At 71.3% G+C, this 53,846-nt stretch carries 63 protein-coding genes and 1 tRNA gene (1 of these 64 running past the window's edge); 27 read left to right on the forward strand and 37 right to left on the reverse strand.

Translation table 11 applies throughout. The annotated features are described in order from the left end of the window. Window positions 1–35: 35 nt before the first annotated feature. Complete coding sequence (locus LV457_RS08590) at window positions 36–971, reverse strand: cell wall metabolism sensor histidine kinase WalK (RefSeq protein ID WP_232170342.1); 936 nt, start codon at window positions 969–971, stop codon at window positions 36–38. Further along, window positions 958–1,677 (reverse strand): response regulator transcription factor, encoded by a 720-nt coding sequence (locus tag LV457_RS08595; RefSeq protein ID WP_232170343.1) that lies wholly within the window; start codon window positions 1,675–1,677, stop codon window positions 958–960. The genes LV457_RS08590 and LV457_RS08595 overlap by 14 nt, the downstream gene beginning before the upstream one ends. Window positions 1,678–1,770: 93 nt before the next feature. Between LV457_RS08595 and LV457_RS08600 the strand changes: the two genes are divergently transcribed. The 5 genes from LV457_RS08600 to LV457_RS08620 are packed head-to-tail and all read left to right on the forward strand — an operon-like array spanning window position 1,771 to window position 5,297. Further along, window positions 1,771–2,427: a glycosyltransferase family 2 protein gene (locus LV457_RS08600; protein ID WP_232170344.1), complete on the forward strand. Its 657-nt coding sequence runs from the start codon at window positions 1,771–1,773 to the stop codon at window positions 2,425–2,427. 2 nt (window positions 2,428–2,429) lie between these two features. Further along, window positions 2,430–3,092 carry a DUF2064 domain-containing protein gene (locus LV457_RS08605; RefSeq protein ID WP_232170462.1) on the forward strand — a complete coding sequence of 221 codons (663 nt, stop codon included), beginning with the start codon at window positions 2,430–2,432 and terminating at the stop codon, window positions 3,090–3,092. Beyond that, window positions 3,092–3,721, forward strand: coding sequence for a class I SAM-dependent methyltransferase (locus LV457_RS08610; RefSeq protein ID WP_232170345.1), 630 nt, complete (start codon window positions 3,092–3,094; stop codon window positions 3,719–3,721). The genes LV457_RS08605 and LV457_RS08610 overlap by 1 nt, the downstream gene beginning before the upstream one ends. After that, the gene (locus tag LV457_RS08615; protein ID WP_232170346.1) at window positions 3,718–4,833 is read left to right on the forward strand and encodes a molybdopterin-dependent oxidoreductase; all 1,116 of its coding nucleotides are present in this window, start codon (window positions 3,718–3,720) and stop codon (window positions 4,831–4,833) included. The genes LV457_RS08610 and LV457_RS08615 overlap by 4 nt, the downstream gene beginning before the upstream one ends. Beyond that, window positions 4,830–5,297 (forward strand): hypothetical protein, encoded by a 468-nt coding sequence (locus LV457_RS08620; protein ID WP_232170347.1) that lies wholly within the window; start codon window positions 4,830–4,832, stop codon window positions 5,295–5,297. The genes LV457_RS08615 and LV457_RS08620 overlap by 4 nt, the downstream gene beginning before the upstream one ends. On the opposite strand, the gene LV457_RS08625 is transcribed toward LV457_RS08620, so the two are convergent. The 7 genes from LV457_RS08625 to LV457_RS08655 all read right to left on the reverse strand — a co-directional run bounded on the left by LV457_RS08625 (window position 5,223) and on the right by LV457_RS08655 (window position 12,269). Beyond that, on the reverse strand, window positions 5,223–6,578 hold the full coding sequence (locus LV457_RS08625; protein ID WP_232170348.1) for a hypothetical protein: 1,356 nt from the start codon (window positions 6,576–6,578) through the stop codon (window positions 5,223–5,225). The genes LV457_RS08620 and LV457_RS08625 overlap by 75 nt on opposite strands. Before the next feature lie 99 nt (window positions 6,579–6,677). Further along, a complete protein-coding gene (locus tag LV457_RS08630) occupies window positions 6,678–7,457 on the reverse strand; it encodes an MHYT domain-containing protein (protein ID WP_232170349.1) in 780 nt (259 codons plus the stop codon). A gap of 100 nt (window positions 7,458–7,557) precedes the next feature. Next, window positions 7,558–7,923, reverse strand: coding sequence for a DUF742 domain-containing protein (locus LV457_RS08635; protein ID WP_232170350.1), 366 nt, complete (start codon window positions 7,921–7,923; stop codon window positions 7,558–7,560). An 8-nt stretch (window positions 7,924–7,931) separates the two neighbouring features. Continuing rightward, the gene (locus LV457_RS08640; protein ID WP_232170351.1) at window positions 7,932–8,375 is read right to left on the reverse strand and encodes a roadblock/LC7 domain-containing protein; all 444 of its coding nucleotides are present in this window, start codon (window positions 8,373–8,375) and stop codon (window positions 7,932–7,934) included. Beyond that, window positions 8,372–10,744 carry a HAMP domain-containing sensor histidine kinase gene (locus LV457_RS08645; protein ID WP_232170352.1) on the reverse strand — a complete coding sequence of 791 codons (2,373 nt, stop codon included), beginning with the start codon at window positions 10,742–10,744 and terminating at the stop codon, window positions 8,372–8,374. Before LV457_RS08645 ends, LV457_RS08640 begins: the two co-directional genes overlap by 4 nt. A 62-nt stretch (window positions 10,745–10,806) precedes the next feature. Beyond that, window positions 10,807–11,964: an o-succinylbenzoate--CoA ligase gene (menE, locus tag LV457_RS08650; RefSeq protein ID WP_308192180.1), complete on the reverse strand. Its 1,158-nt coding sequence runs from the start codon at window positions 11,962–11,964 to the stop codon at window positions 10,807–10,809. 2 nt (window positions 11,965–11,966) lie between these two features. Further along, window positions 11,967–12,269, reverse strand: coding sequence for a DUF3349 domain-containing protein (locus LV457_RS08655; RefSeq protein ID WP_232170353.1), 303 nt, complete (start codon window positions 12,267–12,269; stop codon window positions 11,967–11,969). Between the two features lie 189 nt (window positions 12,270–12,458). Between LV457_RS08655 and LV457_RS08660 the strand changes: the two genes are divergently transcribed. From LV457_RS08660 to LV457_RS08670, 3 genes are read left to right on the forward strand one after another with little or no spacing between them, the layout of a single operon-like run. Then, window positions 12,459–13,691 carry an inorganic phosphate transporter gene (locus LV457_RS08660; RefSeq protein ID WP_232170354.1) on the forward strand — a complete coding sequence of 411 codons (1,233 nt, stop codon included), beginning with the start codon at window positions 12,459–12,461 and terminating at the stop codon, window positions 13,689–13,691. 31 nt (window positions 13,692–13,722) lie between these two features. Then, window positions 13,723–14,007, forward strand: coding sequence for a hypothetical protein (locus tag LV457_RS08665; RefSeq protein ID WP_232170355.1), 285 nt, complete (start codon window positions 13,723–13,725; stop codon window positions 14,005–14,007). A 7-nt stretch (window positions 14,008–14,014) separates the two neighbouring features. Then, the gene (locus LV457_RS08670; protein ID WP_232170356.1) at window positions 14,015–14,332 is read left to right on the forward strand and encodes a DUF3349 domain-containing protein; all 318 of its coding nucleotides are present in this window, start codon (window positions 14,015–14,017) and stop codon (window positions 14,330–14,332) included. Here the strand turns inward: LV457_RS08670 and LV457_RS08675 are convergent, their stop codons facing one another. From LV457_RS08675 to LV457_RS08715, 9 genes are all read right to left on the reverse strand, one after another. Further along, the gene (locus LV457_RS08675) at window positions 14,333–14,716 is read right to left on the reverse strand and encodes a VOC family protein (RefSeq protein WP_232170357.1); all 384 of its coding nucleotides are present in this window, start codon (window positions 14,714–14,716) and stop codon (window positions 14,333–14,335) included. A 25-nt stretch (window positions 14,717–14,741) separates the two neighbouring features. Next, on the reverse strand, window positions 14,742–15,509 hold the full coding sequence (locus LV457_RS08680; RefSeq protein ID WP_232170358.1) for an ABC transporter permease: 768 nt from the start codon (window positions 15,507–15,509) through the stop codon (window positions 14,742–14,744). After that, entirely contained in the window at window positions 15,506–16,249 is a 744-nt protein-coding gene (locus tag LV457_RS08685) for an ABC transporter permease (protein WP_232170359.1), read from the reverse strand. The genes LV457_RS08680 and LV457_RS08685 overlap by 4 nt, the downstream gene beginning before the upstream one ends. Then, window positions 16,246–17,175: an ATP-binding cassette domain-containing protein gene (locus tag LV457_RS08690; RefSeq protein WP_232170360.1), complete on the reverse strand. Its 930-nt coding sequence runs from the start codon at window positions 17,173–17,175 to the stop codon at window positions 16,246–16,248. The genes LV457_RS08685 and LV457_RS08690 overlap by 4 nt, the downstream gene beginning before the upstream one ends. 37 nt (window positions 17,176–17,212) lie before the next feature. Next, window positions 17,213–18,178, reverse strand: a complete 966-nt coding sequence (locus tag LV457_RS08695; RefSeq protein ID WP_232170361.1) for a hypothetical protein — start codon at window positions 18,176–18,178, stop codon at window positions 17,213–17,215. 316 nt (window positions 18,179–18,494) lie between these two features. Continuing rightward, window positions 18,495–19,460: a hypothetical protein gene (locus LV457_RS08700; protein WP_232170362.1), complete on the reverse strand. Its 966-nt coding sequence runs from the start codon at window positions 19,458–19,460 to the stop codon at window positions 18,495–18,497. A gap of 88 nt (window positions 19,461–19,548) precedes the next feature. Then, window positions 19,549–19,956 carry a hypothetical protein gene (locus tag LV457_RS08705; RefSeq protein WP_232170363.1) on the reverse strand — a complete coding sequence of 136 codons (408 nt, stop codon included), beginning with the start codon at window positions 19,954–19,956 and terminating at the stop codon, window positions 19,549–19,551. Then, window positions 19,953–20,357, reverse strand: coding sequence for a hypothetical protein (locus tag LV457_RS08710; protein WP_232170364.1), 405 nt, complete (start codon window positions 20,355–20,357; stop codon window positions 19,953–19,955). Before LV457_RS08710 ends, LV457_RS08705 begins: the two co-directional genes overlap by 4 nt. 70 nt (window positions 20,358–20,427) lie before the next feature. After that, window positions 20,428–21,312 (reverse strand): SDR family oxidoreductase, encoded by an 885-nt coding sequence (locus tag LV457_RS08715; protein WP_232170365.1) that lies wholly within the window; start codon window positions 21,310–21,312, stop codon window positions 20,428–20,430. Between the two features lie 96 nt (window positions 21,313–21,408). Between LV457_RS08715 and LV457_RS08720 the strand changes: the two genes are divergently transcribed. Further along, on the forward strand, window positions 21,409–21,912 hold the full coding sequence (locus LV457_RS08720) for a pyridoxamine 5'-phosphate oxidase family protein (RefSeq protein WP_232170366.1): 504 nt from the start codon (window positions 21,409–21,411) through the stop codon (window positions 21,910–21,912). An 11-nt stretch (window positions 21,913–21,923) separates the two neighbouring features. On the opposite strand, the gene LV457_RS08725 is transcribed toward LV457_RS08720, so the two are convergent. From LV457_RS08725 to LV457_RS08740, 4 genes are all read right to left on the reverse strand, one after another. Further along, on the reverse strand, window positions 21,924–22,823 hold the full coding sequence (locus tag LV457_RS08725) for a 1,4-dihydroxy-2-naphthoyl-CoA synthase (RefSeq protein WP_232170367.1): 900 nt from the start codon (window positions 22,821–22,823) through the stop codon (window positions 21,924–21,926). Window positions 22,824–22,827: 4 nt separating this feature from the next. Beyond that, a complete protein-coding gene (locus LV457_RS08730; RefSeq protein WP_232170464.1) occupies window positions 22,828–23,229 on the reverse strand; it encodes a nitroreductase family deazaflavin-dependent oxidoreductase in 402 nt (133 codons plus the stop codon). A gap of 134 nt (window positions 23,230–23,363) precedes the next feature. Further along, entirely contained in the window at window positions 23,364–24,974 is a 1,611-nt protein-coding gene (gene fadD8 / locus LV457_RS08735; protein ID WP_232170368.1) for a fatty-acid--CoA ligase FadD8, read from the reverse strand. A gap of 38 nt (window positions 24,975–25,012) precedes the next feature. Next, complete coding sequence (locus LV457_RS08740) at window positions 25,013–25,771, reverse strand: sensor domain-containing protein (protein WP_232170369.1); 759 nt, start codon at window positions 25,769–25,771, stop codon at window positions 25,013–25,015. Window positions 25,772–25,863: 92 nt separating this feature from the next. On the opposite strand from LV457_RS08740, the gene LV457_RS08745 reads away from it, so the two are divergent. The 6 genes from LV457_RS08745 to LV457_RS08770 all read left to right on the forward strand — a co-directional run bounded on the left by LV457_RS08745 (window position 25,864) and on the right by LV457_RS08770 (window position 31,823). Continuing rightward, window positions 25,864–26,847, forward strand: coding sequence for an o-succinylbenzoate synthase (locus LV457_RS08745; RefSeq protein WP_232170370.1), 984 nt, complete (start codon window positions 25,864–25,866; stop codon window positions 26,845–26,847). A gap of 109 nt (window positions 26,848–26,956) precedes the next feature. After that, complete coding sequence (locus LV457_RS08750; protein ID WP_232170371.1) at window positions 26,957–27,733, forward strand: alpha/beta fold hydrolase; 777 nt, start codon at window positions 26,957–26,959, stop codon at window positions 27,731–27,733. 34 nt (window positions 27,734–27,767) lie between these two features. Further along, window positions 27,768–29,396, forward strand: coding sequence for a 2-succinyl-5-enolpyruvyl-6-hydroxy-3-cyclohexene-1-carboxylic-acid synthase (gene menD, locus LV457_RS08755; RefSeq protein ID WP_232170372.1), 1,629 nt, complete (start codon window positions 27,768–27,770; stop codon window positions 29,394–29,396). Window positions 29,397–29,404: 8 nt separating this feature from the next. After that, on the forward strand, window positions 29,405–29,869 hold the full coding sequence (locus tag LV457_RS08760; RefSeq protein ID WP_374198775.1) for a DUF3592 domain-containing protein: 465 nt from the start codon (window positions 29,405–29,407) through the stop codon (window positions 29,867–29,869). A gap of 63 nt (window positions 29,870–29,932) precedes the next feature. Continuing rightward, window positions 29,933–31,105, forward strand: coding sequence for a glycosyltransferase family 1 protein (locus LV457_RS08765; protein ID WP_232170373.1), 1,173 nt, complete (start codon window positions 29,933–29,935; stop codon window positions 31,103–31,105). A gap of 31 nt (window positions 31,106–31,136) precedes the next feature. Continuing rightward, the gene (locus LV457_RS08770) at window positions 31,137–31,823 is read left to right on the forward strand and encodes a demethylmenaquinone methyltransferase (protein ID WP_232170374.1); all 687 of its coding nucleotides are present in this window, start codon (window positions 31,137–31,139) and stop codon (window positions 31,821–31,823) included. Between the two features lie 3 nt (window positions 31,824–31,826). On the opposite strand, the gene LV457_RS08775 is transcribed toward LV457_RS08770, so the two are convergent. Then, the gene (locus tag LV457_RS08775; RefSeq protein WP_232170375.1) at window positions 31,827–32,054 is read right to left on the reverse strand and encodes a J domain-containing protein; all 228 of its coding nucleotides are present in this window, start codon (window positions 32,052–32,054) and stop codon (window positions 31,827–31,829) included. 355 nt (window positions 32,055–32,409) lie between these two features. Then, window positions 32,410–32,820 (reverse strand): Hsp20/alpha crystallin family protein, encoded by a 411-nt coding sequence (locus tag LV457_RS08780; protein ID WP_232170376.1) that lies wholly within the window; start codon window positions 32,818–32,820, stop codon window positions 32,410–32,412. Between the two features lie 88 nt (window positions 32,821–32,908). On the opposite strand from LV457_RS08780, the gene LV457_RS08785 reads away from it, so the two are divergent. Together LV457_RS08785 and LV457_RS08790 are read left to right on the forward strand one after the other, a co-directional pair. Further along, window positions 32,909–33,250 (forward strand): helix-turn-helix transcriptional regulator, encoded by a 342-nt coding sequence (locus tag LV457_RS08785; RefSeq protein ID WP_232170377.1) that lies wholly within the window; start codon window positions 32,909–32,911, stop codon window positions 33,248–33,250. Further along, on the forward strand, window positions 33,247–33,420 hold the full coding sequence (locus LV457_RS08790) for a hypothetical protein (protein ID WP_232170378.1): 174 nt from the start codon (window positions 33,247–33,249) through the stop codon (window positions 33,418–33,420). The genes LV457_RS08785 and LV457_RS08790 overlap by 4 nt, the downstream gene beginning before the upstream one ends. A 55-nt stretch (window positions 33,421–33,475) precedes the next feature. Here LV457_RS08790 and LV457_RS08795 read toward each other — a convergent pair whose 3' ends face one another. Both LV457_RS08795 and menJ read right to left on the reverse strand, forming a co-directional pair. Continuing rightward, window positions 33,476–34,435, reverse strand: a complete 960-nt coding sequence (locus LV457_RS08795) for an alpha/beta hydrolase family protein (protein ID WP_232170379.1) — start codon at window positions 34,433–34,435, stop codon at window positions 33,476–33,478. A gap of 168 nt (window positions 34,436–34,603) precedes the next feature. Beyond that, a complete protein-coding gene (gene menJ, locus LV457_RS08800) occupies window positions 34,604–35,824 on the reverse strand; it encodes a menaquinone reductase (RefSeq protein WP_232170380.1) in 1,221 nt (406 codons plus the stop codon). A gap of 21 nt (window positions 35,825–35,845) precedes the next feature. Here menJ and grcC1 point away from each other — a divergent pair, with 21 nt between their 5' ends. The 3 genes from grcC1 to LV457_RS08815 all read left to right on the forward strand — a co-directional run bounded on the left by grcC1 (window position 35,846) and on the right by LV457_RS08815 (window position 38,417). Continuing rightward, window positions 35,846–36,853, forward strand: coding sequence for a nonaprenyl/(2E,6E)-farnesyl/geranylgeranyl diphosphat synthase (grcC1, locus tag LV457_RS08805; protein WP_232170381.1), 1,008 nt, complete (start codon window positions 35,846–35,848; stop codon window positions 36,851–36,853). A gap of 71 nt (window positions 36,854–36,924) precedes the next feature. Beyond that, window positions 36,925–37,800 carry a zinc metalloprotease HtpX gene (gene htpX, locus LV457_RS08810; protein WP_232170382.1) on the forward strand — a complete coding sequence of 292 codons (876 nt, stop codon included), beginning with the start codon at window positions 36,925–36,927 and terminating at the stop codon, window positions 37,798–37,800. Between the two features lie 86 nt (window positions 37,801–37,886). Beyond that, window positions 37,887–38,417 carry a hypothetical protein gene (locus tag LV457_RS08815; protein ID WP_232170383.1) on the forward strand — a complete coding sequence of 177 codons (531 nt, stop codon included), beginning with the start codon at window positions 37,887–37,889 and terminating at the stop codon, window positions 38,415–38,417. Here the strand turns inward: LV457_RS08815 and LV457_RS08820 are convergent. Together LV457_RS08820 and LV457_RS08825 are read right to left on the reverse strand one after the other, a co-directional pair. Then, a complete protein-coding gene (locus LV457_RS08820) occupies window positions 38,414–39,439 on the reverse strand; it encodes an NAD(P)H-dependent glycerol-3-phosphate dehydrogenase (protein ID WP_232170384.1) in 1,026 nt (341 codons plus the stop codon). The two genes, LV457_RS08815 and LV457_RS08820, sit on opposite strands and share 4 nt — an antisense overlap. 75 nt (window positions 39,440–39,514) lie before the next feature. After that, entirely contained in the window at window positions 39,515–40,984 is a 1,470-nt protein-coding gene (locus LV457_RS08825; protein WP_232170385.1) for an NAD(P)/FAD-dependent oxidoreductase, read from the reverse strand. A gap of 58 nt (window positions 40,985–41,042) precedes the next feature. Between LV457_RS08825 and LV457_RS08830 the strand changes: the two genes are divergently transcribed. Further along, a complete protein-coding gene (locus LV457_RS08830; protein ID WP_232170386.1) occupies window positions 41,043–41,432 on the forward strand; it encodes a hypothetical protein in 390 nt (129 codons plus the stop codon). Here LV457_RS08830 and LV457_RS08835 read toward each other — a convergent pair. After that, entirely contained in the window at window positions 41,429–41,920 is a 492-nt protein-coding gene (locus tag LV457_RS08835) for a YajQ family cyclic di-GMP-binding protein (protein ID WP_232170387.1), read from the reverse strand. The two genes, LV457_RS08830 and LV457_RS08835, sit on opposite strands and share 4 nt — an antisense overlap. 105 nt (window positions 41,921–42,025) lie before the next feature. On the opposite strand from LV457_RS08835, the gene LV457_RS08840 reads away from it, so the two are divergent. Continuing rightward, a tRNA-Tyr gene (locus LV457_RS08840) sits at window positions 42,026–42,108 on the forward strand. A gap of 69 nt (window positions 42,109–42,177) precedes the next feature. On the opposite strand, the gene LV457_RS08845 is transcribed toward LV457_RS08840, so the two are convergent. Further along, complete coding sequence (locus LV457_RS08845) at window positions 42,178–42,327, reverse strand: hypothetical protein (RefSeq protein ID WP_232170388.1); 150 nt, start codon at window positions 42,325–42,327, stop codon at window positions 42,178–42,180. A gap of 55 nt (window positions 42,328–42,382) precedes the next feature. Further along, entirely contained in the window at window positions 42,383–42,640 is a 258-nt protein-coding gene (locus tag LV457_RS08850) for a hypothetical protein (RefSeq protein ID WP_232170389.1), read from the reverse strand. A 181-nt stretch (window positions 42,641–42,821) separates the two neighbouring features. Between LV457_RS08850 and LV457_RS08855 the strand changes: the two genes are divergently transcribed. From LV457_RS08855 to LV457_RS08865, 3 genes are read left to right on the forward strand one after another with little or no spacing between them, the layout of a single operon-like run. Beyond that, window positions 42,822–44,207, forward strand: coding sequence for a hypothetical protein (locus tag LV457_RS08855; protein WP_232170390.1), 1,386 nt, complete (start codon window positions 42,822–42,824; stop codon window positions 44,205–44,207). Window positions 44,208–44,259: 52 nt separating this feature from the next. Then, complete coding sequence (locus LV457_RS08860) at window positions 44,260–45,216, forward strand: DUF2993 domain-containing protein (protein WP_232170391.1); 957 nt, start codon at window positions 44,260–44,262, stop codon at window positions 45,214–45,216. 27 nt (window positions 45,217–45,243) lie between these two features. Beyond that, window positions 45,244–46,155: an SDR family NAD(P)-dependent oxidoreductase gene (locus LV457_RS08865; protein ID WP_232170392.1), complete on the forward strand. Its 912-nt coding sequence runs from the start codon at window positions 45,244–45,246 to the stop codon at window positions 46,153–46,155. On the opposite strand, the gene LV457_RS08870 is transcribed toward LV457_RS08865, so the two are convergent. Continuing rightward, window positions 46,143–47,375, reverse strand: a complete 1,233-nt coding sequence (locus LV457_RS08870; protein WP_232170393.1) for an acyl-CoA desaturase — start codon at window positions 47,373–47,375, stop codon at window positions 46,143–46,145. The two genes, LV457_RS08865 and LV457_RS08870, sit on opposite strands and share 13 nt — an antisense overlap. A gap of 246 nt (window positions 47,376–47,621) precedes the next feature. Beyond that, window positions 47,622–47,825 (reverse strand): cold-shock protein, encoded by a 204-nt coding sequence (locus LV457_RS08875; RefSeq protein ID WP_232170394.1) that lies wholly within the window; start codon window positions 47,823–47,825, stop codon window positions 47,622–47,624. Between the two features lie 166 nt (window positions 47,826–47,991). On the opposite strand from LV457_RS08875, the gene LV457_RS08880 reads away from it, so the two are divergent. Beyond that, complete coding sequence (locus tag LV457_RS08880; RefSeq protein ID WP_374198776.1) at window positions 47,992–49,110, forward strand: epoxide hydrolase family protein; 1,119 nt, start codon at window positions 47,992–47,994, stop codon at window positions 49,108–49,110. 3 nt (window positions 49,111–49,113) lie between these two features. On the opposite strand, the gene LV457_RS08885 is transcribed toward LV457_RS08880, so the two are convergent. The 3 genes from LV457_RS08885 to LV457_RS08895 form a co-directional block, all read right to left on the reverse strand. Next, window positions 49,114–50,760: a GMC oxidoreductase gene (locus LV457_RS08885; RefSeq protein WP_232170396.1), complete on the reverse strand. Its 1,647-nt coding sequence runs from the start codon at window positions 50,758–50,760 to the stop codon at window positions 49,114–49,116. A 130-nt stretch (window positions 50,761–50,890) separates the two neighbouring features. Further along, window positions 50,891–51,430: a YceI family protein gene (locus tag LV457_RS08890; RefSeq protein ID WP_232170397.1), complete on the reverse strand. Its 540-nt coding sequence runs from the start codon at window positions 51,428–51,430 to the stop codon at window positions 50,891–50,893. Next, complete coding sequence (locus tag LV457_RS08895) at window positions 51,427–52,410, reverse strand: patatin-like phospholipase family protein (protein WP_232170398.1); 984 nt, start codon at window positions 52,408–52,410, stop codon at window positions 51,427–51,429. The genes LV457_RS08890 and LV457_RS08895 overlap by 4 nt, the downstream gene beginning before the upstream one ends. Window positions 52,411–52,598: 188 nt before the next feature. On the opposite strand from LV457_RS08895, the gene LV457_RS20085 reads away from it, so the two are divergent. Beyond that, a complete protein-coding gene (locus tag LV457_RS20085) occupies window positions 52,599–52,727 on the forward strand; it encodes a hypothetical protein (RefSeq protein WP_255701619.1) in 129 nt (42 codons plus the stop codon). Between the two features lie 20 nt (window positions 52,728–52,747). On the opposite strand, the gene LV457_RS08900 is transcribed toward LV457_RS20085, so the two are convergent. Beyond that, window positions 52,748–53,846, reverse strand: partial view of a carotenoid oxygenase family protein gene (locus tag LV457_RS08900; RefSeq protein WP_232170399.1) — the 3' portion only. The gene runs 359 nt beyond the window's last position; 1,099 of the gene's 1,458 nt are visible here — the last part of the coding sequence; its start codon lies beyond the right edge, outside the window — the gene reads right to left on this strand; its stop codon occupies window positions 52,748–52,750.

Below are 53,846 nucleotides of genomic sequence, written 5' to 3' on the forward strand. Positions count from 1 at the left end.
ATGGGCGTCACCGATGGTAGCGCCCGTCAGGCCCGTCATTCTCCCGCCAGCGGCAGCCGAACCTCGAACCGCGCACCGGTGCCCAGGTTGTGCGCCGACAGTGTTCCCCGATGCGCCTGCACCAATCCCGCCGCGATCGCCAGCCCCAGACCCGAGCCGCTGGGCAGCGACGCGTCGGTACGCGGCACCCGGCCGTTGCTGCCGCGGTAGGCCACGTCGAACAGCCGCGGCAGGTCGGCCTCGTCGATCCCGACGCCGGTGTCGTCCACCCGCGCCCAGGCGCCGCGCTCGTCGGCGCCGATCGCCAGCTGCACCCGCCCGCCCGCCGGGGTGTGGGCGATCGCGTTGTTGACCAGGTTCGACAGCACCCGCACCAGCGCGCGGGCGTTGCCCAGCACCCGCACCGGCGCTTCCGGCAGCGTCGTGCGCAGGTCGACGCCCGACCGTTCGGCGGCGATGCGGTGGGCGGCCACCACGTCGTCGGCCACCTCGTCGAGCGCCACCGGGTCGAAGGTCGGCGCGACGGCGCCGGCGTTGATCTTGCTCATCTCGAACAGGTCGTCGACCATGCCCGCCAGCCGGATCGACTCCTGCTCGATGTGACGGGCGTGACCCACCACCTCGCCGTCGGCGACCAGCCCGTCGGCGATCGCCTCCGACACCGCCCGGATGCCGGCCAGCGGGCTGCGCAGGTCGTGGCTGACGAACGCCACGAGCTGGCGCCGCGATTGCTCGGCCGCCCGCTCGGCGTCGCGGACCTGCTGCTCACGCTGCGTGCGGCGGTCCTGGGACCGGCCGAGCACCACCGCGGCCGGGAGCGTCAGCGCCGACACGACCAGCGAGACGACGACCGTCTCACCGAAGGTCTGCAGGTGCAACACCGCGCCCGCGGCCAGCGTCGCGACCGCCGGGACGAGGACCAGCGCCACCACGGCCGCGGTGAGCGACCGGCGCCGGTCAGCCGGCGGCATCGTGGATCAGTTGCTCCTCGCGCACGCCGGTCCACAGGTAGCCGCGGCCCCACACGGTCTGCAGCCGATGGTGGTCGCCGAGCTTGGCTCGCAGCCGCTTGACGTGCACCGTCACCGTCGACAGGTCGCCGAAGTCCCAGCGCCACACCTTCGACAGCAGCTCCTCGCGGGTGAAGACCGTGTCGGGGTGGGTGAGGAAGAACAGCAGCAGGTCGAATTCCCGATTCGTCAGGGACACCGGATGGCCGTCGACGCTGACCGACCGCGAGCCCGTCGACACCACCAGGTTGCCGGTGCGGATCTCCAGCGGCAGCGTGCGCGACGACGGCGCCCGCCGCAACACCGACCGCACCCGCAGCGCGAGCTCGCGCGGGCTGAACGGCTTCGTGACGTAGTCGTCGGCGCCCGCCTCCAGGCCCGCGATCCGGTCGTCCTCCTCGCCGAGCGCGGTCAGCAGGATCACCGGGATCGAGTAGTCGCTGCCGTGGCGCAGGCTGCGGCACAGCGTCAGCCCGTCGGGGCCGGGCATCATCACGTCGAGCACCGCGACGTCGATCGGCTCGCTGGAGAGCACCTGCAGGGCCTGGTGGCCATCGTCGGCGACTGTGACGCTCAGCCCCTCGCGTTCGAGGTAGCGGCGCACCACGTCGCTGACGACGGTGTCGTCGTCGGCGATCAGGACGCGCCCGGTGACGGGCTTCGACACGGCAGGCGCAGGGCGTCGTAAGAGGCTCACGTCACCTATTCGTCACTGCGGCCCGTTCGGTTCGGTGTGATCGGGATAACTAATCTGGCGGCCATGCCGCAGGATGCCGTGACGGTCGTACTGCCGTGCCTGAACGAAGCGGCATCGCTGCCCGGAGTGCTCGCCGCCCTCCCCGCCGGCTACACCGCGCTGGTGGTCGACAACAACAGCACCGACGGCACCGCCGAGGTGGCCCGCGCGCACGGCGCCCGCGTCGTCACCGAGACACAGCCGGGCTACGGCGCGGCGGTGCACGCCGGGATCGTCGCCGCGGCGACGCCGATCGTCGCGGTGCTCGACGGCGACGGGTCGCTCGATCCCCGCGAGCTGCCCGCGCTGGTCGCCGAGCTCGACCGCGGCGCCGACCTGGTGACCGGCCGGCGACGGAAGCGACCGGAGCTGCGCTGGCCGTGGCACGCCCGGCTGGGCACCGCGGCCGTCGCGTGGCGGTTGCGGACGCGCCACGGGTTGCCGGTGCACGACATCGCACCGATGCGGGTGTGCCGCCGCGACGCGTTGCTGGCGCTCGGTGTGCAGGACCGCCGCTCCGGGTATCCGGTAGAACTGCTGGTGCGGGCGGCCGCGGCGAACTGGCGGGTCGTGGAACGCGACGTCGGTTACGGGCCGCGGACGGGGGGACGATCCAAGGTGAGCGGTTCGCTGCGCGGAAGTGCCACCGCGGCGCTCGACTTCTGGCGGCGGATCTCGTGAAGTTGCCGGTGACGGCGCTGGTGGTGGCGAAGGCCCCCGTGCCGGGGCTCGCGAAGACGCGGCTGGCGGCCGCCGTCGGCGATGTGCGGGCCGCCGACCTGGCCGCCGCCGCGCTGCTGGACTCCCTGGCGGCGGTGGCCGCGGCGCCGTTCGCCCACCGCGTCGTCGCCATGACCGGCGAGCTGGCCGCCGCCTGCCGGGCCGCCGACATCCGCCGCGAGCTGGCGGCGTTCACGGTGCTGCCGCAGCGCGGCGACGGCTTCGCCGACCGGTTGGCCAACGCCCACCTCGACACGGCCGCGGCGGTCGGCGACGCGCCGATCCTGCAGATCGGCATGGACACCCCGCAGGTCACCGCCGAATTGCTCGACGGCTGCGCGCGGGTGCTGCTCGACGCGCCCGCGGTGCTCGGCATGGCCGACGACGGCGGCTGGTGGGTGCTCGGCGTGCAGCACGGCGCCGACGCCGAGGTGGTGCGCGACGTGCCGATGTCGCGCGCCGACACCGGGCGGCTGACGCGGGAGGCGCTCGCCGGGCGCGGGATCGAGCCGGTGCTGGTGGAGCAGCTGCGCGACCTGGACACCATCGACGACCTCCCGGCGGTGCGGCGGGCGTGCCGGCCCGGCAGCTGGTTCGCCCGCGCGACCGACGCCGTGGAGGTGTGATGCTCGGAAACCTGTACGACCGCGCGCTCGACGGCGAGCGATGTTGGGTCCGCCGCGACGACGGTCATCGCCGCCTGCTGCCGGTGCGCGACTGGCTCGGTGGCCGCAACTCAGATGAGGCGTTCGACGCCGCGCTCGTCGACATGTGCGAGGGCCCGACGCTTGATCTGGCGTGCGGACCCGGTCGGCTGGTGGCGCGGCTCATCGCGCGGGGGGTGCCGGCGCTGGGCGTCGACCAGTCGGCGACCGCGGTGCGGCTGGCGCACCGCAGCGGCGCCCCGGCGCTGCACCGTGACCTGTTCTCACCGTTGCCCGGCACCGGCCGCTGGCAGACGGTGCTGCTGGCCGACGGGAACGTCGGCATCGGCGGCGAGCCGCGCCGCATCCTCGCCCGTGCGGCCGAGCTGCTGGGAAGCGGCGGGCGATGCCTCGCCGAGTTCGAGTCCGGGGTGGTCGGCATCCAGGCCGGATGGGTGCGGCTGGAGTCGCGCCGCACGGTGGGGCCGTGGTTTCGGTGGGCGTCCGTGGGGGTGGACTGCGCCGCCGCGCTGGCCGAAGAGGTCGGGATGACGCTGGTGGGGCTGCACCCCGTCGGCCGACGGGTGGTGGCGAGCCTGGCGGTCGGGTGACGCGCCCGTCGCGGGCCGGCTCCCGCACGCCGCTCACGGCTCGCGTCGGCGTGGCCTTCGGCGCGGCGGTGACGGTGTGCTTCGTCACCGGCGTGCTGAGCCACCTCATCCAGCATCCGCAGCCGTGGTTCGGCTGGCCGACGCGGCCGGTGTGGCTGTACCGGTTCACTCAGGGGCTGCACGTGGCGTCGGGGATCGCGGCGGTGCCGCTGCTGCTGGTGAAGCTGTGGTCGGTGTGGCCGAAGCTGTTCGAGCGGCCGGTGATCGGGTCGCCGGTGCGGGCACTGGAACGCGCGTCGATCGCCGTGCTGGTGGCGTCGGTGCTCTTTCAGCTCTCGACGGGCCTGCTGAACATCGCGCAGTGGTACGTCTTCGGCTTCTACTTCCCGCCGGTCCACTACGCGGTGGCGTGGCTGGCGGTCGGCGCGGTCGTCGTGCACGTCGCGGTCAAGTTGCCGGTGATCCGCCAGGCGCTGGGCGAACCGGTCGACGGCGCCCCGGGAAACGTTCCGGCGCCGCAGGTCTCGCGGCGGGCGATCCTGCGCGGCACCTGGGTCGCGGTCGGGGCGGCCACCGTGGCGACGGCCGGCCAGGCGGTGCCGTGGCTGCGGCCGGTGTCGGTGCTCGCGCCGCGCTCCGGCGACGGACCGCAGGGCGTGCCGGTGAACCGCAGCGCCGCCGAGGCGCGCGTGCTGGGCAGCGCACGAGCGGCCGACTACCGGCTGACCGTGACGAACGGTGTTGTGACGCAGACCTTCTCGTTGGCGCAGCTGCAGGCGATGCCGCAGGCCACCCGGACGCTGCCCATCGCCTGCGTCGAGGGCTGGAGTGTGAGCGCCGAGTGGACCGGCGTGGTGCTGGCCGACCTGCTGGCGACGGTCGGCGGCAGCGGCGATGCCGACGTGCGGATGGTCTCGCTGGAGCCGCCGGGCCCGTATTCGCGCACCGTGCTGCCGGCTCGGCACGCCCGCGACGCCGACACGCTGATCGCGCTGCGGCTGGGCGGCAGGGAGCTCGACCTCGACCACGGGTATCCCTGCCGGCTGATCGCACCGTCGAGACCCGGTGTGCTGCAGACGAAGTGGCTCAGCCGCATCGAGGTCGTGCCGTGACCGCGGTGCGGGCGGTGCTGCTGGTGGCCGGGCTGGCGCTCGGCGGGTACGGCGCCGCGTTGCTCGTCGACCATCCGCCGGCGGTCTTGGGGACCGTCGCGGTGTGGGCGCTCGCCGGGCTGTTGGTCCATGACGCGCTGCTCGCGCCGCTGTGGTCGGCGCTCGGATGGGCGGGGCGGCGGATCCTGCCGCGCGGGTGGTGGGCGCCCGTCGGCGTCGGGGCGCTGTGCACCGTCGTCCTGGTGCTGCTCGCGGTGCCGGTGTTCGACCGGCCCGGCGCCCGGCCCACCAATCCCACGGTGCTGGACCGGGATTACCCCGCCGGCCTCGGGTGGGCGCTGGCTGCGGTGTGGGGTGGCGTCGTCGCCGCGGTGGCGGTGTCGCGCCGGCTACCAGTTGGTGAAGATCAGGCTGTTGAGCAGCAGCGCGCCGACGACGTTGAGCGCCAGCCACCACCGGTGTGAGCGGGCCGGCAGCAGCGCGGGCGCCGCGGTCAACCACACCGTGAACGGCAGCCAGATGCGCTCGGTCTCGGCCTTGCTCAGCATGCTGAGGTCGGCGAACAGGATCGCCAACACGAAGCCGGCGAGCACGAGGTGCAGCCCGCTGCGCGCCCGCAGCGCCGCCACGTCGAGCACCCGGCTCAGCCCGGCGACGCTGCCCAGGCCGATCGCGCACACCACCGACGCGAGGTTGGCCCAACTCCAGTACTGGAACGGGCGTGCTTTCGCGATGCCCTGCCAGTAGCGCTCCTGCACCAGGTGGTAGCCGTCGAACCACCAGAAGCCGGTGGCTCGGAAGACCGCCACCACCAGCCCGGCGGCGGGCACCGCGGCAGCCACCGCGCGGACGGCGGCGCGGCGGTCGGGCGCGGTGGCCAACACCGCGAGCGCGGGCACCGCCAGCAGGCCCAAGCCGTAGTTGCAGAAGATGCCCCAGCCCAGGAGCAGGCCGGCGGCGACGGCCGCCGCGACGGGCCACCGCACCGCCCGGCGCGTGGCCAGCGCCAGCAGCGTGATGCCCCAGGCGCCCACGCCGGCGAAGTAGCCGTCGGCGGACACCGCGACCCATATCGCGGTCGGAGCGATCGCGACGAAGGGCGCCGCCGCGCGCGCCAGCTCGTCACCGGACAGCACGCGCACCGCGACGACGATCGCCACGGCCGCGCTCGAGCCGACGAGCAGGCACAGCGCGCCGGCCCACGCGCCGCCCGACAGCCCGAGCCGGTCCAGCCAGACGAACGTGAGCAGCGCTGCGGGCGGATGCCCCGACACGTGGGTGATCCACGAGTCGGGCTGATAGTCGAGGATGCGATCGGCGAAGGTGCGGAGCATGTGCGGGATGTCGGTGACGCCCGGCACCTCGAGCAGGTATTCGTGGGTGGCGATGAGCCGGCCGGCGAACCCGCGCTGCCAGCCGTCGATCATCGCCAGCGCGAACGCCCACGCCGCCGCGGCCGCCCACGTCGCGAACAGCAGTGTCCGCCAGCGCATCCGGCGGGCCAGCGACGGGCCCCACAGCACCGCCGCAACCCCGATGATCACCGCGACCGGCGTGCCGGGGCCGACGTGGGCCTCCCACCAGCCGAAGACCGGGGCGGTGTCGGCGACGGCCGCGATCTGCGCGTCGGTGGCGTCGCGCAGCGGCTCGACGATGCCGAGGTCGAGGTGGGGCACCACGAATGCGGCGACCACCAGCGCGACAGCGGCCGCGACGCCCACTGTCTCCCGGCGGCCGATGCTCACGACCGCCAGCCTAGAGGCCCGGCCGACTCCCGCCGAGAACACCGTTCTTGCCGAAATCTGTCCAGATCCGCGCAGAGAAGGGTGTTCTCGGCGTGAGCGCTACCGCGCGGGTCCGGCCGGTGAGACGTCGCGCGGAACGGTCGGGTTGGGGCCGCCCACGCGGTCGGAGCGCATCATGACGGCCGTGATGGGGATGGCGAGGGCGAGCAGGCCGATCACGAACACCGGGAAGAGGAAGGAGAACACCTCGGGTCCGCCGGGGATCGGCGCGCTCGGGTCGACGGTGACGCGGACCGCGGCCATCCCGGTGTAGTGCATGCCGACGACGGCCACGCCCATCACGAGGCCGGCGACGAAGCGCATCACCGGCGACTCGAGCACCAGGGTGAACCACAGCGCCGCGGTGGCGGCGACCACCGCGACGACGACAGACAGCGCGACGAGCGTGCGGTCGTAGGTCACTTCGCCCTGGATCCGCAGCGCCCACATGCCGGTGTAGTGCATGCCGGCGACGGCCAGCCCGGTGATGAGCCCGCCGGCGATCAGCCGCGGGATCCGCACTTTGCGGCCGATGACGACGAGCCCGACGAACACGGCCGAGATCGCCAGCACCGCGGACGCGACGGTCCAGGTCAGGTCGTACCGCACGGCGCTGTCGGGCACCGCGAAGCCCAGCATCGCGATGAAGTGCATGAGCCAGATGCCGACGCCGCCGATCGCGATGGCGGCCATCGCGAGCCACCGCAGCCGGTCGCGGCCGTGCGTCGCGGCGCCGCAGCGGGTGCACGCCAGCCCCACCACCGAGCCGCTCACCGAGACGATGTAGGCCAGGAACAGCAGCCACAGGCCCATGCCGAAGTGGTGGACGGAATGATTCATGCGGTACCTCTCAAGGTCATGCGTTCGACGGCGGCAGGTTCAGGGCGTAGGAGGTCACGGCGAGCGCCTCACGAAGTTCGTCGACGACACCCCGGCGCCATCAGAGTGCGCGGAGCCCACTGAGCGTCCTCTCGATCAGGTGCCGCCGTTCGGCGACGGTCGAGCGGTCGGTGAGCGTCGCGTGGACGCGCAGGTGGCCGCTCTCCACCAGGTCGGCGACCAGCACGCGGGTAACCCCGATGGGCAGCTGCGCATGGGACGAGATCTCGGCGATCGAGGGCCGCGCCCCGCACAGCCGCACGATCGCGGTGCGGACGTCGCCGGGCGACCACGTGCTGTCGCCGTCGGGTACCAGCGCTTCGACCGTGGCCTCAAGGGGCAGCTCGATGCGCGGTGCGGTACGGCCCGCCGTCAGCGTGTACGGGCGGGCGCGGCTCGGCGGCCGGAACGGTTCGTGGGGATTCATGAGCAGGGTCATCGAGCGGCGCGGGTGTGGCGCGGCGTGGCCTCGACGGTCTTGCCCACCCGGTCCACCAGCAGCGCCATCTCGTAGCCGACCTGGCCGATGTCGCACGTCGTCGACGCCAGCACCGCGAGGTAGGAGCCGTCGCCGACGCCCATCACCAGCAGGAACGCGCCGTCCATCTCCACGATCGACTGCCGCACGTTGCCCGCGTCGAACAGCCGGGCGGCGCCGCTGGACAGGCTCGCCAGGCCCGACGTCACGGCCGCCAGCTGCTCGGCGCGGTCGGCGGGCAGGTGTGCGTTGGACGCCATGAGCAGGCCGTCGGCCGACACCAGGACGGCGTGGGAGGCGCCGGGGACGTCCCGGACGAAGTTCGTGACGAACCAGTCGAGGGTCCGGTTGGCTGCCGGCGCGGCGCCGCCCCAGCCGTTGGGCGACGTGTCGGGGTTCATCGGTCCCCTTCCGTTTCTCGTTGCGCGGCATCGCTTTCGGCGCGGCCGCGGCGGACTCCGGCCAGCTGTCGGCTCAGCAGGTCTCGGATGGCAGCGGGGTCGTTGCGGCCGTCGGCGGCGGCGTCGGGCCCGGTCTGATCGGGGATCAGGTGTGCGCCGCGCTCGCGGATCGGCAGCCCGGACGGCGTCTGCCGCGCGCGCTGCGGTTCGGGCGCGGCGGTGACGGCGAACTCCGACGTCATGCGCTCGAAGATCGGCGCACCGTCGCTCGGGATGCTCGGCCAGGGCTCGACGGGCGGCGCCGGTGGCGGCTCGGGCGCCAGGCGTTCGCCGTTCCCGGCGGCGGTCGTGACGGCGGTGACGCCGCTGGCGCCCGGCGACCGCTTGGGCAGGCCGGACGTCGCGACCGCCGGCGCGGGCGAACCCGCTGCGGCGCTGCGGGTCGGCAGGGCCGGCCGGTCGGGGGTCCGCGGCGCAGCGGCGGCGACGGGACGCAGTCCGGTCCCGGTGTCGGCCGCAGCCGGTGCGAGCAGCGCGCCCGGCAGGTGGACGCTCGCGGTGACGCCGGGCCGGTCGGTCATCGGCGCCGTGGTGCGCAGCCGCACCGTCGCGTGGTGGCGCCGGGCGAGGCGGCCGACGACGAACAGGCCCATCCGCTTGGCGGTCTCCGACGTCACCTCGCCGCCGAGCGCCAGCCGGTCGTTCGCCGCGGCGATCTCGTCGTCGGGCATGCCGAGCCCGCGGTCGGCGACCTCGACGAGGATGCCGGCGTCGACGGCGCGCGCGACCGTCACCGACACCGGCGTGTCCGGCGGTGAGTAGCGCAGCGCGTTGTCGAGCAGCTCGGCGACGAGGTGGCCGATGTCGCCGGCCGCCGCCCCGATGACGGCGCCGTCGAGCACCGGTCCGATGGTGACGCGTCGGTATTCCTCGACCTCGCTCATCGCGGCCCGCAGCACCTCCGCCAGCGGCACCGGCGCCGAGCGGCGGTGGCGATCGACGGTGTCGGCGAGCACGAGCAGGTTGTCGCCGTTGCGCCGCATGCGGGTCGCGAGGTGGTCGAGCCGGAACAGGTGGTCGAGGCGGGCGGGATCGTCCTCGTCGCGTTCCAGGGTCTCGATCAGCGCCAGCTGCTCCTCGACCAGTGACCGGCTGCGGCGCGACAGCGTCTCGAACATCTCGCCGATCTGCAGCCGGACGCCGTACTCGCCGGCCAGCCGGACCGCCTGGTAGTGGATGTCGTCGATGGCCCGCGCCAGCTGCCCCACTTCTTCGGAGGTGTGCACCGGCAGCGCGGTGAGCTCCGGCAGGCCACCGCCCCTGCTCAGCCGTTCGATCTCGTTGGGCAGCTGCACCTGCGCCACCTGCGTCGCGCCGTGGCGCAGCCGGCCGATCGAGCGGATGAGGGACCGGCCGACCGCGAGCGCGAAGACCAGGGCCGCCAGCACCGCGCCCAGGATGATCGCGGTGTCGCGCAGCGCCGAGGAGCGCAGCGCGTTGGCCCGCGCGTGCACCCGGTCGTCGAGGCCGGTCGCGAGCTGCGCCGCCATGGCCGAATACTGGTCGGCGCTGGCGCCCATCGTGGCCGCGATGACCGGCACGGGTTGATCGGGACGGGCGTAGGCCGCGCGCCGGGCGTCCGACGGGCCGCGCAGCGCCTCGCCCTCCCCGGGGGCCATCAGCTGGGCGAGCCGGTCGATGGCGGCGGCCTCCGCGCCGGCGGCGTCGGCGGCGGTCGTCCGCAGCTCGACCGAGGTGCCGAACTCGGGCGCCGCGACGAGCACCTGCTGGGTGGTCAGCGCCCGCTGCGCCGCCAGGCTGTTCACGAGCCGGTCCGCGAGCGGGCCGACCTCGTCGTCGTCGACGGACGCGGTGATGGTGCTGATCGCCGACGCCACGTCGACCGCCGCGTTGTCCGTCTGGTCGGCGATGCGGGGCTGCGGCACCGGCCCGGCGGCGATCTCGTCGCGCAGCGCCTTCGCCGTGGAGGCGGCGGTGGCCAGTTCGGTGGTGACGGTCGCGTCGAACTCCGCGGCCCTGGTCGCCGCCGCCAAGTCCGCCGCGGCGGCATCGAACCGGTTGAGGGGCTCTTGCACCGGGGCTCCCGCGGCGGCGGCGACCGCGAGGTCGTCGAGGCGGTCGACGAACTCGACCGCCGGCGCCACGACCCCGATGTCACCGGCTGCGACGCTGAGCCGCGACGCCGCCGACAGGTCGTGCTGGATGCGCAGCGCGCCGAAGGTGGCCGCCAGCAGCACCGGCACGACGAGCGTCGCCGCGACCTTCCAGCGCAGCGGCCAGCCTTCGAGGGAAAAGCGCGACGTGGTCCGATCCGTCTGCCCGACGACGTTGGGCTCGTTGGCAGCCATACCGTCACCACCCTCCGCCGGGACAAATTGACGACTCTGTAGAACCGGGGTTTGCAGCGATGCTAGAGGAGTCCGCGGCGCGGGGACCAGGCCGGGGTGAAGCGGTCCCGCAGGGCCCGCCGGTCCACCTTTCCGATGCTCTTGCGGGGCAGCGCGTCGACCAGATACAGAGCCCGAGGCGCGGCGGTGCGGTCCAGGGTGACGCTGACGTGGTCGCGCAACGCGTCCAGCGTCGGCGGTTCGCCGCGGGGCACCACCGCCACCGCGACCCGCTCGCCAAGTCGCTCGTCGGGCAGCCCGAACACCGCGCACTCGGCCACCGCCGGATGGTCGGCCAGTGCGGCCTCGACGACCTGCGGCAGCACCGTCAGCCCGCCTGTGCAGACGGCCTCGTCGATCCGGCCGTGCACGGTCAGCACACCGGCCGCGTCGATGCTGCCGGCGTCGTCGGTGCGGAACCACCCCGGCTCGGCGAAGGGGTCGTCGGCCGGCGGGTTGCGGTAGCCGAGCGCGACGGTGGCGCCGCCGAGCACCACGCGACCGTCGTCGATTCGCATCCGCACCCCGTCGAGCGGGAGGCCGTCGTAGACGCATCCGCCCGCCGTCTCGCTCATCCCGTAGGTTCGGACCACCGGAATGCCTTGCGCGACAGCGGCTTCAGCCAGCGGCGTCGGCAGCGGGCCGCCGCCCAGCAGCACCGCGTCGAGCGCCGCGAGCGCCCGGGCCGCCGGCGGATGTCCGAGCGCCTTGGCGAGCTGGTTGGCCACCAGCGAGGCGTAGCGCCGGCCCGTGCCCAGCGCGGCGACCGCGTCGGGCAGCGCCGCGACGTCGAAGCCGCGGTCGACGGCCATCACCACCGGTTCGGTACCGGCGACGACGCTGCGCACCACCACCTGCCACCCGGCGATGTGGTGGCCGGGCAGCGCGAGCAGCCAGCGGCCCGGGCCGCCGAGCCGGTCATGCGTCGCGGTCGCACTGGCAATCAGCGCGTCGACCGTCAGCATCGCGCCCTTGGGCGTTCCGGTGGTGCCCGACGTGGGGATCACCACGGCCACCCGCGGATCGACCGGCTCGCCCGCCCGCAGCGCGGTGGCCAGGTCGGCGGCGCGGCGGTGGTCGTCGGCGGGCACCGGCAGCACCCGGATTCGTCCGTCCAGCACGTCGGCGACGGCGGCTACCAGGCCCGCCGCATCGGGTTCGACGGGCAACACCTCGAGCACGCTCACGCGTCGCCCTCGCCGCGGCGCGGGTCGTCGAAAGGCCAGCCGCCGGCGCCGAGCTTCTCGCGCACCCGGTCGATGTCCGCCGGCGACGGCAGCTCGTCGGTGATCTCGGTGATGCGGACGGCGATGTCTACGTCGTCGTAGTGGTCGAGGTGCACCAGTCCGGCCGCGACGGTCCGCACTTCGTCGTCGCTGAGCCGCCGTGAGAGCAGCGCCAGCAGCGGCAGGTAGTCCTGCGCCGGCACGCCCTCGGGATATCCGGCGCGCAGCCAGGCGACGACGCGGGCGAGGAAGCGGTTCACGGTGGCAGGAATGCTACTCGCGGATGAACGGGCGGAGTCGGTCCGCGATGGCGGCGCTGTACCGGGCATGGCGGCGAGTTGAACATTGGGTGAACAGTGGTGCGCCGCCAGGAATGCGCAGCTCAGAGCCGGTGTTGTGGGTGATAGCTAATTGGTCAAACTATCGGGAGCGATCCCAGAATGAGCGCCATGTCCGCAGAGTTCCTGATCCTCCTGCTGCTGGTCGTCACGGCGCTGGCGTTCGACTTCACGAACGGCTTCCACGACACCGGCAACGCGATGGCCACGTCCATCGCCACCGGCGCCCTCAAGCCGAAGACGGCCGTGACGCTCGCCGGTGTTCTCAACCTGGTCGGGGCGTTCCTGTCGGTCGAGGTGGCCGCCACCATCACCACCAGCGTGCTGAAGATCCAGGACAGCAAGACGGGCCAACTGGCCGCGGGCATCGACGCGAACACCGGGCTGACGATCATCTTCGCCGGGCTCGTCGGCGGCATCCTGTGGAATCTGATCACCTGGCTCTTCGGCCTGCCGTCGAGCTCGTCGCACGCCCTGTTCGGCGGCCTGATCGGCGCCGGCCTGGCCGCCATCGGCACGTCCGGCGTGAACTGGGCGGGCATCACCAAGAGCGTGCTCATCCCGGCGGTCGCGGCGCCGGTGATCGCCGGCGTCGTCGCAGCGTGCGGCACCTGGCTGGTGTACCGGCTGACCCGGCACATCCTGGAGTCCCGCAAGCAGGAGGGGTTCCGCTGGGGCCAGATCGCGACGGCATCGCTGGTGGCGCTGTCGCACGGCACCAACGACGCGCAGAAGACCATGGGCGTCATCGCGCTCGCGCTGATCACCACCGGACACCTGTCGGGCAACGTCAAGCAGGACGGGCTGCCGGTGTGGGTGATCGCCAGCTGCGCCATCGCCATCGCGCTCGGCACCTATATCGGCGGTTGGCGCATCATCCGCACGCTCGGCAAGGGGCTGGTGGAGATCGAGTCGCCGCAGGGCTTGGCCGCCGAGGCGAGCTCCGCCGCGATCATCCTCAGCTCCAGCGCCGCGGGCATGTCGCTGTCCACCACGCACGTGGCCACCGGCTCCATCCTGGGAAGCGGCGTCGGCAAGCCCGGCGCCCGCGTCCGCTGGAACGTGGCCGGCCGGATGGCGGTCGCCTGGTTGACGACGCTGCCCGCCGCCGGCCTCGTCGGCGCACTGTCCTACTGGGTCGCCAGCGGTGTCGCATCGGCGACCAGCGTGTTGGTGGGGGACGTCGTGATCTTCGGCATCCTCGTCGCAGCGGCGGGCTACCTGTGGTGGCGCGCCCAGCAGCAGAAGGTCGACCACCAGAACGTCAACGCCGAGTGGGACGAGCAGCACAACTCGGTCGTGCCGGCCGAGGTTCGCGTGGCCAAGCAGGCCGAGCCGGTCTGAACGCTTAACCGATATCCGCGAAGGAGTTGTCATGAGCGTGCTCGAGAACGTGTTGCGGGTGCTGGTGGTGGGGTTGGTGCTCGGTGCGGGGCTGCCGGCCGTCTTCGCTCTGGGCCTGCGCGCGTTCGCGCACGGGACGGGCGGTGCGACGGCCGACGGAACCACCGACGCCCCGAACCCGCTCCTCAAGGCGGTCGGTGTCGCGACGTTCGCGCTCGTCGGGATGGTCATCGTCGTCGCCATCCTGTGGATCACCCGGGCCACCATCGACCATCACTTCGGTATCGACCTGTTCCCGTTCCTGCCCAAGAAGTGAGGACACGATGACTGAAGCGCAGCAATCCGAAGGCGTGCTGAACTCCGTGCTGGGCTGGCTGCACGCCGGGTATCCGCACGGTGTGCCGCCGAAGGACTACTTCCCGCTGCTGGCGCTGCTCAAGCGTTCGCTCACCGAGGAGCAGGTCGTCGAGGCCGCGCAGAGCATCCTCCGCAACAGCGCGGGCGAGGACACCGTCACCCGCGACCAGGTGCGCGACGCGATCCACCAGATCATCGAGAAGGAGCCGAACCCCGAGGAGATCGCGCAGGTCGCCTCGCGGCTCGCATCGGTGGGCTGGCCGCTGGCGACGCCGACGGGCTGACTACGGCTGCTGGCGCCGTCGGGTGTCGGTGCGCAGTGGGTGGTCCTCGGGCACCTGCACGAAGATCAGCCGCACGCCGTCGGGGTCGAGCACGTGCAGTTCGTGCAGACCCCACGGCTCCTGCTTCGCCTCGCGCGCGATGGCCACGCCGCGTTCCGACAGCTCACGTTCGGCGGCGTAGACGTCGCGAACCTGCAGCCACAGTGATCCGCCGGCGCTCGGTTCGCCGTGTGCCGCCAGCTCGATGAGCGATTGCCCGGCGTAGAACACGGTGCCTGCCCCGTAGTCGCGGGCGATCGCCAGGCCGAGCTCGTCGCGATAGAAGGCCATCGACCGGTCGTAATCGGCCGGTCGGATCAGCACCCGGCTGGCCAGGATCTCCATGGGTCCGTGTCTATCACGGCGCGCGTCATGCACCGGCTTCGGCGGCGCGGCGATAGCCGCGCACCGCGAGCGGGCCGAACACCACCAGCAGGCCCGCGGTCCAGCTCAGCGTCTGCAGCACGGGCACCAGCGTCGGCCCGCCGTCGGCCAGCGCGCGCATGGCCTCGATGGCCGGCGACATCGGCTGCGCCCGCACCACCGGCCGCAGCCAGCCGGGGAACACGTCGATGGGCACCATGCCGGAGTTGAAGAACAGCAGCAGGAAGCTCACCGCCGAGAGCCCGACGATGATGTTCCGCCCGCCGGCCCGCACGCCCATCGCGACGACGACGGCGGCGAAGCCGATCACCGACAGCACCGGGATGAGCATAAAGGCGAGCGCCGCGGCGGGTCCCTGACTGAACCGCAGACCCAGCGCGACGGCCACCGCGGTGATGAGCACCGCGCCGACCAGCGCCCGCACCGCCTCGGCGACCAGCCGGCCCAGGAGCGCGCTCGAGCGGCGCACCGGCAGCACCCACAGCCGGCTCAGCAGCCCCGACTCGCGTTCGACGGGCAGCGCGGCGCCGGTGCCGATCGCCCCGAACAGCGCGCCCGCCACCGCGCACATCGGCGCCAGCCCGTAGCTGCTGCTGTCGCCGGTCAGGTTCTGCAGCGACTTGCCGATCACCAGGGTGTAGACGATCAACAGGAACGTCGGGAACAGCAGCGACTGCACCAGCACGACGGGCTCGCGGCGCCAGCCGGTCAGCAACCGGTGAGCATGCAGCCAGGACTGCGTCAGCAGGATCATGCGGGCCGCCGCTGCACCCGCACCGCGATCGCGCCGAACACCGCGAGCATGCCGACGCACCACGCCAGGCTGATCAGCAGCGTGTCGGTCGCGACGGTGCCGCCGGCCAGGTCGCGCAGCGCCTGGGCGATCTGCGACACCGGCTGATTGCGGACGAACGGCCCGAGCCAGCTTGGGAAGGCTTCGGCGGGCGCGATACCCGTCGACAGCATCACGAGCAGCAGCTGCGGCACCAGCAGGGCCTGGCTCGCGGCCTCGGCGCTGGTCGCCAGCGACCCCAGCGCGTCGGCGCCCAGCGACAGTGCCAGCGACAGCAGCAGCGCGATCCCGACGAAGGCGAGCGCGTCGCCGGGTGCGCCGGCGAACCGGAACCCGAACGCGTGTCCGACGGCCAGCGCCGCGAGCAGCCCGATTACGGCCCGGCACAGCGCCGAGAGCATCCGCGCGGCCACCGGTGCCAGCGGCGAGACGGGCAGGGCGCGCAGCCGCGTGCCCATGCCGCTGAGGTGATCGCGGGCCGCGCGGTCGGCGGTCGTCATCGCGCAGAAGATCATGGCCTGCACGACGATGACCGGCAGGATGTACTGCGGGTAGCTCATGGCGCCGGTACTGATGACGTTGCGCAGCGTGATGGTGAAGCACAGGAAGAACGCGACGGGGCCGACGAGCGCGAACAGCAGATCGCCGTCGCGCAGCGTGCCGGTCAGCGACCGCCCGGTCAGCGCGGCCAGGGCCGTCACGTGCGCACGCGGTCGGTGAGCGCGAAGAACACCTCGTCGAGCGACGGCTTACGCAGGCTGATGTCGGCGATCTCGACGCCGAGCGACTCGACGCGCCGGAACACCTCGCCGAGCGTCGCGACGCCGCCAGGCGCCGGCACCGACACACTGTCCGATCGCACTGCGGCCCCCAGGCTCTCGAGTGCCGACGTGATCTGCGGCAGCTCCTCGGCACGCGCCGGGGTCACCTCGCAGAAGCTGGCGCCCACGCGCTGCTTCAGCTCGTCGGCGGTGCCATCGGCGATCACGGTGCCGTCGTCGATCACCACGATGCGATCGGCGAGCGCGTCGGCCTCCTCCAGGTACTGCGTGGTCAGCAGCACGGTGATGCCCTGCTCCCGCAGCGACGCGACGAGCGACCACACGTCGCGACGGCTGCGCGGATCCAGCCCGGTGGTCGGCTCGTCGAGGAACAGCACCTGCGGCGGCACGACGAGCCCGCACGCGATGTCGACGCGTCGCCGCATGCCGCCGGAGAACGTCGAGACGCGGCGGTCGGCGGCGTCGACCAGATCGAACCGGGTCAGGAGTTCGTCGGCGCGCTCGCGGGCTGGTGCCCGTTTCAGCCCGCGCAGCCGGCCGAACAGCACCAGATTCTCGCGCGCGGTCAGCACCTCGTCGACGGCGGCGTACTGGCCGGTCAGTCCGATCGCGCGCCGCACGTCATCGGCGCGCTCGACGACGTCGAAGCCCGCCACGGTGGCGCGGCCGGACGACGGGCGGATCAGCGTGGAGAGGATGTTGACGGTGGTCGTCTTTCCCGCGCCGTTGGGTCCGAGCACCCCGAGCACCGACCCCGCCGGCGCCGAGAACGTCACACCGCGCAGCGCCTGCTTGTCACCGAACGCCTTGGTGACCGCGTCGACGTCGATCGCCAGCTCTGCCATGGTCCTGAGTATGGCATGGCTAACCTAACCGGCCCGATCACGGGACGACGGCGCGATAGCCCTGGGAGAACGCCCCGGTGTCGATGTCCCGGTCTACCGCATAGCCCTTGAGCCAGGTGTAGTACTCGGCCTGTTTGCTCGGCTCGATCTGGTCCGGCGGCAGCAGCTGACCGTCGGTGATGTAGCGGCGGACTTCGGGTCGCGGGTTCGGGTCGAGCGGTACACACGCCGTCGCGATGGTGAACACCAGCCGGTTGTCGGCTTGCGCGAAGTTCAGCCGCTCGACGTCGGCGACGTCGGGCTGGCCGGCGCCGCCTTCGACCGCTCCGGCCAGCGCACCCGCCTGCCACAGCCGCGGCCGCTGCGCCTGCGCTGTCGCCGGGTTCGCGCAGCCCTCGCGCGCGGCGACCTCGACCAGCGCCATCGCCTGGTCGTAGGCGCTGCGGGCGAAGTCGTCGCCCGCTTGCTTGTCGGTGAAGACGATGCCGAACACCCGTCGCAGCGCGGCATAGGAATCCGACGGATCGAGCGCGGTGAAGCCGGGCGCCGGTTGGGTGTCGCCCACCATCGCGAGCTGATAGGGCGTCAGCGCCGCGGCCCACGCCTGAACCAGCGCGGGGTTGACGGCGCCGACGGAGCTGCGGAGAAGCCCGAGGAAGCCGTAGCGCACCGACGTCAGCTCGTCGGTGTGCTCGGCGGCATAAGTGGCCAGCGCGTGCGCGGATTCTCCAGCCCGCGTGGCGGTTTCGTCGTCCCCCGAGGCCGCGTCGCGGGTAATCCACGTGAAGCTCTCGCCGGCGCGGGCACCGTCGTCCGGCCAGGCGTAGGTGCTGATGCCGGACAGGAACGACGCGCTGTCGGGGCTGGTGAGCAGCCGTTGCACGGCAGTCGGGTCGGTGGCGCCCGGTAGGTCGGGCGGCGTCGATGCGGCGCAGGCCGCCAGCACCGGTGCGATCAGCATCGTCGCCAGCAGGCGTCGGGGCAGGACGCGCATCGGGCTCATGTGCCGGCACCGATGTCGAAATGCGTCTGAAAGGTTCCGAGGAAACTGTGCCATTCCGGAGAGTAACGCCTCGAGGAGTGTGTAGTTCTGAAGCTGGTGAAGGCGTTTCACGGACACCTTCGTCACGACGGTCGCCGACGATCGGCAACTTCACGGCGGCTCCTGCGAGCGCGAGCGAGGGTTCGGGCAACCAGCGCACCGGGGGACCCGGGTGAGGCTGGCGTCCGAAGCTGTGGCTGCTGCGGCTGGCCGCTCGTGTCGTTTCGGTAATCACGATAGTGATCGAGGAAATTCGTGGACGGTGCCGGTGGGGTCGTCACGGCACGACGGCCTGATAGCCCTGCATAAATTCTCCGGTGTTGATGTTCCGGTCAGCCGCATAGCCCTTGAGCCAGGTGAAGTACTCCACCCGCTTGTTCGGGTCGATCTGGTCGGGAAGCAGCAGCCGACTGCCGACGACGTAGCGACGGACTTCCGGTATCGGGTCCGGGTCGGAGGGCAGACACGCCGTCGCGATCGTGAGCACCAGCCGGTTGTCGGCTTGCGTGAAGTTCAGCCGCTCGACGTCCGCGGCGTCGGGCTCGGTGGCGCCGCCTTCGACCGCTCCGACCAGCGCGCCGGCCTGCCACAGCCGCGGCCGCTGCGCCTGCGCTGTCGCCGGGTTCGCGCAGCCCTCGCGCGCGGCGACCTCGACCAGCGCCATCGCCTGGTCGTAGGCGCTGCGGGCGAAGTCGTCGCCCGCTTGCTTGTCGGTGAAGACGATGCCGAACACCTGCCGGAGCGCGGCATAGGAATCCGACGGATCGAGCGCGGTGAAGCCGGGTGCCGGTGAGGCGTCGCCCACCATCGCGAGCTGAAAGGGCGTCAGCGCCGTGGCCCACGCTCGCACCAACGCCGGGTTGACGGCGCCGACGGAGCTTCGGAGAAGCCCGAGGAAGCCGTAGCGCACTGATGTCAGCTCGTCGACGTGCCCGGCGACATAGGTGGCCAGCGCGTGCGCGGATTCTCCAGCTCGCGTGGCGGTTTCGTCGTCCCCCGAGGCCGCGTCGCGGGCGATCCACGCGAACGCTTGGCCCGCCCGGGCACCGTCGTCCGGCCAGGCGTAGGTGCTGATGCCGGTCAGGAACGACGCGCTGTCGGGGCTGGTGAGCAGCTGTTGCACGGCAGTCGGGTCGGTGGCGCCCGGTAGGTCGGGCGGCGTCGATGCGGCGCAGGCCGCCAGCACCGGTGCGATCAGCATCGTCGCCAGCAGGCGTCGGGGCAGGACGCGCGTCGGGCTCATGTGCCGGCACCGATGTCGAAATGCGTCTGAAAGGTTCCGAGGCACGACCTGCACCTGCGTGCTTCGCAAATCCGGGCAGTTGCTGCGGTCATGTCTCCACCGGTGAATGCCGCCTAAGGGTCAGTGCCACGACGGCGCAGCAGATCGCATAACCGACGGTGTAGATCGCTGCAAGCAGCCACCAGGGGTGCCCACCCAGTGCGACCGAGGCGAGTCCTTCAAGCGCGTCAGTGACGAATCCCGAGACAACGACTCCGGCCAGCAATGCGACGTACGTGTATTGCCGGTTCTCGGGCATCGTGCCGCTGCTGCGCCGGATCAGGAACCACAGCACGGCGGCAGCCACACCGACTGCCGATACCGCGACGCCGATCACCATCCACAGGGGCACGGTGGTGGCGTTCGATCGGTCGGCGGAGTGAAACAGCAGATCGATAGCGACCGCCCACACGAGATAGGGAGGCAGGAACAGCAAGACTCGCGTGGTGCTGATCATGGTGCGGGTGCTCCTGGGATCGGGTCGGTCAACCACCCCCACGCGCCTTTGGCTGCGGCCTTGAGCGGAGCTTCGATCACCCCTTGGGCGAAGCCGCCGACGAACCCAAGGACAGCTCCGGGGAGTGCTCCGGCACCGGCGAGTTCAGGGCTGAGCCCGGCACCGAATGCGGCGTTGATCCCGTTGTCGGCGGCGTATCGACAGACGGTGGTCAGGTAGTCCTTAAGGTCCTGCACCGGCCTGTGTGCGTCGGCGTCGCCGTCCCACTCCACCCAAGCCATCGTCGCGCGTCTCCGTCGCGAGGTGTCGCGGAAGCCCGCGGCCCGTTCGGTCACGGCTGACGAGACCGTCGCCAGCGAGTCGGGATCCCAGCGCTGGATGTCGTGCAAGGACAAAGCCACAGCGTCACCTCACGGGGAGTAGGAGCCCGTCCAATCTAAGCCCGCCCAACACCCCCACTGTGCACCGATTTCAGCGGGTGGGCGCCACGTCTTGACGCTTGAGGATGGTGTTCACCGACTCGGGGCTGACGGTGTCCAGCGCCTGCGCGGCCAGCGCGATCCGGGGTGCGATCCGCACCGGCCGGCGCCGTGCCGCGGCGATCATCCACGCGCCGGCTTCCTCGGGGGTCAGCGCGGGCAACCCGTCGAAGGCGCGGGTCGGCGCGATCATCGGCGTCGACACCAGCGGGTAGTACAGCGTGGTCGAGTGCACACCGCGGCTCGACCATTCGGTGTCGATCACACGGCTCACCGCCGACAACGCCGCCTTGGACGCGTTGTACACCCCGAACAGCGGCGACGCCTCACTCAGCACGCCCCACGTCGCGACGTTGATGACGTGGCCGTCGCGGCGCTCGAGCATCCCGGGTGCCAGCCCGCGCACCAGCCGCAGCGGCGAGTAATAGTTCAGCGTCATCGTCCGCTCGACGTCGTGCCAGCGGTCGAGCGATTCGGCCAGCGGCCGGCGGATCGAGCGACCGGCGTTGTTGACGAGGATGTCGATACCGCCGAGCCGTTCTTCGACATCGGCCACCAACTCGTCGATCGCGGCGAGGTCGGAGAGGTCGCAGGGCCGGGCGATCGCCTCGCCGCCCTGCTCGCCGATCTCGGACACCAGGGTCGCGAGCAGGTCGGCGCGGCGGGCCACCGCAACCACCGTGGCGCCGCGGCAGGCGAACTGGCGGGCGGCCGCCTCGCCGATGCCGGACGACGCACCGGTCAGGAGCACGCGCTTTCCGCGCAGGTCGACGGTGCGGCGGTTGGGCCGGTGCATCACCAGCTGAGCCGTCAACGGCGGGCGCATACCGGCCAGTGCGACCGCGTTGCTCAGCCTTTTGAGGGGATTCCTGCTCACCCGCGAAAGTCTAGGTGGCGGTGACGTCGTGAGGCCCGGTGGCGTTCGCCGCAGCGATCGCGAGTGCCACGACGGCCGCGTACTGTCGCGCACAGCATGAATGCAAAAGGCCGGGTGGATCGACGGACGAGCTACTTCACCGAACCGGTGCCGTGGCCGCACGTCGATGAGGTGCTGCGGACCGCCGAGATGTACTGGCTGTCGACGGTGCGCGAAGACGGCCGGCCCCATGTGACGCCCATCCTGGGCCTGTGGCGCACCGACACCTTCCGCTTCATTTCGCAGTGGGATGACCAGAAGGTGTGCAACATCGCCCACGATCCGGCCGTGGCGGTCACGACGGGCGTGAGCACCTGGCGCAGCGGCCTCGACGTCGTCGTCGAAGGATCGGCGAAGCAGCTCACCGAGCCCGCCGCGATGCGCGACGTCGTCGCCGGATTCGTCGAGAAATATGGTCGCGATCCGCTGATCGAGGTCACCGGCAGCCTGTTCGAGTTCGACGGCCGGGTCTGTCATGTCTTCCAGGTCGTCGCCGACAAGGTGCTCGCCTTCAGCAAGTCACCGCACGGGCAGACCCGCTTCCGCCCGCCACTCGGCTGATCCGCATCGCTTTAGAAGTAGCGGGGGAACCGGCTCCAGTCGGGGTCCCGCTTCTCCAGGAACGCGTCGCGGCCCTCGACGGCCTCGTCGGTCATGTACGCCAGCCGCGTCGCCTCGCCGGCGAACAGCTGCTGGCCCACAAGCCCGTCGTCGAGCAGGTTGAACGCGAACTTCAGCATCCGCTGGGCCTGCGGGGACTTGCCGTTGATCTCCGCGGCCCACTGCACCGCGACGGTCTCCAGGTCGGCGTGGTCGACCACTTCGTTGACCGCACCCATGTGGTGCATCTGCTCGGCGGTGTAGGTGCGGCCGAGGAAGAAGATCTCGCGGGCGAATTTCTGCCCGACCTGCCGCGCCAGGTAGGCGCTGCCGTAGCCACCGTCGAAGCTGCCGACGTCGGCGTCGGTCTGCTTGAAGCGGGCGTGCTCCCGGCTGGCGAGCGTCAGGTCGCACACCACGTGCAGGCTGTGCCCGCCGCCGGCCGCCCAGCCGTTCACCAGGCAGATGACGACCGTAGGCATGAACCGGATCAGCCGCTGCACCTCGAGGATGTGCAGCCGGCCGGCGCGTGCGGCGTCGACGGTGTCGGCGGTGTCGCCGCTCGCGTACTGGTAGCCGGTGCGGCCCCGGATGCGCTGATCGCCGCCGGAGCAGAACGCCCAGCCGCCGTCCTTGGGGCTCGGGCCGTTTCCGGTGAGCAGGACGACGCCGACGTCGGGGGACATGCGGGCGTGATCGAGGGTGCGGTAAAGCTCGTCGACGGTGTGCGGCCGAAACGCGTTGCGCACCTCGGGCCGGTTGAACGCCACCCGCACGGTGCCGTCCGTGACGTGCCGGTGGTAGGTGATGTCGGTCAGGTCCTCGAAGCCGGGGACGGTCTGCCAGATCTCGGGGTCGAACGGGTCGCTCACAGCGTCACGCGCCCACGGGGTCGAACCGGAAGACCGCCAGGCGCCCGGCCAGCGCTTCGAATTCGTCGGGGTTGGGTCCGGTGACCAGTCCGGCGTTCTTGACGAAGCCGACGCCGGTCGGCACCAGCTCGGGGAACCGACGCAACAGCGGCCGCGCCTCGTCGGGCGGCAGCTCGGTCATCCGGACCCGCTCGACGCGACGGCCGGTCCGCAGCTCGGCCTCGCCGGCGGCGCGGGCGTTGGCCGACCAATCCGAGCCGGGGAGCCCGGCGACCACGTAGCGCCGGCCGTCGACGTTGAACGGGGTGATCGGCGTCGACCGCGGCTTGCCCGTCTTGCGCCCGGGCACCACGAGCACCGCGGGTCCGCTCTCGCCGCCCACACCGAGCCGGTTCAGGGCGATCATCACCTTGTTGACGTACTTGAGCCACCACGGCGGCCGGATGCGTTCAATCACCGCCGCATTCTCCCGCGAAACCGCATTCCCGGTCGTTCTCGGACGCGAAACAGTGCCGGGAATTCAATTTCGGCGGCGGATCTCTACCCCACCGAGCGGGCGGCGCCCTCCCAGAACGTCGCCCGCACCGCCTTCTTGTCGGGCTTGCCCAGCCCGGTCAGCGGCAGCGAATCGGCGACGACCACCTGCTTCGGCGCATGCACCGAACCCTTGCGCTCCTTGACACTCGCCTGGATCTCGGCGGTCATGCGGGCGACGGCGTCCGCGGAGCGCTCGGCGTCGGAGCGCAGCACCACCACGGCGGTGACGGCCTCGCCCCACTTGTCGTCCGGCGTCCCGACCACACACACCTGCGCGACGGCCGGGTGCTCGGCGACGACGTCCTCGACCTCGCGGGGGAACACGTTGAACCCGCCGGTGACGATCATGTCCTTGACGCGGTCGACGATGAACCAGTAGCCGTCTTCGTCCTCGCGAGCCATGTCGCCGGTGCGCAGCCAGCCATCTTTGAACGTCTTGGCGGTCTCCTCCGGCTTGTTCCAGTAGCCGCCCGCCAGCAGCGGCCCCGACACACAGATCTCGCCGGCCTCGCCCTGCGGCACCGGGTTGCCGTCGGCGTCGAGCAGCGCGGTCCGCGCGAACAGCGTCGGCCGCCCGCAGCTCGACAGCCGCTTCTCGTCGTGGTCGTTCTTACCGAGATAGGAGATGGCCATCGGGGCCTCGGACTGGCCGTAGTTCTGCGCGAAGATCTTCCCGAACCGGCGGATGGCCTCCGCCAGCCGCACCGGGTTGATCGCGGACGCGCCGTAGTACACCGTCTCCAGCGACGACAGGTCGCGGGTGTGGGAATCGGGGTGATCCAGCAGCGCATACAGCATCGACGGCACCAGGAACGTCGCGGTGATCTTCTTTTCCTCGATCACCCGCAGCACCTCGCCCGGATCGAAGCGCGGCAGCACGTGCATCTCGCCGCCCTTGATCGCGGTCGGCAGGAAGTACGCCGCACCGGCGTGCGACAGCGGCGTGATCATCAGGAACCGGGGCTGTTCGGGCCATTCCCATTCGGCGAGCTGGATGGTCGTCATGGTGGTGGTGGCCTGCACCGTCATGATGACGCCCTTGGGCTTGCCCGTCGTCCCGCCGGTGTAGGTGAGGCCGCCGACGTGGTCGGGCGGCAGGTCCGCGGCCACCAGCGGGCGGGCGTCGTACTTGGCGGCCTCGGCGTTGAGGTCCACCACCGCCGCGCCGGACTCGGCGAGCTCCGGCGGTACCGGCCCGATCGTCAGGATCTGCTTCAGCGAGTCGACCTTCTCCAGCAGTCCGAGCGCCCGCTGCACGAACATCGGCTGCGGATCGATGATCAGCGACGTCACCCCGGCGTCGGACAGCACATAGGCGTGGTCGTCCAGTGAGCCGAGAGGGTGTAGTGCCGTGCGGCGGTAGCCCTGCGTCTGCCCGGCGCCGACGATCATCAGCACCTCGGGCCGGTTGAGCGACAGCAGCCCGACGGCCGCGCCGGTCCCTGCCCCCACCGCTTCGAACGCCTGAATGTACTGGCTGATGCGGTCGGCTAGCTGTCCGCCGGTCAGCGTGGTGTCGCCGAGAACCAGCAGCGGCTTGTCCCGGTGGCGCTTCAGCGCGCCGGCGAGCAGATGGCCGGAGTGGACGGGATGGCGAAGCAGTTCGTCACGCATGCGGCTCAGACTAGAACGTGTTCCAGTCCGGCGAGAGGCTACCCGGGGATCTTGTCGCGGATGCGGGTCGCGATCGCGGCGGCCTGATCGGTGATGCCGAAGCCGCACGCCGAGACGTCGACGACGACGTTGGCCTTCGACGTCATCGCCCGCCCGCAGCGCCACCCTTCGCCGCCCTCGACCGACTTGCTGACGGTGAAGATGCCGCCGCCCTCGCCGACGTCGCCGAAGGTCCACCGTTCGACCACCTCGGGCCGGGTGGCGGTGAACGGCAAGGTGGCACACTGCCGCCAGCCGTCGACGCTGCGGGCGACGAAGCCGGCCGCCGCCGCGGCGTCGGGGAAGGTGACGACACCCTGGTCGACGTTGTGGGTGACCTGCACGCCGGCGGGTTCCTGCAGGGCGACCCCGCGCACGGCGACGAAACCGCTGTCCCGGTAGGCGGCCTCGACCACGTTGTAGGCGGCGCTGACGCAGGTCGGCGGGTCGTAGCCGACGGTGCTCGGCGGCATCGCGGTGTAGCTCTGCTCGACGGCCAGCTCGGGTGCGTCCAGCAGGTTCCGGACGTCGTCGAGCGGCACCAGCAGCCCGTCGAGCGCCGGTTCCTCGACGTTCGGTGCGGCGGCGGTCTGCGGTGGGGGAGCGGGCGCGACGGGCGTGGCGCCGGTCACCGGCACCAGCGGGGTGGGCCGCGACAGCTCGGTGCCCGCGACCGCCGAGCCCTCGACGGTGGAGACGCACCCGGTCACCGCCACGGCGGCGCACACCGCCGCGCCGATGGCCAGCAACCGACCCACGTCCCCACCTTGCCGTCGTTTTCGTGCAGTTTAGGTGGCGACCACGCGACGTGAGTGATATCCGACGGGGTCGACGGCCCACACTGGTCGCCATGGATGGCGCACCGCCCACGTTGGCCGACCTGCTCGACGGGCTCCACGTCGTCGCGCTGCCGATGCGGGTGCGGTTCCGCGGGCTGACCAGCCGCGAGGTGGCCGTGTTCGAGGGCCCCGCCGGCTGGGGCGAGTTCGGCGCGTTTCCCGAGTACCCGCCGCCGGAGGCCGCGGCGTGGTTGGCGTCGGGCATCGAGGCCGCCTACCGGCCGGCGCCCGCGCCGCTCCGATCGACCATCCCGGTGAACGCCACGGTGCCGGCGGTGCCCGCGGCGCAGGTCGCTGAGGTGCTGGCGCGCTTCCCGGGGGCGAGCACCGCCAAGGTCAAGGTCGCCGAGGCCGGTCAGTCGCTGGCCGACGACGTGGCCCGGGTGAACGCGGTCCGCGCCGAGCTGCCGACGGTGCGGGTCGACGCCAACGGCGGGTGGACGGTGGCCGAGGCGCGACGGGCGATCGCCGCGCTGACCGCTGACGGGCCGCTCGAATACGTCGAGCAGCCCTGCGCGCGTGTCGAGGAGCTGGCCGAGGTGCGCCGGTCCGTCGACGTCCCGATCGCTGCCGACGAGAGCATCCGCAAGGCCGACGACCCGCTGCGCGTGGTCCGCGCGGGCGCCGCCGACATCGCGGTGCTGAAGGTCGCGCCGCTGGGCGGTGTCTCGGCGCTCCTGGCGATCGCCGCCGCGATCGACGTGCCGGTGGTGGTGTCCAGCGCGCTCGATTCGGCGATCGGCATGGCCGCCGGGCTCGCCGCGGCGGCCGCCCTGCCGCGGCTCGACCACGCCTGCGGCCTCGGTACCGGCGGGCTGTTCGTCGACGACGTTGCGCCGCAACGGCTTCCGGTCAACGGCGAGCTCGCCGTCGGGCCCGTCGTCCCCGATCCGGCGCGGCTCGCCGCGCTGGCCGTTCCGCCGCATCGTCGGCAGTGGTGGATCGAACGCGTCACCGCCTGCTACGCCCTGCTGTATTCGAACAGTCCGCCATGACCGGCGGACGACCCAGCACCGCACACCACTTCCGCCACACCAGCCACTGCGGCGGCTGTGACGCCCGGGACGACAGCGCGCGTCGAAAGCCCTCGGTACCGTCGTCGGCGTGGTGCTGGCCTACGACGACAGCGGCTCCGGGCCGCCGGTGCTGTTCATCTCCGGTCGCGGCGGCACCGGCCGCACCTGGCATCTGCACCAGGTGCCGGCGTTCGTCGCCGCCGGCTTCCGGGCCATCACCTTCGACAACCGCGGCGTCGGGGCCACCGAGAACGCCGACGGGTTCACCACCGAGCAGATGGTCGCCGACACCGCCGAGCTGATCGAGCGGCTCGGCGCCGGGCCGGTCCGCGTCGTCGGGGTGTCGATGGGCTCGTTCATCGCCCAGGAGCTCATGCTGGCCCGCCCCGAGCTCGTCACCCATGCGGTGCTCATGGCCACCCGCGGCCGCCACGACCGCACCCGGACGTTCTTCCGCGCCGCGGAGCAGGAGCTGCACGCGGCGGGCGTGACGCTGCCGCCGGCCTACGACGCGAAGATCCGCCTGCTGGAGAGCTTCTCGCCCCGCACGCTGAACGACGACTCCGCGGTCCGCGACTGGATCGACATGTTCACGATGTGGCCGACGAAACCGACCCCCGGGCTGCGGCGCCAGTACGACATCGCCCCCGTGGGCAACCGGCTACCCGCCTACGCCGCGATCCGCGCGAAGGTCCTCGTCATCGGGTTCGCCGACGACGTCGCGCTGCCGGCGTATCTCGGCAAGGAGGTCGCCGACGCCGTCCCCGGCGCCCGGTACGCCGAGATCGCCGACGCCGGCCACCTCGGCTTCTTGGAGCGGCCGCAGCAGGTGAACGCCGCGGCACTGCAGTTCCTCGCGTCCTGACCAGCGCTTTCGACGGGTGTGCCACGCTGTAGTCATGACCAATCCCTCGACCGCGCAGGCGCGGGTGGTGGTCGACGAGCTCGTCCGCGGCGGTGTCCGCGACGTCGTGCTGTGCCCCGGCTCGCGCAACGCCCCGCTGGCGTTCGCGCTGCGGGACGCCGACGCCGCCGGCCGGCTGCGGCTGCACGTGCGGATCGACGAGCGCGGGGCCGGCTTCCTGGCCATCGGCCTGGCGCTGGCCGGCGGCGCACCGGTGCCGGTGGTGATGACGTCGGGCACCGCGGTCGCCAACCTCGGGCCCGCCGTCGTCGAGGCCAACTACGCCCGCGTACCGCTGATCGTGCTGTCGGCGAACCGGCCCTACGAGATGCTCGGGACCGGCGCGAACCAGACGATGGAGCAGTTCGGCTACTTCGGCACCCAGCTGCGGGCCGCCATCAGCCTCGGCATGGCCGCCGACTCCGGCGACAGCTACGCCGAGCAGAACGCGCAGTGGCGCTCGGCCACCTGCCGCGTACTGGTGGCCGCGACGGGCGCCCGCACCGCCAACGCCGGACCCGTGCACTTCGACATCCCGATGCGCGAACCGCTGGTGCCCGACGCCGACGCCCGCCTCGACGACGTCCCGCCGGGCCGGCCGGGCGGCCGCCCATGGACGGTCACCCCGCCGGTGACGTTCGACCAGCCCCTGGACATCGACGTCACGCGCGACACCGTGGTCATCGCGGGCCACGGCGCCGGCGTGCACGAGAACCTCGCGCACCTGCCGACGGTCGCCGAGCCCACCGCCCCGCACGCCGCCAACCCGCTGCACCCGCTGGCGCTGCCGCTGCTGCGGCCACAGCAGGTCATCATGGTCGGCCGGCCGACGCTGCACCGGTCGGTGTCGGCGTTGCTCGCCGACTCGGCGATACCGGTCTACGCGCTCACCACCGGGCCGCGCTGGCCCGACGTGTCCGGCAACTCGCAGGCCACCGGCACCCGCGCGGTGCTCTCCGGCGAACCGGCCGCCGGCTGGCTGCAGCGCTGCGCGGACGTCAACCGGCGCGCCGAGGCGGCCGTCCGCGAGCAGCTCGCCGGCCATGCGCTCACCACCGGCCTGCACGTCGCGGCCGCGGTCACCGACGCGTTGCGGCCCGGCGACCAGCTGGTGCTCGGCGCGTCGAACCCGGTGCGCGACGCCGCGCTCGTCGGTCTGCGCACTACGGGCGTCGTGGTCCGATCGAACCGCGGGGTTGCGGGCATCGACGGCACGGTGTCGACGACCATCGGCGCGGCGCTCGCCCATCCGGGCCGCACGGTCGCGCTGATCGGCGACCTGACGTTCGTCCACGACGCCTCCGGACTGCTGATCGGCCCCACCGAGCCGGCGCCCGACGACCTGACGATCGTGGTGTCCAACGACAACGGCGGCGGCATCTTCGAGCTGCTCGAGCAGGGCGACCCGCGGTTCTCCGACGTCTCGTCGCGCATCTTCGGCACCCCGCACGACGTCGACGTCGGTGCGCTGTGCCGGGCCTACCACGTCGACACCACGCAGGTGGAGCTCGCCGACCTGCCCGCCGCGCTCGGCGAGCCGGCGCGCGGCATGCGGGTGCTGGAGGTGAAGGCCGACCGTTCGACGCTGCGCCGCCTCCACGCGTCGATCAAGGCGGCGATCTGAGAGCGACGCTGCGCGCGCTGGCGTTCGGCCGCGGCCTCGTCCCGCCGACCACGCTGCGCGGCCGGTTGCTGCGGTACGCGCGCATCACGGTGCTGGTGTTGGCGGTCATCGTGCTGCTGCAGTCGATCCTGCTGGTCGCGGGCGCGTGGCGGAACGACCGGCAGATCGAGCGGCACATGGGCGTCGCGCAGGCCGAGGTGCTGTCGGCGGGCCCCCGCCGCTCGACCATCGAGTTCGTCACCCCCGATCGCGTCACCTACCGGCCCGAGCTCGGTGTGCTCTATCCCTCGGAGCTGGCCGACGGTATGCGGATCTACGTCGAATACGACGTGAACAACCCCGACCTGGTGCGGGTGCAGCACCGCAACGCCAAGCTGGCGATCATCCCCGCCGGGTCGATCCTGCTGGTCGGCTGGGTCGTCGCGGCCGGGCTGCTGGCCGGCTTGTCGCTGCTGGAGCGGCGACTCGCCTGATGTTCGCGTCGTGTCCGCCCGACGGTCACGTCCGCGTTCCCCGCCGCTGCCACGCTCGACCGCGTGCGCGTTGCCATCGTCGCCGAGTCCTTCCTCCCCAACGTCAACGGCGTCACCAACTCGGTGCTGCGGGTGCTCGAGCACCTGCAGCGCACCGGGCACCAGGCGCTCGTCGTCGCCCCGGACACCCCACGCGGCGAGCCCGCGGCGCCGCGGCGCCATGACGGCGTCGACGTGCACCGGGTGCCGTCGCGGATGTTCCCCGGCGTGACGTCGCTGCCGCTGGGGGTTCCCGGCCCACGGCTTTCCGGTGTGTTGCGCGATTTCGCGCCCGACGTCGTGCACCTGGCGTCTCCGGCGCTGCTGGGCTACGGCGGCCTGCTCGCCGCCCGCCGGCTCGGCGTGCCGACGGTCGCGGTGTTCCAGACCGACATCGCGGGCTTCGCGACCAGTTACGGGCTCGCCCCCGCCGGCCGCGCCGCCTGGGCGTGGCTGCGCCACCTGCACAGCCGCGCCGACCGCACGCTGGCGCCGTCGACCGCCGCGATCGACGCGCTGGCCGCACACCGGGTGCCGCGGGTCCACCGCTGGGCGCGAGGTGTCGACCTCACCGGGTTCGTGCCGTCGGCCCGCGACGAACGGCTGCGCCTGCAGTGGTCCCCGGCGGGCAAGCCGATCGTCGGCTTCGTCGGCAGGCTGGCACCCGAGAAGCACGTCGAGCGCCTCGCCCCGCTGGCCGCGCGGGACGACCTGCAGCTGGTGATCGTCGGTGACGGTGTCGCCCGCCGCGAGCTCGAGCGGACGCTGCCGTCAGCGGTGTTCACCGGCCCGCTCTACGGCCGCGAGCTCGCCGCCGCGTACGCCGGCATGGACGTGTTCGTGCACGCCGGCGAACACGAGACCTTCTGCCAGACGGTGCAGGAGGCCATGGCGTCGGGCGTGCCGGTCATCGCGCCCAACGCGGGCGGGCCGCGCGATCTGGTGACGCCGATGCACACCGGGCTGATGCTCGGCGTCGAAGAGTTCGCCGGTCAGCTCTCCGTCGCGGTCGACCACCTGCTCGCCGAGCGGGAGCGCTACTCGACGGCGGCCCGGCGCAGCGTGCTCGGCCGCAGCTGGCCGGCCGTCTGCGACGAGCTGCTCGGCCACTATGCGGCCGTCACCGCCACGCCCGTCGAGGCCTGGATCAGCCCTGCGCCGGCTCGGCGACGGGCCGCCATTCCTCCCCGGTCTTGATCCGCTGCTCGTCGTCGGTAGCGTCGTCGGGGTGAGCCGCGCGTCGCTGGACAAGGATCCGCACGAAGTTGCGTCGATGTTCGACGGCGTGGCGCGCCGCTACGACCTCACCAACACCGTGCTGTCGCTGGGGCAGGACCGCGGCTGGCGGCGGGCCACCCGGTCGGCGCTGCGGCTGCAGCCCGGCGACCGGGTGCTCGACCTGGCGGCGGGCACGGCGGTGTCCACCGAGGAGCTGGCCCGCTCCGGGGCGTGGTGTGTGGCGGCCGACTTCTCGGTCGGCATGTTGAGCGCGGGCCGGCGGCGCGCCGTGCCGAAGGTGGCCGGCGACGCCACCCGGCTGCCGTTCGCCGACGAGGTCTTCGACGCGGTCACCATCAGCTTCGGGCTGCGCAATGTCGTCGATCATCCGGCCGGGCTGCGGGAGATGGCGCGCGTGACGAAACCCGGTGGCCGGCTGGTGGTCTGCGAGTTCTCGACACCGACGAACCCGTGGTTCGGCACCGTGTACAAGGAGTACCTGATGCAGGCGCTGCCGCGGGTGGCGCGGGCGGTGTCGTCGAACCCGGACGCCTACGTGTATCTGGCGGAGTCGATCCGCGCCTGGCCGGACCAGGCGGCGCTGTCACGGCAGATCCAGGACGCCGGTTGGGCACAGGTTCGCTGGCGGAACCTCACCGGTGGCATCGTCGCGTTGCACGCAGCCGTCAAACCCTGAACCTCAGCGCCGACCGTGGCGCACCGGGATGCGCACGGCGGTCGAGGGCGGCGCGTCGGATCGCGTGCGGCGCAGGGCCGCGTACGCCGCCAGCACCTCCTGCAGCCGGTCGTCGGCGTCCCCGCGGCGGGTGTCGGGATGGTAGTCGCGCAGCTTGCGGCGATAGGCCCGGGTGATCTCGGCGGCGCTGGCGGTCCGCGAGACTCCGAGCACGGCATAGGGATCGGTCATGAGCAACATCCCGGTCGAGATCCCGGTGGAGAAAGTGCCGGGCGGCCCGCCGCCCGCGGGCAGCGGGCCGCCGCGGCGTCAGCGATGACGGGCTGCCGGAGCGACGCCGCAGTAAGCGGCTGAGGTGTGCGCGCTCGTCGCGCAATCACCCGGCGAATTGGCATGCCGGTTCATCGCGTGATCTGTACCGATAAGGGCACCACCTCCTGACGAATCGCTGTGACAGCGCCACCACCGGTATGGCGGTGGCAGGTCGCGGGCCGGGATCGGCCGTCGGGTGAGGCGTTTCGCTCGGCCTCCACGTTGCCGGCGCCTCGGTGTGAACTCCGCGACGGTCGACGCCCCGGCCACCGTCTCAGGCGGTGACGGGTGCCGGTTCCTCGACGGCACTCGTCACGTCGATGCGACGCGGCTTCGCCCGCGCGGCGACGGGAATGGTGATCCGTAGTACGCCGTCGGTGTAGTCGGCCTGGATGCGGTCGCTGTCGAGCGTGTCGTCGAGCAGCAGCTGGCGGGTGAAGACCCCGTACGGCCGCTCGGCGGCGGTCAGGTCCCGGTTCGGGCGGGCCGGTCGCTCGGCGCGCACCGTGAGTACGTCGCGCTCGACTTCCACGTGCAGCGACTCCGCGGGTACGCCGGGTGCATCGAACTCGACGACGAACCGGTCATCCTCGCGCCAGGCGTCCATCGGCAGGGTGCCCGGCCGCGCCACGGTGCCGCCGGCTTGCGGCGTCAGCCCGCGGGCGGGATCGATGCGCATCAACATCAGGCCACCTCCTGAACCGCTCAGAGATAATCTATGTTGTGTGTTGTAGGTTTTATAGCACAGGAGCGAACGACAGGCAAGGGATACGGTGGGGGACAACAACTTCGGAGATTCTGGGCGCGGTGTCTACAGCATCTCCGTCGCCGCGGAGCTGTCGGGTATCGCGGTGCAGACGCTGCGCCTCTACGAGCGGCGCGGCCTGCTGACGCCGTCCCGCACCGACGGCGGTACCCGGCGGTACAGCGACGACGATCTGGCCCGGCTACAACGGATCGCGGCGCTGGTCGCCGAAGGGGTCAACCTCGCCGGTGTGCACCGGATCATCGACCTGCAGGACCGCAACGACGCACTGCTCGCCGCCAACGCCGGATTGGAACGCCATAACGCAGAACTGACCGCGGGACACCGAGAGAAAGGACGTCGACCGTGAACGCTTTCCCGGACGCCACGCCCGAGGCCGATCTGCTCGACCAGCAGCGGACGGTCGCCCCCGACGACACCGGCCTGGACGCGGAATCCGTCCGCGGGTTCGAGGCCGGTGAAGGCGACCTCGTCGACCAGGCGACTGTCGTCCCGGCACCCGAGGACTGGCTTGCTTGAGACGACGAAAACCGGGTGCCCGCCGTAGCGGACACCCGGTTTCTCGTTCGTCGGGTCAGGCGCCCACGGTGCGGACGATGTCACCCTTCATCGCGTTGAGCTGCGAACCCCAGTAGCCCCAGCCGTGCGTGCCGTTCGGCGGGAAGTTGAACGTCCCGTTGCGGCCGCCGGCGGCCAGGTACTTGGCCTGGAAGTTCTTGTTGCTGTCGAGCGTGATGCCCTCGAGCAGCTGACCGGGCAGGTCGCCGCCGCCACCGAGGTCACCCGGACGGCCGGTGCCGCAGTACACCCAGATGCGGGTGCCGTTGGCGACCAGCTGACCGACGTTCACGGTCGGGTCGTTGCGCTTCCACGCCGGCCCGCCGCCCGGACCCCACATGGCGGTGGCGTCGAAGCCGCCGGCGTCCCGCATCGCGAAGCCCACCAGCGTCGGCCAGATGCCGTCGGAGAGGTTCAGGAACCCCGACAGCGACGCGGCGAAGCGGAACTGGTTCGGGTGGTAGGTGGCCAGGATCAGCGCGGCACTGCCCGACATCGACAGCCCGACGACGGCGTTGCTGCTCGGCGAGATCCCCTTGTTGGCCGACAGGTAGGCCGGGAGCTCCGAGGTCAGGAACGTCTCCCACTGGTAGTTGTAGGTCTGGCCGTTGCCGACGGCCGGGGCCTGCCAGTTGGTGTAGAAGCTCGACATGCCGCCGACGGGCATGACGACCGAGACGCCCGACTGGTAGAACGTCTCGAACGCAGCGGTCTCGATGTCCCAGCCGTTGTTGTCGTCGCGGGCCCGCAGCCCGTCGAGCAGGTACACCGCGTGCGGGCCGCCGCCCTGGAAGCGGACGGGAATGTCGCGTCCCATGGCCGCCGACGGCACCATCAGCGTTTCGACCGGCAGTCCCGGTCGTGAGTACGCGGCAGCGGTGGCCGAACCGCCGACCACGGCGATCAGGCCCGGCAGCAGTAGCGCCGCGGCGAGGGCGGCCAGTGACCGGCGCGCCCAGCTAGCAACGAACGTCATACGTCCTCGCCATCCTTCGCAGAAAGTGCCCGCACCGGAGTGCGGGTCTGGTGTGTGTTGTTCTCGGGGTGGACGGCGCACTGCCTGCTGCGCCACGGGCGCTGCTTCTTCGCGCCGCCCCCGACGCGGTGTATGTCGCCGGGCGTTGCCGCCGCGTTACACCGGCGGTCAGGAAAACGGCGGACGACGGTCGATCGCCCGCGACGCCGCGCCCGCGCGCCGCCAGGCCTTCGCCACCCAGTCGACGTCCTCGTCGGTCACCAGGTTGCCCATCATCCGCACCGCGATGCCCATCAGCACCGACGAGCGCATCGCCAGCGGGCCGGTGGCGGGCAGGAACCAGGGCACGGTGAGCAGCCAGGCCAGCCGGCGGGCGATCGAGAAACCCCGCCCGTAGTGCTGCTGCAGCACCGCCGGCCACGCGGTCTCGAACGAGCCGGTGTCCAGCAGCTCCGCGGCCAGCCGGCCGGTTTCCAGGCCGTAGTCGATGCCTTCGCCGTTGAGCGGGTTGACGCAGGCGGCGGCGTCGCCGATCAGCATCCAATTCGCGCCCGCGACGCCCGAGACGGCGCCACCCATCGGCAGCAGCGCCGAGGAAACCGCCCGCGGGGGGCCGTCGAACGACCACTCGTCGCGCCGGAGGTCGGTGTAGGTGTCGATGAGCCGGCGCAGCGGCACGTCGGCGGGGCGTTTGGACGTCGACAGCGCGCCCACGCCGATGTTGACCTCGCCGTTGCCCAGCGGGAACACCCAGCCGTAGCCGGGCAGCAGCGCGCCGTCGGCCGAGCGGAGCTCCAGGTGCGAGGTCAGCCACGGGTCGTCGGCGTTCGGGGTCTTGAGGTAGCCGCGGGCGGCCACGCCGTAGACGGTCTGCTGATGCCACTTGCGGCCGAGCAGGCGCCCGACGGGGGAGCGGGCGCCGTCGGCGACGATGAGCGCCCCGCAGCGCACGCGGGAACCGTCGCCGAGCGTCAGCTCCGACACCGTGCCCGTCGTCGAAATCGACACGTCGATGACCTTGTCGCCGAGCCGCATCGCCGCGCCGGACGCCTCGGCGACGGCGCGGATCCGGTCGTCGAGCTCGGTGCGGGGCACCGCCGAGCCGTGGGTCGGGAACGACGGCCCGGGCCAGTCGACCAGCACCTCGGCGCCGTAGCCGCTCATCTTCAGCCCGCGGTGGCTGATGTGTTCGTCGAGCCAGTTCTCCAGGCCCAGTCGCTGCAGCTCCAGCACCGCCCGCGGGGTCAGCCCGTCGCCGCAGGCCTTGTCGCGGGGGAAGTGCGCGCCGTCGATCACCAGGACGTCGCGTCCGGCCCGGGCCGCCCAGGCCGCCGCGGCCGACCCCGCGGGCCCGGCGCCGACCACCACCACATCGGCCGAGGTTCGCATGGCTCACAGTATGTTGGTCCAATGCGGACACCGGCGAACGTGGTGGCGGGCGTCGACTTCGGCGATCCCGTCTTCGCGGCGAAGGTCCGCGACGGGGTGGCCCGCATCGAGGCTCTCATGAGCGAGGAGCTCGGTCGGGCCGACGCGCTGATGAGCGAGGCCGTCAACCATCTCTTCCAAGCCGGCGGCAAGCGGTTCCGGCCGCTGTTCACCGTGCTGTCGGCGCAGCTCGGTCCGGAGCCGGATGCCTGGCAGGTCACGGTCGCCGGCGCCGTCATCGAGATGGTGCACCTGGCGACGCTTTACCACGACGATGTGATGGACGAGGCGCAGGTGCGCCGCGGCGCCCCGAGCGCCAACGCGCGGTGGAGCAACAACATCGCGATCCTGGCGGGTGACTATCTGTTCGCGACGGCGTCGCGGCTGGTCTCGCGGCTCGGGCCGGACGCGGTGCGCATCATCGCCGAGACGTTCGCGCAACTGGTGACCGGGCAGATGCGCGAGACGCAGGGCCCCAGCGCCGGGGCCGACGACATCGACCACTACCTCAAGGTGGTGTACGAGAAGACGGCCTGCCTGATCGCCGCGTCCGGCCGCTTCGGGGCGACGTTTTCCGGCGCCGACGCCGACCAGATCGAGCGGCTCAGCCGGCTCGGCGGCATCGTCGGCACCGTCTTCCAGATCTCCGACGACATCATCGACATCGACAGCGATCCCGACGAGTCCGGCAAGTTGCCGGGCACCGACCTGCGCGAGGGCGTCCACACCCTGCCGGTGCTGTACGCGCTGCGCGAACCCGGGCCGGACGCCGACCGGCTGCGGGCGTTGCTGCGCGGTCCGGTCACCGATGACGCACAGGTCGCCGAGGCCATCCGGCTGCTGCGCGCGTCCACCGGCATCGCGCAGGCCAAGGACACGCTGCGCAACTACGCGGCGGAGGCCCGCGAGGTGCTCGACAAGCTGCCCGCGGGGCCGGGCCGCACGGCGCTGGCGTCGCTGGTCGACTACACCGTCAACCGGCACGGGTAGCGTCGCCGGAACCCTGTCGGAACCCGCAGCCCCGGCCGACTCGTTGACCTACTGGAAGTAGGAGGACGCTGATGCATTCGCACGGATACGCCAACGGGCTCAAGACGGTGCTGCTGCTGGGCGGGATGTCCGCCCTCATCGTGTTCTTCGGGTCGTTGTTCAACAACCCCTCCATCCTGCTGCTCGCCGTCCTGTTCGCCGTCGGCATGAACATCTACGTGTACTTCAACAGCGACACGCTGGCGCTGCGGGCGATGCACGCCCAGCCGGTCACCGAGCTGCAGGAGCCGGTGATGTTCAAGATCGTGCGCGAGCTCGCCACCGCCGCCCGCCAGCCGATGCCCCGGCTCTACATCAGCGACACCGCCGCCCCGAACGCGTTTGCCACCGGGCGCAATCCCCGCAACGCGGCGGTGTGCTGCACCACCGGCATCCTGGCGATCCTCAATGAGCGGGAGCTGCGGGCCGTGCTCGGCCACGAGCTGTCGCACGTCTACAACCGCGACATCCTGATCTCCTGCATCGCCGGCGCGCTGGCGGGCGTCATCTCCGGGCTGGCGAACCTGGCGATGATCATGAGCTGGTTCGGCGGCAACCGCGAAGGCGGCGCCAATCCGTTTGCGCTGCTGCTGGTGTCGCTGCTCGGGCCCGTCGCGGCGACCGTCGTCCGGCTGGCGGTGTCGCGGTCGCGCGAGTACCAGGCCGATCAGTCCGGCGCCGAGCTGACCGGTGATCCGCTCGCGCTCGCGTCGGCGCTGCGCAAGATCGCCGGCGGGGTGGAGGCCGCGCCGTTGCCGCCCGAGCCGCAGCTGGCCAGCCAGTCGCACCTGATGATCGCCAACCCGTTCCGGTCGGGCGAGCGCATCGGTGCGCTGTTCGCGACCCATCCGCCGATCGCCGACCGCATCGCGCGGCTCGAGCGGATGGCCTACGGCGACCGCTTCTAGAAGTCAGCCCTGCGACGTCGCACATCTGCGCGGCCGGGGAGCGGCGTACCGCTGCGGCTCCTCGTGCCCTCGCCTAGGGTGTGTGCGTGCTGAGCAAAGCCTCGATCGCGTTGGCGGCCGTGGCGGCCGCCGTGGGCGTGGCGGCCCCTGCCGGCGCCGAGCCGCCACCGCCGCCCCCGCCGTTCGACGTGCTGGCCCTGCCCCCGCTTTCGCCCGCGGAGTACTCGGTGCTCGACGGCGCCTGGAGCGGGTTCGCCGGACCGGGCGGCATCACCTGCATCCTCGACCGGCACAACGGCGCCTACGGCTGCAGCGGCGCGCTGCCCGGCGCGCCGGACAACGCGAACGTCGTCAGCGGGTCCCAGGCCGGGCCGCCGGGGTTCGCGACCGCCGCCGGTTCGCCGTTCGCGTTCGCCGGGCCGGTCAAGCCGCTGCCGGCGAACACCCGGCTGGGCTTCCGCAACGTCAACTGCGGCAGCGACGGCACGTCGCTCGTGTGCCTCAACACGTTCGACCAGACCGGCTTCGTCATCACACCGGGCGGCAGCTACCTCCTCGGCGAGGCGGGCCCGCCGCTGCTCGACCGGTCCGAGGGCACCAACCCGTTCCGGAACTAGAAGCCGCTGCCGTGCACCTCGTGGCCGGGCTTCTCGGCGGCGAGCCCGCGATAGGCCTGCTCGACCGTCGAGCCGTGGTTGATCACCCCGTCGACCTCGCGGGCGATCGGCATGTTGAGCCCGTACTGGTCGGCGAACTTCATCACCACGCTCGACGCCTTGACGCCCTCCGCCACCTGGTTCATCGCGGCGATGATCTCCTCGATCGGCTTGCCGGCGCCCAGTTGTTCGCCGACATGGCGGTTGCGGCTGCGCTGGCTGGTGCAGGTGACGATCAGGTCGCCCATTCCCGCCAGCCCGGCGAAGGTGTCGCGGTGGCCGCCCATCGCCTCGCCGAGCTTGGCCATCTCCCGCACGGCGCGGGCGATCACCATGGCGCGGGTGTTCTCGCCGATGCCCAGTGAATACCCCATGCCGACGGCGATCGCGTAGACGTTCTTCAGCGCCCCCGCCATCTCGACGCCCACCACGTCGTCGGTGGTGTAGGTGCGAAACCGCTTGGTGCGGAACAACTCCGCCAGCCGTGCCGCGAGGTGCGGATCGGGCATCGCCAGCACCGCGGCGGCCGCGTAGCCGTCGGCGACCTCGCGGGCGATGTTCGGCCCGGCGAGGATGCCGGCCGGGTGGCCGGGCAGCACCTCGTCGACGATCTGGCTCATCCGCATGTTGGTGCCCTGCTCCAGGCCCTTCACCAGCGAGACCACCGGCACCCACGGCCGCAGCTCTGACGCCAGCTGCTCGAGGACGCCGCGAAAGCCGTGGGACGGCACGCCCATGACGACGACGTCGGCGGCATGGGCCGCCTCGGCGAAATCGGTGGTGGCGCGCAGGTTTTCGCTGAGCTCGACGTCGTCGCCGAGGTAGCGGGTGTTGCGGTGGTTGCGGTTGATGTCCTCGGCGGTTTCCGGCGAGCGCAGCCACTGGATCGTCGGGGCGCGGCGGGCGCAGATCGACGCCACCGTCGTTCCCCAGGATCCGCCGCCGAGGACGACGACGTTCGGTTCGCGTTGCGCAGGTGCCATGGCGATCAGGGTATGGGCCGACCCCGGTTGTTCACTGCCGGTTCGGGCAACGCGGTGCTTGCCGCCGTACGGAGGTCAGGCGCTCAGCGGCGTCCGGTTCACCCCGGCGGTGCCGAACACCATCGACTCCTCGATCCGGTCGAAGCGGTGGTCGAGCGCGTCGATGACGAAGTTCTGCCGCACGTTCCACGGCCGCCGCGTGCCGGATTTCGGCAGTACGTCGAGCGCCCGCAGCACGTACCCGGACTGCAGATCCCAGGCCGGCTTCTCGGTCAGTACCTCGCCGCCGCGGTGCGGGTAGGCGTGGGTGTAGCCGTGGGCGCGCATGTGGGCGATGAGCCGGGCGACGCTGCGGGCGGTCATGTCCGCGCGCAGCGTCCACGACGCGTTGGTGTAGCCGACGCACCACGCGAGGTTCGGGACGTCTTCGAGCAGGTGCGCCTTGAACACGAACCGGTCGTGCGGCTTGATCTCCGCCCCGTCGATGCTCACCGCGACGCCGCCGAGCGCCTGCAGCTGCAGACCGGTTGCGGTGACGATGATGTCGGCGTCGACGTGGTCGCCCGAGCGCAGCGCGATGCCGGTGGCGTCCATGTGGTCGATGTGGTCGGTGACCATCTCGACGCGGCCGGCGCTGATGGCCTCCCACAGGTCGCCGTCGGCGATCAGACACATCCGCTGATCCCACGGGTTGTACCGCGGCTTGAAGTGCACGTCGACGGGATAGCCCTCGGGCAGCGCGTCGACGGCCATCTTCCGCAGCCACGCCTTGATGAGGTTCGGCGCCTTGCGTGACAGGTGGACGGTCAGCGCGGTGTACAGCGCGTTGTACCAGCGGACGATGAGGTGACCGAGCCTGCGCGGCAGCAGCTTCCGGATCCACACGTCCTGCGGGCGGACGCGCGGCTGCGCCGCCACGTAGGTGGGCGAGCGTTGCAGCAGCGTGACCTTCGCCGCGGTCTCGGCCAGCGCCGGCACGAGGCTCATGGCGGTGGCGCCGCTGCCGATCACGACGACGCGCTTGTCGCGGTAGTCGAGGTCCTGCGGCCAGTGCTGCGGATGGATGACGGTGCCGCCGGCGTCCTCGTAGTCGGTGATGCCGGGGAAGTCGGGGTGGTAGGGCTCGTCGTAGTTGTAGTAGCCGGTGCCGAAGAAGACGAAGTTGCCGCGGAACGTCTCGCCGTCCTCGGTGGTGACCGTCCAGGTGTCGGTCGTCGAGTCCCAGTCGGCCGAGCGGACGTGGCGGTTGAACCGGATGTGCCGGTCGATCCCGTGCTTGCGGGCGGTCTCGGTGACGTACTCGCGGATGTCCTCGCCGTCGGCGATGGTCTCGGGCCGGGTCCACGGCTCGTAGGGAAAGGACAGGCTGAAGATGTCGCTGTCGCTGCGCACGCCCGGATACCGGAACAGGTCCCAGGTGCCGCCGATGCGCTCCCGCCGCTCGAGGATCACGTAGTTGATCCCCGGAGTGCGCTCGGTGATGCGGTAGGCGGCGCCGATACCGGACAGCCCCGCGCCGATGATGATGACGTCGAACGTTTCCACGATGGCCTCTCAGTGTGGTCCAGCTCACCACGATAGGCCGTCGGATACCGTGCTCGCCGTGCTGTCGCGAATCGCCGGCGCCGCCGTCGTGGCGCTCGCCGCGGGATGCGCCCACCCGGGTGCCGCGACCAGCGACGCACAGCAGATCAGCGCGGTCGTCGCCGCGATGGAGAAGGCGTATGACGACTCCGACTGGCTTGCCTTCGGTGCGTCGGTGTGCGCGGCGCAGCGGCTCGACTTCGACGACGCCTTCGACCCCTGGCTGTCGCGCCGACGCGGCAGCGGGCCCGGCGAATTCGACGTGCAGGCCGTGTCCGTCGACGGCGCACGGGCCCAGGCGACGGTCGCGTTGCGCTTCGTCAACCGCGAGTTCGACACCGCGTTCGGCGCCGACCCGGTGCAGTGGCGGTTCGTCCGCGAGGGCGGTGCGTGGAAGTGGTGCCTCTAGCGGTAGTTGACGAACTGCAGCGCGACGTCGAGGTCGGCGCCCTTCAGCAGCGCGATGACGGCCTGCAGATCGTCGCGCTTCTTGCTGCTGACGCGGATCTCGTCGCCCTGGATCTGCGCCTTGACGCCCTTGGGGCCCTCGTCGCGGATGAGCTTGGTGATCTTCTTGGCCTGATCGCTGGAGATGCCCTGCTTGATGGTGCCGCTGACGCGGTAGGTCTTGCCGCTGGGCTGCGGATCCCCGGCGTCGAACGCCTTCATGCTGATGTCGCGGCGCACCAGCTTCTCCTTGAAGACGTCGACGGCGGCCTTGACGCGTTCCTCGGTCGAGCTCACCAGCTCGATGGTCTCCTCGCCCTTCCAGGCGATCGTGGTGTCGGTGCCGCGGAAGTCGAACCGCGTGGCGAGTTCCTTGGCCGCCTGGTTGAGCGCGTTGTCCACCTCCTGGCGGTCGACCTTGCTCACGACGTCGAACGATGAATCCGCCATGAATCCGTCCTCCCGGTGGTCTGGGCGTTTTCGTGCTGGGACCATCCTCGTTGTACCCTGTAAGGCGCACCAAACCCGGGGTGATCCTCCGGCCGGTGCGCACCCGGCAGGTTGCCCGAGCGGCCAATGGGAGCGGACTGTAAATCCGTCGGCTTACGCCTACGCAGGTTCGAATCCTGCACCTGCCACGCTGTCGTCAGGCCCCACCTTCGGGTGGGGCCTGACGACGTTTGGCTGCTACCAAGGACTTTCGGTGGTCAGCCGACCTCGTTGGCGTCTCCGGGATGAGGGACGTTGTCCTCGTCGACGTAGGCGCCGTGGTCGGTGTCGACGTCCTGGTGGTCGCGAGGACCTTCGTTGGAACCTTGGGATTCGACCGCGTCGGCAGCATCACTGGGCATCGTCATGGGCAGGGAGTGCCCCCTCCGCGCGGGCTCGAACCGCGGCGCCGCCGAACCCGGTTCAGCAGGGCTGGCCGGGAGGCGTGAAGTACGCGACCCCTTCCACGGTGTAGCAGGGGAGCTCGCCCGGCACATAGGGAATGTGCTGCGCCTCGATCGCGACGGCCGCTTCGTCAGCGGCCACGTTGGAGCAGCCACCGATCGCGAAGTGACGCGCACCGGCCCCGGCGCAGACGTCGGCCTGCGCCGCCGGCGCAACCGCGACCGGGATGACGGCCGCACCTGCGGCCATCGCGAGTACTGCTGCGAACTTCTTCATGTCATGCCTTTCGCTGGCGGAACCGGGTGTGTGGAGTATCCCCCCGCGACGACGGTTTTCGGGCGCATTGGCGGTGTTCGGCGGCCGCGTACTGGCCACCTCGGGTTTGCGCTGGATACACTTCCTGGGAATCAGCTGAGAACCCGTGGTGCTCGCCCGTGTATCAGCGTGGGGAGTTTTCATGGGACGTCACAGGGCTGCACACACCAACTGGTCGCGACCGACCACTCGGGGATCGACGACGGCCGCCCGCTACCTCGGCGGCGTTGGCGCGCTCACGGTGGCCCTGGGGGTCGGGGCGGTCCTCGCCGGCGGGGGTACCGCCAGCGCAGACGATCCGGCGGGGAATGCGTCGGGCGATGCGGGCGGTACCACGGCGCAGACCCACGACACGGCGGGTAGCACCGGCGAGACCACGGGCCACGGGGCCGAATCGACGGCCGCCGACGAAGCTCCGACGACGGCCGCGTCCAGCACCTCCCGTCCGTTGCGCATCGATTTCCGGCCGCCGCGCAGCCGCCGCGTCAGCGCCCCGAGCGCAACGCCGGCCGCCGACGATTCGGACGACGGTCCGAGCGGCACCCACGCCGCCGACAACCGGGTCACCGACGCCGTGAACCCCGCATCAACCGACGGACCGGTGCGCGCCCGCGTCGTCGACCTCGCTGCCGCGCCCGCCCCGGGGTCGCCGCCCACCCCGGCGTCGCCGGCCACCGCGGCGTCGCCGGCCACCGCGGGGTCGCCGCCGGACCGGCCCGCCCCGGCGGCCCGCCCAACACTGCTGTCCGCCGTCGGTGTCCCCGCCGGCCCGGCCGCCGGCGACGCCCCGGTCCTGCCGACCGACCTGGTGCTCTCGGTCGTCGGCCTGGTCTACCGCGATGTCGAGCTGGCCGTCATCAACACCTTCACCCTGGTGACCGCCGTCACCGTGGGTCCCCATGCGAGCGTGGGGACCGCGGTCCCCGCGCCGACCGACGCGGTGCACACACCGTGGGGCGACCTCGGCGCGTGGATGCTGAAATCCGATGGGCGCATAGCGAATTGGGGCGGACAGGACTACGGCGGCAGGACGCTGCTGGAGCCGGTCAACGTCGTCATCCTCGATCCGACCTCCACCACGGCCGAGCAGTCCGAAACCAAGCTGAACACGGCGATGACCGCGGCGGGCTTCCCGGCGATGGCGGGCCACAGCACCGGGTTCCAGGGCGCCGTCGACGGCGTGGTGTACCGCCAGCGACCCACCGGCGACGACGAGGCGTTCGCCGACCTCGTCTACGTGCTGCCCAACGACCACGCGCGGGTGTTCGGGCCCGCCTCGCTCACCGCGCCCGATGGCCGCGGATTCGTCTGGACGGCCGCGGCGAGCACCGAGACGCCCGGCATCTACGCCGGGCAGCTGACGCACCGGTTCCTCTCGTTCAACCTGGCCCGCAACATCCTGGCGCTTCGGCTCATCCTGAGCGGCGCGACGTTCGTCGGTGTCGTTCCGATGAGCAACGCCTACAACCAGGGGACCGTGTTCACCGGAGACCACGACGGCTACGCGGTTGTCCTCCGGTTGAACTGACCGCCGGCGACGGCGGCCGCCCCCGCCGCACCGATGGGGCAGAATCAGGCACGTGACAAGACCGCCGCAACGGCCCGGCCCGCGCGACGACCGGGGCCGGCCGCGGCGGCCCGACCCGCAGCGCCCGGGGCGCCCCGCGCGGCCCGAACCGCCCACCCAGCGGATCCGGCGTCCACCTCCGGCGGAGCCGCCCACGCAACAGCTCGGCGCCCAGCGGGCCGATCCCACTCCGGCCACCGAACGGCTGGCCCGTCCGGACACCACCGCGGCGGCGCAGCGCCAGCGCCGCTTTCCCCGCGACCGCAAGTCGCTCGGGCTCATCGCGGTAGGCGCGGTGGCGTTGCTGGTCGCCGGCCTGCTGGGCGCCGAGCTGTTCGCGCGCCACCGCGCGGACACGGTGCTCCGAAGCGTCGCCCAGTGCGTCACCGAGGACGGGGCGAGCGTCTCCTACGGCGTCGACCCGCCGTTCCTGTGGCAGTACCTCACCGGTCACTACACCAACATCGACGTCTCCACCGACGGCAACCGCGTGCAGGAGGCCGAGGGGATGAAGGCCGACATCACGGTCACCGACGTCCGCCTCGACGAGACCGCCGACTCCAAGGGCACGATCGGCCGGCTGACCGCGACGCTGACCTGGACGGCCGACGGCATCAAGGACACCGTGGCCGCCAATCTTCCCGTCATCGGCAACCTCGTCAGCGATGTCCGCACCGACGCCGCGGCCGGCACCATCGCGCTGACGGCGGGCAGCATCGTCGTCACCGCCAAACCCGTGGTTACCGACGGCGATCTGGGCCTGCAGGTCACCGATCTGCAGGGGCCGCTGGATCGCGACACGGTGCAGCAGGCGCTGGACGACCTCACCGCGAAGCTCAACGACAACTACCCGCTCGGCATCCACGCCGACAGCGTGCAGGTCACCGGAACCGGTGTGGTCGGCGCCTTCTCGACGACCGACGCGGCGATTCCGACCGCGGGCGCTGACCCCTGCTTCGCCGATCTGTGACGGAACCCGCGCAGTAGTCTCACCCCCATGACTGCGAAGAAGTGGACCGCCGCCGATGTGCCCGATCAGACGGGCCGAGTCGCCGTCATCACCGGCGCGAACACCGGTATCGGGCTGGCCGCCGCGGCCGTGCTGGCAGCCCGCGGCGCCCACGTGGTCCTGGCGGTCCGCAACCTCGAGAAGGGGCAGGCGGCCATCGACCGCATCACCGCCGACGCCCCGCACGCCGACGTCGCGCTGCAGCAGCTGGACCTGACGTCGCTGGAGAGCGTCAGCGACGCGGCCGACGACCTGCGGGCGCGCTACCGCTACATCGACCTGCTGATCAACAACGCGGGCGTGATGATGACGCGGAAGCAGCAGACGAAGGACGGCTTCGAGCTGCAGTTCGGCACCAATCACCTCGGCCACTTCGCGCTCACCGGGCAGCTGCTGGACAACCTGTTGCCCGTCGAAGGCTCGCGGGTGGTCACCATCAGCAGCCGCGCCCACCGCGGCGGCAGGATGCGCTTCGACGATCTGCAATCCACGCATTCCTACAGCCGCACCCGCGCCTACGGCCAGTCGAAGCTGGCCAACCTGTTGTTCACCTACGAGCTGAGCCGGCGGTTGACCGAGAAGGGCGCGCCGACCATCGCCGTGGCAGCCCACCCGGGGGTCGTCAGCACTGAGCTGACCCGCAGCCTGCCGTTCCGCCCGCTCGTCGACCTGATCTGGGACCGGGTGTCGCAGGGGCCCGACCAAGGGGCGCTGCCGACGCTGCGGGCAGCCACCGACCCGCAGGTGCGCAGCGGCCAGTACTACGGGCCGGACGGGCTCGCGGAGTTCCGCGGGTACCCGGTCGTCGTCGACTCGACCGCCCGCTCGCACGACGCGGACGCCCAGCGCCGGCTGTGGCAGGTGTCCGAGGAGCTGACCGGGGTGGTCTACCCGGTCTGACGGGCGAGCCGCCGGCGAGCACGGCGCAGCGACACCTTGCGGTCGTCGAGCCGGCGCAGCGCAGTACGCAGGCCCTGCCCGGCCACGGGCGGAAGGCCGTGGAACCGTCGCTCCGATGCCGTCTCGGGCGCATCGTCCGACGTGGCGCGCAGCAAGCGGTCGGGAACGGCGAGCTTGAGGATGGTGCGCTGCGCCAGCAGGAATTGCCGCGCGAGCGACGCGCTGTTGTACGGCAGGTCGTGGTGTGCGCACAGCGCACGAACCCGGGCCGCGATCTGCGGGTAGCGGTTGCTGGGCAGGTCGGGGAACAGGTGGTGCTCGATCTGGTAGCACAGGTTGCCGCTGAGGAATGCGAGCGTAGGTCCGGCGGTGAAGTTCGCTGTGCCCAGCATCTGACGCACGTACCACTCGCTCTTCGTCTCGCTCGTCACCGATTCGGTGGTGAACTTCGCGGCGCCGTCGGGGAAGTGGCCGCAGAAGATGACGGCGTATGCCCACAGGTTGCGCAGTACGTTGGCGGCGAGGTTGCCGCTGAGCACGCGCCGCCATCGGCGGCCACCGAGCGCGGGGGTCAGCACGTAGTCCTTCGCCAGCTGCCGCGTTGCCTTGGCGGTGAACTGGCGTCCGTGCGCCGCGCGCTGTTCGGCGGTGTCGGCGCGATCCTGCTCGGCGTGCAGGCCGTGGCGCGCGATGCCCCACTCGAACGTGAGCGCCAGCAAGATGTTGTGCAGCGGTTGCCACAGGTGGCGCCGTTGCCACGGCTCGTCGCGGGTGACGCGCATGACGCCGAAGCCGATGTCGTCGTCCATGCCGAGCACGTTGGTGTACACGTGGTGAATAGCGTTGTGCGAGTAGCGCCATTGCGACGACAGGCCCGCCATGTCCCACTCCCAGGTGGTGGAGTGGATCTCCGGGTCGTTCATCCAATCCCATTGCCCGTGGGTGATGTTGTGGCCCAGCTCCATGTTCTCCACGCTCTTGGCCAGCGCCAGCGACGTCACGCCGGCAATCCAGCCGGCTTTCGAGCGGCTCGCGGCCAGGAGCACCCGGGCGCTCACCTCCAGCGCGCGCTGGAACTGGATGGTGCGTCGGATGTAGGCCGCATCGCGGTGGCCGAGCGACGCCTCGACGTCGCGACGGATGGCGTCGAGTTCGGCGCCGAGCGCGTCGACCTGGGCGGTACTCAGATGTGCGTATTGGGGGATGTCGGTGATGGCCATGGAAGGTCCTCAGCTTGCAGGCGGCAAAAGCGAGGCATATCCCGCAAGACGTTGAACGCGCTCTACCGATTCGGGGTGACGTCCGCGGTGCGGAGCGCCGTCCCCTCCATGGTACGTGTCGCGCCGCCGCGTTCCGACCGTCGCGCCGGGTGCGCGAGATGAACTGTGCCGAAACATTTTTGGCTCCTCAACGAAAAATGGGCCGGCAGGATGACCTGCCAGCCCACTTCGGTAACGGTTCGGCCGCTACTGGGGTACCACGCTTGTCGCCTGGGGCCCCTTGGCGCCGCGGCCGACCTCGAAGGAAACCCGCTGGTTCTCCTCGAGCGACCGGAAGCCGCTGCCTTGAATCTCGCTGTAGTGGACGAACACATCTCCGGTGTCGCCATCAGGAGCGATGAAGCCGAAACCCTTTTCGGCGTTGAACCATTTCACAGTTCCCTGTGTCATACGTGAACTTCTCTCATTCAGATGGATGCACCAAACATCCGGCAACCAGCCTACACGTCGTCGGTCCTATCGGCTGCATCCGCCGGCATCAGGCTGTGGCGCAGCGCAATCGGCCCACTCCACCCGCTGGCCGGCGGTGAGCCGCGACAATGCGGATATGCCCAGCGTGAAGCCGTTCACCATCGCCGTCTCCGAAGCCGCTCTCACCGACCTGCGGGAGCGACTGCACCGCACCCGCTGGCCCGAGCCGGAGACCGTCGACGACTGGTCGCAGGGCATGCCGCTGGCCTACACGCGCGAGCTGGCGGCCTACTGGGCGGACGGATACGACTGGCGCGCCCGCGAGAGCGCGCTCAACCGGTTCGACCAGTTCGTCACCGAGATCGACGGGCTGGACATCCACTTCATCCACCAGCGATCGCCGCACGACGACGCCTTCCCGATCGTCATCAGCCACGGCTGGCCCGGCTCGGTGGTCGAGTTCCACAAGGTGATCGAGCCGCTGACCGATCCGACGGCGCACGGCGGCCGCGCCGAGGACGCCTTCCACGTCGTCGTGCCGTCGTTGCCCGGCTACGGGTTCTCCGGCAAGCCCACCACCACCGGGTGGGGTGTGGAGCGCACCGCCGCCGCCTGGGAGACGCTGATGCTCCGGCTGGGCCATGACCGCTACGGCGCGCAGGGCGGCGACTGGGGGGCGGCCATCACCACCGCGATCGGTTCCCGCGGCGGGCATTGCGCCGCCATCCACACCAACATGCCGATCGCCCGCCCGACGTCGCTGGACAACCTCACCGCGGCGCAGCAAGCGGCGCTGCAGGCCATGGCCCACTACCAGAAGCAGGATTCGGGGTACGCCAAGCAGCAGTCGACCCGGCCGCAGACCGTCGGGTACGGCCTCACCGATTCGCCGGTCGGCCAGCTCGCGTGGATCGTCGAGAAGTTCTGGTCGTGGATGGACTGCGACGGGCATCCGGAGAACGTGCTGACGCGAGACGAGTTGTTGGACAACGTGATGCTGTACTGGGCGACGGCGTCGGCGGCCTCCTCGGCGCGGATGTACTGGGAGAGCTTCGGGGTGTGGGGCAGCTCGGTGCGGGTGGAGGTGCCGACGGGCGTTGCGGCGTTCCCCAAGGAGATCGGCCGGCCGCAGCGCGAATGGTGCGAGGCGAACTACCACATCACGCACTGGACCGACATGCCGCGCGGCGGGCACTTCGCCGCGTTCGAGCAGCCGGAGCTGTTCGTGGCGGACGTCCGCGCGTTCTTCGCGACGGTGCGCTGACGGTCAGGTGCGGCCGGCGATGATCGCCTCGATGTTGCGTTCGGCGAGCGCGGTGATCGACATGAACGGATTGCAGCCGAGGAAACCGGGCAGCAGGGAGGCGTCGTTGACGAACAGGTTGCGGTAGCCCTTCACCCGGCCGAACGCATCAGTGGCGCGGTTGCGGACGCAACCGCCCATCGGGTGAACGGTATTGGGCGCGAACACCTTTCCCTCGAAGACATCGTCGCGGTAGTCGACGCCGTTGGCGCCGGTCACCCGGTCGAACACCTTCTCCGCTCGCGCGGCGACCCGCTGGGAATGGCTCTCGGGCCAGTCGATGCTGATCGCGTCGGTGCGCGGGTCGTAGGTGATCTCGCCACGGTCGCCGGTCTTCACCATCACGTAATAGCCGAGCGCGTAGGTCTCCACCGGCAGCGGAATGGAAAAGATGCTGGCGTACACCGGGTTGTCGGGGTCGGACCGGCCGTCGAGGTTGATCATCCCCATGATCGACTGCTGGGTGCCGGCGGGATCGTCGGGGGCGAGCATGTGCGACACCATCACGTCGCCGTTGTTGCCGTAGCCCCGCCCGATCTCCTCGCTCAGCGCCGGGAGGGCTCCGGTGTCGCGGGCGCGCAGCAACAGCTTGGTGGTGCCGAGCACTCCGGCGTTGAGATGCAGCTGGTCGCAGCCGATCTCGTCGCGCACCAGCTCTTTGCCCCAGCGGTCGATCTCGCGGACCGCCACCACGTATTCGCCCGACGGCTCGCGGCGGATCTCGGTGACCTCGGTCAGCGGGCGCAGCGTCACCTTGCCGGTCGCCAGCGCCGCCGCGATGTAGGTTTGGTCGACGCTGCCCAAGCGGCCGTAGTTGTTGCCGAACTGCTGCTCGAAGTCGAGCGCCGACCGTGGAACCTCGCCGGCCTCTTCACGTTTCATGTAGTCGAACGAATACGAGCTGCCGCTGTAGTCGACGGTGTAGCCGGCGTTCGCCGCGTACTGCCGGCCGACCCGTGCGTACTGGTAGTACGGCGTCTGCTCGAACCAGTCCATGTCGCGGTAACTGATGCGCAGCGTCGACCCCGCGCGCTGCAGGTAGGTGCCGAGGAACTCTGCCGGGTCGATGTCGGGGAAGGCCTCCCGCACCTGGTTCTCGGTCGGGATCGCGGCGATCCCGGCGTTGATCATCGACCCGCCGCCCACGGCGACGCCCCGGAAGATGTCGTGCGATCCGTGGGTCACCTTGTCGCAGATGCCGGCCTGCAGCGGTTGGACGATCGGTTGGCTCTCGGTGAGCTTGGCCATCGAGAAACCGTTGAACGACGGCACCAAGCTCGGCGGCGTCGGGGTGAACCAGCCGGCGCGCGAATCGGCCGGAAGCATGCGCGAAAACCGCTTGCCGTCCTCGTCGGGGCTGTCCCACAGCCGGCCCTTCTCCAGGATCAGTGTCTCGACGCCCGCTTCCCCGAGCCGAAGCGCCGACACCCCACCGCCGTATCCGCTGCCCACGACGATCGCGGGGTAGTGCGCGCGGCGCCGCTGCGGCGTCCCCCGACGGTCGGCCAGCAACAGTCCGGTGCCGCCGGCGCCCGCAGTGGCTGCTGCGGTCAACGCGGCGGCGCCGAGGAACTTCCGCCGGGACAACGTTCGCCGGGACACTGTGGGCACCGATCGACCTCCGCTGCGCGTCACTCGTTGGATGTGCAGCGAAGCATAAGGCGTTAACCGGACGCGGGCAAATACAGCGGTGACACCGCGAAAACGGCTTGCCGACGCAACAGCAGCTACAGCCGACCGGCTACTTGGCGCGCGTCGCCGAGAACTCGACGGACACCACGTCGGCCACCTTCACCGACCCCATCACCAACGAGTACGGCGTGATGCCGTACTCGGTCTGGCGGACCGCGCTCGTGCTCGTGAGTCGCCAGCGGTCGCCCTCGTCGGCAACGGTGACGTCGACCGTGTGCGGGCGTTCGACGCCGCGGATGACCAGCGTTCCGGTCAACCGGTAGCCGTCGCCGGTGGGGTCGACCTGCGGTGCCTCGAAGGTGACGGTCGGATGCCGGCGAGCCTGCAGGCTCTTCAGGGCGTTCGACCGGGCGACCGCGCGTTCGGGTGCCGACAGCGGCAGCGGCCCGCCGTCACCGCTCAGCACTTCGAGCGAACCGAGATCGGCCAGCATCGACAGCGCGTGCGGCCGGTCGTCGATCCAGCGGAGCTCGGCGTGCCAGCGGTGTATCGCGATGGTCAGTCGGTGTCCGAGGCGGGCGGCCCGGCCGGTGACGTCGGTGCGGATCGCCAGTTCGCCGTCGGAGGCGTCGAACCGCCAGTCGTTCACCGCCGGAACTCCTCGATGTAGGCGTCGAAGTCCCAGCGCTGCAAGAAGGTTCGCGCGGCGTCGTAGCCGGCGGCGTACAGCGCCTCCTTCGCCGGGTCGCCGATGTCGAACTCGAGGAAGCCGACCTTCGTCGCGTCGACCCGGATGGTGCGGGCCGCAACCCACGGCTGGTTGAGGTACGCCTGGTCACGGCCGACGATCACCGTGGTGATGAGGCGCTCGAGCAGCGTCGGCCCGCCGAAGCGGTGCAGCAACGTCAGTCCGGGGATCACCTTGTCGTTGCCCTCGGGAAGGTTCGGTAGCACGGTCACCCCGAACGTCGGCCACCGCGGGACGCCGGTGGTGTCGAAGGTGTCGATCGGGAAGTTCGACAGCACACCGCCGTCGACGAGCGTCGACGTCAGGCCGGTCCGCGGATTCGTCAGCGGAACCGGCCGGAAGAAGAACGGGATGGACATCGACGCGCGAACCGCGTCGGCGACCGGCTGGTCGTCGGGCTCCAGGTCGTAGACGCGGCGGTAGTCCCACGGCAGCCGGATCAGTTGACCGGTCGTGATGTCGGCGACCGTCACCACCAGTGAGTACCGCTGCTCGGGCGGAACCGTGTCGTCGTCGATCGCCAGGTCGGCGAACGTTCGCACGCCCAGCTCCGCCAATCGGTCGGCGATCCACCGATGTGCGACGTCTCCCCGGTAGACGCCCGATCCGCGCAGCAGCGCCTGCGCCGGCCCCAGCACCGGCAGCCTCTCCAGCCCGTCGGCGTCCAGGAACGCCCGATAGGGCAGCGAGAACGCCAGCTCTCTGATGCGTGAACCGCTGAGTCGACCGCCCGCAGCGGCCCCGATGGCGCTGACGATCGATCCGGCTGACGTGCCGGCGAAACGACGTGGCGCATAACCCGCGTCGAGCATCGCCACCAACGCGCCCACCAGCCCGATCCCCTTCACGCCGCCGCCGGAAAGCACCACGTCGCAATCCATAACGGCGCAGATTACGCCTGGGCGGCCTGTCGCTTCCGTGGTACCGGAAGCCCCTGCGGTAGCCGGCTCCCGCGCCGGTGTAGGGTCGTGGTCGGACCGCTTCTTTCAAGCGGTGATCCCGAATTCTTCGGTCGATCGTCTTTCCGTACAAATTGTTCGGACGGACCCGCGAACCGTGAGGACGAGCTATGGATTCGTCGAACCTGTTTTCCCATCCCCAGACCGCGCAGCATGTCGCGCGCGAGGCCAACAACGAGCCGGTCGAGATGCCGGTGTTCTCCGACGCCCCGGGCGCCACCAACGCCGCCAGGGACTGATCCCCGGCCGCAGGCGCCAGTCAGGCGTTCGCCGGCACCCAGTTGCCGTGGAAGCCGGCCGGCACCCGGTGCGGCAGCTTGATGCGTGCGACGTCGTCGAGTGTTCCGGCGTCGAGGATCGCCAGCTCGCTGCGATCGGTGGCGCGGTGGTAGACGTACCCCATCAGGACGCCGTCGTCCTCGGCTGCGTCCGGTGACGACGGCTGGAAGACGAACTCACCGACGGCCGCGTCGGGCCCGAACGAGCGGGCCGTCGTGGCGCCGCCGACGAAGTCGTGCTTGAGCAGCGTGTGGTCGCCGGCTGTTCCGTCCCCGACCGCGGCGGCGTAGCCGAACCGGTGCCGCTTGCCGACGAGTCGCTCGTCGACTCGCGGGAATTCCTGCCCGCGGTCGTCGATGCGGGATTCCCGCACCTTCCCGTCGGCCAGGTCGACGGTCCAGCGGTCGAGCGTGGGCGGCCCTTCGTTCGGTCCGAGATGGTCCGTGGCGAACATCTTCGGGTGGCGGATGACGTCGAGCACGACGGTGTCGCCCTCGGCGGGCTCGCCGTCGTAGGCGTTCATCGGGTGGAAGACGTAGCACGGCTCGACGTCGAACCACCGGACGTCGGCGTCCCCGCCCTCGCGCGGCATCACGCCGATGCGGGCGGGATAGCGGGGGTTCCACGAGTAGGGGAAGCGCCGGTCCGCGCTCACCGCGCCGGGCGTGCGGGCGGCGATCGGATCGGGGATGCGCACGCGACCGATCAACGCGGACAACAGAAGTCGTGCGGGCAGCCGCAAACCGCGGGGTACCGTCATCGCCGCCGCCTGCCTGGTGTCGAAGGTAACCGGCAGGTCGTAGAAGACGATGTGGCGTTCGGTCAGCGAGAAGTCGTGCATCATCGGGCTTCCCGTCACCGTGATGTCGACGGTGCGCCGGGCTCTTCCGTCCACGCCGATCACCGAATACTGGACGGTGTTGCCGCGGTGCATGCTGTAGCTGACGGCGTGCAGTTCGCCGGTGACGGGATCGCGCTTGGGGTGTGCGGTGTAGCCGCCGCTGATCGTGCCGTCGAAATCGCACACGCCGACCGTGTCCAACTCGTCGGTCAACTCGTAGTTGGCAACGCCGCCCTCG

It is taken from the genome of Mycobacterium sp. MYCO198283 (assembly GCF_021213805.1).
Classification (GTDB): domain Bacteria; phylum Actinomycetota; class Actinomycetes; order Mycobacteriales; family Mycobacteriaceae; genus Mycobacterium.

Excerpts from the sequence above, each read along its gene's own strand:
- LV457_RS08675 (WP_232170357.1), bottom strand. The coding sequence starts at position 14,716 with ATGGAGATCCTGGCCAGCCGGGTGCTGATCCGACCGGCCGATTACGAC.
- LV457_RS08855 (WP_232170390.1), top strand. The coding sequence starts at position 42,822 with ATGGGACGTCACAGGGCTGCACACACCAACTGGTCGCGACCGACCACT.
- LV457_RS08845 (WP_232170388.1), bottom strand. The coding sequence starts at position 42,327 with ATGACGATGCCCAGTGATGCTGCCGACGCGGTCGAATCCCAAGGTTCC.
- LV457_RS08705 (WP_232170363.1), bottom strand. The coding sequence starts at position 19,956 with ATGATCAGCACCACGCGAGTCTTGCTGTTCCTGCCTCCCTATCTCGTG.
- LV457_RS08695 (WP_232170361.1), bottom strand. The coding sequence starts at position 18,178 with ATGAGCCCGATGCGCGTCCTGCCCCGACGCCTGCTGGCGACGATGCTG.
- menJ (WP_232170380.1), bottom strand. The coding sequence starts at position 35,824 with ATGCGAACCTCGGCCGATGTGGTGGTGGTCGGCGCCGGGCCCGCGGGG.
- menD (WP_232170372.1), top strand. The coding sequence starts at position 27,768 with ATGACCAATCCCTCGACCGCGCAGGCGCGGGTGGTGGTCGACGAGCTC.
- LV457_RS08780 (WP_232170376.1), bottom strand. The coding sequence starts at position 32,820 with ATGTTGATGCGCATCGATCCCGCCCGCGGGCTGACGCCGCAAGCCGGC.
- LV457_RS08610 (WP_232170345.1), top strand. The coding sequence starts at position 3,092 with ATGCTCGGAAACCTGTACGACCGCGCGCTCGACGGCGAGCGATGTTGG.
- LV457_RS08590 (WP_232170342.1), bottom strand. The coding sequence starts at position 971 with ATGCCGCCGGCTGACCGGCGCCGGTCGCTCACCGCGGCCGTGGTGGCG.
- LV457_RS08820 (WP_232170384.1), bottom strand. The coding sequence starts at position 39,439 with ATGGCACCTGCGCAACGCGAACCGAACGTCGTCGTCCTCGGCGGCGGA.
- LV457_RS08730 (WP_232170464.1), bottom strand. The coding sequence starts at position 23,229 with ATGATCGCCCTGAACCGGCTCGGTGTGGGCGGCGAGAGCGGACCCGCG.
- LV457_RS08870 (WP_232170393.1), bottom strand. The coding sequence starts at position 47,375 with ATGGCCATCACCGACATCCCCCAATACGCACATCTGAGTACCGCCCAG.
- LV457_RS08865 (WP_232170392.1), top strand. The coding sequence starts at position 45,244 with ATGACTGCGAAGAAGTGGACCGCCGCCGATGTGCCCGATCAGACGGGC.
- LV457_RS20085 (WP_255701619.1), top strand. The coding sequence starts at position 52,599 with ATGGATTCGTCGAACCTGTTTTCCCATCCCCAGACCGCGCAGCATGTC.
- grcC1 (WP_232170381.1), top strand. The coding sequence starts at position 35,846 with ATGCGGACACCGGCGAACGTGGTGGCGGGCGTCGACTTCGGCGATCCC.
- LV457_RS08850 (WP_232170389.1), bottom strand. The coding sequence starts at position 42,640 with ATGAAGAAGTTCGCAGCAGTACTCGCGATGGCCGCAGGTGCGGCCGTC.
- LV457_RS08630 (WP_232170349.1), bottom strand. The coding sequence starts at position 7,457 with ATGAATCATTCCGTCCACCACTTCGGCATGGGCCTGTGGCTGCTGTTC.
- LV457_RS08600 (WP_232170344.1), top strand. The coding sequence starts at position 1,771 with ATGCCGCAGGATGCCGTGACGGTCGTACTGCCGTGCCTGAACGAAGCG.
- LV457_RS08875 (WP_232170394.1), bottom strand. The coding sequence starts at position 47,825 with ATGACACAGGGAACTGTGAAATGGTTCAACGCCGAAAAGGGTTTCGGC.
- LV457_RS08795 (WP_232170379.1), bottom strand. The coding sequence starts at position 34,435 with ATGACGTTCGTTGCTAGCTGGGCGCGCCGGTCACTGGCCGCCCTCGCC.
- LV457_RS08640 (WP_232170351.1), bottom strand. The coding sequence starts at position 8,375 with ATGAACCCCGACACGTCGCCCAACGGCTGGGGCGGCGCCGCGCCGGCA.
- LV457_RS08665 (WP_232170355.1), top strand. The coding sequence starts at position 13,723 with ATGAGCGTGCTCGAGAACGTGTTGCGGGTGCTGGTGGTGGGGTTGGTG.
- LV457_RS08660 (WP_232170354.1), top strand. The coding sequence starts at position 12,459 with ATGTCCGCAGAGTTCCTGATCCTCCTGCTGCTGGTCGTCACGGCGCTG.
- LV457_RS08775 (WP_232170375.1), bottom strand. The coding sequence starts at position 32,054 with ATGACCGATCCCTATGCCGTGCTCGGAGTCTCGCGGACCGCCAGCGCC.
- LV457_RS08635 (WP_232170350.1), bottom strand. The coding sequence starts at position 7,923 with ATGAATCCCCACGAACCGTTCCGGCCGCCGAGCCGCGCCCGCCCGTAC.
- LV457_RS08835 (WP_232170387.1), bottom strand. The coding sequence starts at position 41,920 with ATGGCGGATTCATCGTTCGACGTCGTGAGCAAGGTCGACCGCCAGGAG.
- LV457_RS08720 (WP_232170366.1), top strand. The coding sequence starts at position 21,409 with ATGAATGCAAAAGGCCGGGTGGATCGACGGACGAGCTACTTCACCGAA.
- htpX (WP_232170382.1), top strand. The coding sequence starts at position 36,925 with ATGCATTCGCACGGATACGCCAACGGGCTCAAGACGGTGCTGCTGCTG.
- LV457_RS08700 (WP_232170362.1), bottom strand. The coding sequence starts at position 19,460 with ATGAGCCCGACGCGCGTCCTGCCCCGACGCCTGCTGGCGACGATGCTG.
- LV457_RS08745 (WP_232170370.1), top strand. The coding sequence starts at position 25,864 with ATGGATGGCGCACCGCCCACGTTGGCCGACCTGCTCGACGGGCTCCAC.
- LV457_RS08680 (WP_232170358.1), bottom strand. The coding sequence starts at position 15,509 with ATGATCCTGCTGACGCAGTCCTGGCTGCATGCTCACCGGTTGCTGACC.
- LV457_RS08645 (WP_232170352.1), bottom strand. The coding sequence starts at position 10,744 with ATGGCTGCCAACGAGCCCAACGTCGTCGGGCAGACGGATCGGACCACG.
- fadD8 (WP_232170368.1), bottom strand. The coding sequence starts at position 24,974 with ATGCGTGACGAACTGCTTCGCCATCCCGTCCACTCCGGCCATCTGCTC.
- LV457_RS08670 (WP_232170356.1), top strand. The coding sequence starts at position 14,015 with ATGACTGAAGCGCAGCAATCCGAAGGCGTGCTGAACTCCGTGCTGGGC.
- LV457_RS08895 (WP_232170398.1), bottom strand. The coding sequence starts at position 52,410 with ATGGATTGCGACGTGGTGCTTTCCGGCGGCGGCGTGAAGGGGATCGGG.
- LV457_RS08690 (WP_232170360.1), bottom strand. The coding sequence starts at position 17,175 with ATGGCAGAGCTGGCGATCGACGTCGACGCGGTCACCAAGGCGTTCGGT.